A 53,996-nucleotide genomic window follows, 5' to 3' on the forward strand; every position below is an offset into this window, starting at 1 on the left:
AGGAAGGTCCCGCGCGCGGTGGGGTGAACGGTCTGCTCGGCCGTCTCGGCTCCCACGACCACCCATTCCGCGGCACCGGACAGGCTGCGACCGACCTCGAGAACCGCCTCGCGCAGATCGTCGGTCTCGGAGGCGGCGAGACCGGTCAGCTCGGGGACGAGCAGCGGTGGGGACGGCACGAACGCCGCGGCGGTCAACACATCGGCAACCGTAGTCCACCGGACCCGGCGCCCTGCATCGACACGACCTGTTTCAATAGTGGGCGGACACGATCGCGGAGCCCCGGGATCGACCGGCGGTAGACCCATGCGACCAGGCAGCCGTGCCGCGCGGCAGAGATGAGGTATCGATGAGCGACCCGAACGCACAGGACCGAACCGGCGAGTCGACGCAGGAGCGGACCCCGCGTCCCGGTCCCGCCACACCCCGAGCCCATGCTGCGACGCCCGGCCCCGCGGGCCGAGAGAACGGCAGTTCCACCGCAGCACCCCCGAAGCCGCATCCCGTCGCGGCCCAGACGCACCCCCACGTCCCGGCGGTGCCCGCGAGCGATCCGAGTCGGTTCGGACGCGTCGACGAGGACGGCACCGCATGGGTCCGCACGAGCGAGGGCGAGCGGTGCATCGGATCGTGGCAGGCAGGCGACGCCGCCGAGGGCCTCGCGCACTTCGGACGCCGTTACGACGATCTCGCCACCGAGGTGGCGATCCTCGAGACCCGGTTGACCTCCGGCACCGCCGACGTGAAGAAGACCCGCGCGGCCGCCGAGGCACTGGCCGAGTCGCTGCCGACCGCCGCCGTCATCGGTGATCTCGATGCGCTCGCCGCCCGGCTCACCGCGATCATCGAGCACTCCGAGGAGGCCGCGGCTCTCGCCAAGCAGGAGAAGGAGCGTCGGCGCGCCGAGAGCACGGCCCGCAAGGAGGCCCTCGCGGCCGAGGCCGAGACGATCGCCGCCGAATCCACCCAGTGGAAGGCCGCGGGCGACCGGCTGCGCGAGATCCTCGAGGAGTGGAAGACCATCCGCGGGGTCGACCGGAAGGTCGACGACGTGTTGTGGCGTCGCTATTCGAAGGCACGCGAGGCGTTCAACCGGCGTCGCGGAGCCCACTTCGCCGAACTCGACCGCGAGCGCGCCGCGGCGAAGAGCCGCAAGGAAGAACTCGTCGCCCGGGCGGAGGAGCTGCAGAACTCCACCGACTGGGGTGCCACCGCCGCAGCCTTCCGCGACCTGCTCGCCGAGTGGAAGGCGGCCGGACGGGCACCGAAGGACGCCGACGACCAGCTGTGGAAGCGGTTCAAGGGCGCCCAGGACGTCTTCTTCGCCGCACGCAACGCCGCGAACGCCGAGCGCGACGCCGAGTTCGAGGAGAATGCCCGCGCGAAGGAGGCCCTGCTCGAGGTGGCCTCCTCGATCGACCCGTCGGCCGATCTCGAAGGTGCCCGGGCGCGCCTGCGCGAGCTGCAGGACCAGTGGGAGGCGATCGGCAAGGTGCCGCGCGAGCGCATGCACGATCTCGAAGGCCGTCTGCGGGCCATCGAGAAGAAGGTGCGCGAGGCCGCGGATTCCGAGTGGCGCCGCACCGATCCCGAGGCCCTCGCGCGTGCGGCCCAGTTCCGTGAGCGGGTGCGTCAGTTCGAGGAACAGGCCGCCAAGGCGACCGCCGCCGGCCGGGCGAAGGAGGCCGAGAAGGCTCTCGCCCAGGCCGCGCAGTGGCGCGAGTGGGCCGACGCGGCCGAAGGTGCCGTCGGCGAGCGCTGACCCCGCGACATCCGAGACGGACGATCCCCCTCTCCCGGTCCGGGAGAGGGGGATCGTCGTGTTCGTGCCGGAGGCGTCAGGCCTCGGGGTCGTCGCGCATCAGGCGGGGCCGTTCGTGCTGGGCTGCAACCTTCCGCAACTCGGCCTCGGCCTCGAGCTGGGCCGAGGTCCGCGCCCACACCACGCGGGCCCAGTGGAAGACGATCACCATGACGGCGAACCAGCCGATCACGAGACCGAATCCCGGTCCCGCGGCGGACGACTCGATGGGCAGGGTCTGGCGCGACCAGATCGCGAGCATGCCGAAGACGATGGTCACCGCCGAGCCGGCCAGGGACACCCACGCCAACGCCCACTTGCGGGTGACGAGCGCGAGAATCGAGCCCAGCCCGGCGAAGACCACTGCGAAGCCGACGAACAGCCGCGACGGCAGACCGATCTCCTCGGTGGTCGCGTCCGGGGCGAAGGACAGCACCTCCCACCCGTTGGCGGATCCGGCGTGGGGCAGGCTGAAGGTCGCCAGCAGGATCAGGACGGCGATCGCGACGAACATCGCCCGGGCGCCCGGGTCGATGTCGCTCGCCACCTTCCGTTCGGCGGCTTCGAGTTCGGCGCGTACGTCACCCGTCGCGTGGTGATCGTGCGGCTTGTCGGTGGTCATGCGTTGCATCCCATCTGAGGCGGCAGCGGGTCGGGGACGCCGATGCTCGGCAGTCCGAGTCCGACACCGATCGGCGGTGTCTTGGGCAGCCGGCCCTGTTCGAAGTGGTCGCCCGCACGTGTACGGCGGTGCGTGAGGATCGGGGTGTCCGCGACGAGGTGGTGCGGCGCGGCGTCGCTGACGACGATCGTGATGACGTCGCCGGGACGCACCGCGGTGTCGATCGCGCCCTCGGGACGGAAGTGGACGAGGCGGCCGTCGCGGGCACGCCCGCTCATCCGGGCGGTCTCGGCGTTCTTGCGGCCCTCCCCCGCCGCGACGAGCAGTTCGACCTCGGTGCCGACGAGCTTGCGGTTCTCCTCGAGGGTGATGCGTTCCTGCAGCGCGATCAGACGGTTGTAGCGCTCCTGCACCACGGCCTTGGGGACCTGACCCTCCATGTCTGCTGCGGGCGTGCCGGGACGCTTCGAGTACTGGAAGGTGAACGCGCTGGTGAAACGCGCCGTCTCGACGACCTCGAGGGTCTGCTGGAAGTCCTCCTCGGTCTCACCGGGGAAGCCGACGATGATGTCGGTGGTGATCGCGGCGTGCGGCATCGCGGCCCGGACCCGCTCGATGATGCCCAGGAAGCGTTCCTTGCGGTACGAGCGGCGCATGGCACGCAGGATCCGGTCGCTGCCGGACTGCAGCGGCATGTGCAGTTGCGGGCACACGTTGGGGGTCTGCGCCATCGCGTCGATGACGTCGTCGGTGAACTCCGCCGGATGCGGGGACGTGAAGCGCACCCGCTCGAGGCCCTCGATGTCGCCGCACGCGCGCAGCAGCGACGCGAAGGCGCCCCGGTCGCGGGGCTGCTCCGGATCGGCGAAGGACCGACCGTAGGAGTTGACGTTCTGGCCGAGCAGTGTCACCTCGAGCACGCCCTCGTCGACGAGCGCCTGCACCTCGGCGAGGATGTCGCCCGGGCGCCGGTCGACCTCCTTGCCGCGCAGCGACGGCACGATGCAGAAGGTGCACGTGTTGTTGCAGCCGACGGAGATCGACACCCATCCGGCGTACGACGACTCGCGCTTGGCGGGCAGCGTCGAGGGGAACGCCTCGAGGGCGTCGAGGATCTCGACCTCGGCACGGCGGTTGTGCCGCGCGCGTTCGAGCAGTGCGGGGAGATTGCCGATGTTGTGCGTGCCGAAGACCACGTCGACCCAGGGCGCCTTCTTCACGACCGTGTCGCGGTCCTTCTGGGCGAGGCAGCCTCCGACGGCGATCTGCATGCCGGGGTTGTCGTCCTTGACCGGACGCAGATGACTCAGATTGCCGTACAGCTTGTTGTCGGCGTTCTCCCGCACCGCGCAGGTGTTGAAGACCACCAGATCGGGTGACGCGCCGGGCGCGGCCTTGGTGAAGCCGGCGTCCTCCAACAACCCCGACAGACGCTCGGAGTCGTGTACGTTCATCTGGCAGCCGTAGGTGCGGACCTCGTAGGTCCGGGCACCGGTACGGGGGGCTTCTTCGTCGATCAGTGACACGTCTCAGGGTATCTCACCTCGGCGGGTCCCCTTTCCTCGCGCCGACCGCGCGGGCCCCGTCGAGGTATCCGTTACTGCTCGTGCAGTAAAAATCCCGTGACGCGTGCACCGAAGGTGTCCCGAAATGCGAAGTCTCGGGCGTCGGACGGCATAGGGTCTGCAGATATGACATCAGCGGCAGCCGGAACGGATCGTCCGTCCGAGAAGTCGGACACCAGCTCGTCCATGATCTCCATGAACGGGGTGAACAAGCATTTCGGATCCCTGCACGTACTGCAGGACATCAACCTCGAGATTCCGCGAGGACAGGTCGTCATCGTCGTCGGCCCGTCGGGTTCGGGTAAATCGACCCTCTGCCGCACCATCAACCGGCTCGAACCGATCGATTCGGGAGAGATCCACGTGGACGGCACCCTGCTGCCGGAGGAGGGCAAGGCACTCGCCCGCCTTCGTTCGGACGTCGGCATGGTGTTCCAGTCGTTCAACCTCTTCGCCCACAAGACGATCCTCGAGAACGTCATGCTCGGCCCCCTCAAGGTGCGCAGGATCAAGAAGGACAAGGTCCGCGAGTCGGCGATGCAGCTGCTCGACCGGGTCGGGATCGCCAATCAGGCCGACAAGTACCCGGCGCAGCTGTCGGGCGGCCAGCAGCAGCGCGTGGCGATCGCACGCGCGCTCGCGATGAACCCCAAGGTCATGCTGTTCGACGAGCCCACCTCCGCCCTCGACCCCGAGATGGTCCAGGAGGTCCTCGACGTGATGACCTCCCTCGCGAAAGAGGGCATGACGATGGTCGTGGTCACCCACGAGATGGGATTCGCCCGCAAGGCCGGCGACCGCGTTCTGTTCATGGCCGACGGTCGCATCGTCGAGGACACCGATCCCGAGACCTTCTTCACCGCACCGAAATCCGATCGCGCCAAGGACTTCCTCGGCAAGATCCTCAGTCACTGACCTGATTCCCGCATCCGACGGGCCGCCCGGTCCGTCGGACGTAGTTCCGAACCGCACCGGAGGTATTCGATGAAATTGTCCCGCTCCATCCGCCTGGGCATCGGCGCCGTCGCCGTGGCAGTGGTCGCCACGGCGTGCGGTGGCGACGAGACGCGCAGTGTCTCGCAGTCCGCGGAGAACGGCACCCTGACGGTCGGTATCAAGTTCGACCAGCCGGGCCTGGGCCTGCGCAACCCGGACGGTTCGTTCAGCGGGTTCGACGTCGAGGTCGCCAAGTATGTCGCCGGTCAGCTCGGTGTGTCCGAGGAGAACATCGAGTTCAAGGAAGCTCCGTCCGCACAGCGCGAGACCCTCATCCAGAACGGTGAGGTCGACTACATCGTCGCGACCTACTCGATCACCGATTCCCGCAAGGAAAAGGTGGACTTCGCCGGCCCGTACTTCATCGCGGGCCAGTCGCTCCTCGTGCGCGCGGACGATACCGAGATCACCGGACCCGACTCGCTCAACGGCGGCAAGCGCCTGTGCTCGGTGGCGGGTTCGACCCCGGCCCAGAACGTGAAGGACAACTACGCGCAGGACGTCCAGCTCCAGGAGTTCGACACCTACTCGCTGTGTGTCGAGGCGCTGCGCAACGGCGCGGTCGACGCGGTGACCACCGACGACATCATCCTCGCCGGCTACGCCGCGCAGAGCCCGGGCGACTTCAAGGTCGTCGGTGAGCCGTTCACCACCGAGCGCTACGGCATCGGTCTCGCCAAGGGCGACGACGAGTCGCGCAATGCGATCAACGACGCGATCGAGGAGATGATCGCCAGCGGTGCGTGGGAGGCCGCGTTCCAGGAGACGGTCGGCGCCTCGGGCTACGAGCTCCCGGAGCAGCCGAGCGTCGATCGCTACTGAGTGTCGATCGTCACCGAGTACGGGTACCACCCGTCACGTCCGCCGGTGCGGCCGGTCCGTGATCCCACGGACCGGCCGGACCGTTCCGGACTCCCACCCGTCCCCTCGATCCCGGAGTGACCTGTGGATCTGTTGAGCAAGTACAGCAGCCAGCTACTCGACGCGTTCTGGACCACGATCCAGTTGACCGTCATCTCGGCGATCGGTGCACTGATCCTCGGAACGATCCTCGCCGCGATGCGCGTGTCCCCCATCCCGGTGGCGCGTGCCGTCGGCGCCGCCTACGTGACGATCTTCCGTAACACCCCGCTGACCCTGATCATCATCTTCTGCCTGTTCGGTCTGTCCCAGACGCTCGGCATCAAGCTGGCCTCCGAGTCGTCGCCGACCTTCCTGGTGGACAACAACTTCCGGCTCGCCGTGCTCGGCCTGAGCGTCTACACGGCGGCCTTCGTGTGCGAGTCGCTCCGCTCGGGCATCAACACGGTCTCGCTCGGACAGTCGGAGGCCGGCCGCTCGCTGGGTCTGACCTTCAGCCAGAATCTGCGCCTGATCGTCCTCCCCCAGGCGTTCCGCGCGGTCATCGCCCCGCTCGGTTCGGTGCTCATCGCGTTGACCAAGAACTCGACGATCGCCTCCGTCATCGGCGTGTCCGAGGCCTCGCTGCTGATGAAGACGATGATCGAGAACGAAGCGGCCATCTTCGTCGTCGGTGGCATCTTCGCGCTCGGGTTCGTCATCCTCACCCTTCCCACCGGCCTGCTCTTCGGCCGGCTCAGCAAGCGATACGAGGTCGCCCGATGAGTGCACACGGAACCGTTCTCTACGACGCACCCGGGCCCCGCGCCAAGGCGCTCTACCGGATCCTGTCGGTGGTCGTGGTCGCGCTCCTCGTCCTCGTCGGCTGGATCGTCTACCGCGCGCTCGACGCCAACGGGCAGCTGACGGCCGCCAAGTGGGAGCCGTTCGTCGAATCGTCCAGCTGGACGACCTATCTGCTGCCCGGTATCCGCGGCACGATCATCGCGGCCGTCGCGTCGATCGTGCTGGCACTCGTGCTCGGCACGGTCCTGGGTATCGCGCGTCTGTCCGACCACCGGTGGGTCCGCTGGATCGCCGGCGCGATCGTCGAGTTGTTCCGCGCCGTCCCGGTGCTGATCCTGATGATCTTCGCCTACCAGGTGTTCGCCGAGTACCGCGTCTTCAAATCCGGATATCTCGCGCTCGCGGCCGTCATCACCGGCCTGACCCTGTACAACGGCTCGGTCATCGCCGAGATCGTGCGCGCGGGCATCCGGTCGCTTCCGCGTGGTCAGAGCGAGGCCGCCTACGCGATCGGCATGCGGAAGAACCAGCTCATGCGGCTGATCCTGCTGCCGCAGGCCGTGACGGTCATGCTCCCGGCGATCGTGTCGCAGATGGTGATCGCGCTCAAGGACTCCGCGCTCGGCTACCTCATCGGCTATGTCGAAGTGGTGCGTTCCGGCCAGCAGCTCGGCGCGTTCTTCCAGAACTACCTGCCGTCGCTGCTGGTGGTCGCGGCGATCATGATCATCCTCAACAGTGCGCTGACACAGTTCGCGATCTGGCTCGAGAAGCGCCTGCGATCCGGGAAGCGGAAGAAGGGTGCCGTGCCGGCCGAAGAGCCTCAGACGATGCCCACGATGTCGGTGCCAGGCCTGGACCTGAGCGGCGAGGGCCGCAAGTAACAGCAGCACTGTGGTTGCGAAGTTCGCAGTCGAGCCCAGGCGTTTCGCAGTCGGGCTCAGTCGTGCGGGAGGTCGCTCGCGTCGGCACCGAACGTCGCGAGTTCCTCCCGCACGACATCGAACGCCATCCCCTGCGCGTAGCCGCGCCGGGCCAGCATCCCGACCAGCCGCCGCACCAACTTGTCGCGTTCGGCCGCGATCTCGCGCCGATCCCCTTCGGTGGGCAGCGGCGGCTGGGTGCGGAGCTTCTTGCGGACCAGTTCGACCGCCCGTTCCCGTTCGTCGGCGGTGTCGATCTGTTCGAGGGCAGCCGCCGCGTCGTCGGCGTCGATTCCCTTGCGGCGCAGTTCGAGTGCGATCGCGCGCTTACCCTTCCCCGCGTGCAGATGCCGTGAACGTGCCCACTGGTCGGCGAAATCCGCGTCGTCGATCAACCCGACCTCGGTGAGACGGTCGAGGGCACGTTCGGCGACGTCGGACGCGAACCCCTTCTGCTCGAGCTTCGTCGCGAGCTCGGACCGGCTGCGTGCACGATCGGTCAGCAGACGGAGACAGACGTCCTTGGCCTGCGCTTCGGTGCCGCCGCCGGGCAGTTCCTGCTCGGTGCGAGCCGAGCGCCGCCGTCCGCGTCGTTCGCGCTGTGCGTCGGGCCGTCGTTCCTCGGGGTCGTCCATGACGCGCACAGTAGCCGGACCCACCGACAGCGCGGCCTGGTGCGGATACGCCACGGGGGCACGGACGACGTGCGTCCGTGCCCCCGTGCGGTCTGGGCGGTGACTAGAAGTCGACCGGCTCCTCGACATCACTCGGATCGGTGAGAACGGCACCGATGCCGAGCTTCTCCTTGATCTTCTTCTCGATCTCGTCACGCACATCGGTGTTCTCGAGCAGGAACTTGCGGGCGTTCTCCTTGCCCTGCCCCAGCTGGTCGCCCTCGTAGGTGTACCAGGAGCCGGACTTACGGATGAAGCCCTGATCGACACCCATGTCGATGAGCGAGCCCTCCTTCGAGATGCCCTGGCCGTACAGGATGTCGAACTCGGCCTGCTTGAACGGAGGCGAGACCTTGTTCTTGACGACCTTCACGCGGGTGCGGTTGCCCACTGCGTCGCCGCCGTCCTTGAGCGTCTCGATCCGGCGCACGTCCAGACGCACGGAGGCGTAGAACTTCAGCGCCTTACCGCCCGTGGTGGTCTCGGGCGAGCCGAACATCACGCCGATCTTCTCGCGCAGCTGGTTGATGAAGATCGCGGTGGTGCCGGAGTTGTTGAGCGCACCGGTCATCTTGCGCAGTGCCTGGCTCATCAGGCGGGCCTGGAGACCGACGTGGCTGTCGCCCATCTCGCCCTCGATCTCGGCGCGGGGCACGAGCGCCGCGACCGAGTCGATGACAATGATGTCGAGCGCACCCGAGCGGATGAGCATGTCGGCGATCTCGAGGGCCTGCTCACCGGTATCGGGCTGGGACACGAGCAGGGCGTCGGTGTCGACACCGAGCTTGCGCGCGTAGTCCGGATCGAGGGCGTGCTCGGCGTCGATGAACGCCGCGATGCCGCCGGCGGCCTGCGCGTTGGCGACCGCGTGGAGGGCTACCGTCGTCTTACCCGAGGATTCCGGGCCGTAGATCTCGATGACGCGCCCGCGCGGCAGGCCGCCGATACCGAGAGCCACGTCGAGTGCGATCGACCCGGTGGGAATGACTGCGATGGGCGGACGGACGTCCTCGCCCAGGCGCATCACCGAGCCCTTACCGAAGCTCTTGTCGATCTGCGCGAGGGCGAGCTCGAGCGCCTTCTCGCGGTCGTGAGCCTGTGCTGCCATCTTGGTCCCCTTAATAGAATCTCGTCCTTGTTGTCGACGACGTTAGAACCCGGCACCGACAAGTTCGCTGTCGCGACCGCGGAAACGCCGTATCTGTGGATGGAATCACCACCTGTGGACAACCCACCCGGCGCTCCCAGCATAGCCGAACACGTGTTCGAAATCCGGTCGCTTCGTGTACGCCAGGAATGGTCGCATCCCGGTCGGACAGAAAATCGATTCCGGCATCTACTCCTGCACCGATTCCGGTCGGGAACAGCCCCGACCGGCTCCGCGGCTACCGCCGCACGGGCGGGACGTCGAACTCGTCGCAGAGCGCGCGCCACACCTCCCGGGGCTCCTGTCCCGCCTCGATCGCCTCGGCCGCCGTCCGTCCACCGAGCGAGAGCAGCACGTGATCGCGCAGCAGGGCATCGCCGTGCATCTGTCCGAACTCGTCCCGGACCACCTCGTAGAACTCCGTCAACCGCACCCCGACCACGGTAGTCGCGCGCGGTGCGCCGCGACAGTCAGTCCGCCGCGGCCTCGCACACCGCGACCGGATCCTCCACGTCGCCGGCACCGTCCGCGGCCGCACGAGCCGCGGCGGCGAAGTCCGGCGACGACAGCACGGTGTCGATCGCGGAGCGGACCGCAGCCGCGTCGAGCGGACGCACCACCACCGCACTCCCCTGCCGTGCGGCGCGGTTCGCCAGCTCCCACTGGTCGCCACCCCCGGGCACGATCACCGCCGGAACCCCCGCACTCAGCGTCTTGGCGAGCATCCCGTGCCCACCCCCGCACACGACGACATCGGCCTGCCGGAGCAGGACGTCCTGCCTGCCGCGACCCGAGACGGCCCAGCTCGGGAGCGACTGCTGCGGGGGGTCGAGCATTGTCGCGGCGACCCGCATCCCGGCCCCGTCGAGTGCGTCGCAGACCGTCTCGACCATCCCGGTCACGCCGGTGACCGCGGTCGACGGCGCGACCATCACGACAGGTCCGTCACCCGGCGGCGGATCGAGGATCTCCGCGGTGGGTTCCCACAGCAGCGGACCGACGACGTGCGCGTGCCCGGGCCAGTCGGGACGGGGCACCTCGAGTGCCGGCAGGGTGGCGATCAGCCGGGCCCGGGGCCCGGGATCGCGCGCCGGCAGACCGATCCCGACGCGTGCGGCAGAACGCTCGCGCTCCCCCTGCCGCAGCGATCTCGCGGTCATCGCACGCAACGCGGCGTCCCTCAACCGGCCCCGCACACCCGTGCCCACATCGAGACCGCTGCCGATCGGCGGAAGCCCGCGCGACGGCAGGTACAACGGATGCGGCGAGAGCTCGACCCACGGGATCCCCAGTCGCTCGGCGGCCATCCCTCCGCCGGCGGTGAGCACGTCCGCCACCACGAGATCGGGCAGCAGGGCTCCGAGATCCGGGAGCATCTCGCTCGCGATGTGGGCGGCACGGGCGTGGATCTTCGCCCCCGCGTCGCCGTCGTCGTCCCCGAGCCGGGGCGCGAGCCCCTTCAACTCCGCGAACGTCACACCGGGCAGCTCGAGACCGAGCCATCGTTCGCCCGTGAGGACGACCGCGTCGTGCCCGGCATCCGCGAGCCGCAGCGACAACGCGATCGCCGGAATCGCATGACCCGCATCGGGCCCGGCCACCACCGCCACTCGCACGCGCACAGCCTGCCACATCCCGTGCACGCGGGAGAGATGTCACTGCACCGTCGTGGGACGTCCCCTATCCCGCGAAGGTGTACAGCTCGAATCCGGCGGCCCGAGCGGCCGGAAAGCCCGGTAGCGGTGCGGACGATCGCTCCACCTGCTCGCGGGCCTGCTCCTCGGCGCTCCTGTCGTCGAGGGCCTCGAGATAGCGGCGGTGCGCCGAGAGCGATTCGACCGCCACCTCGACCGTGTCGGTGACGTCCACCCCGTGGGTCGGAGACGTCGTGTTGACCGCCACCCACCGCACCCCGGGCCAGGCTTCGAGGCCGGCCTCCGCGAGTTCCGGGAAGATCCACTCGTTGGCCGCGTCGGCCACGGCATCGAGCACGGCCAGCCCGACCGCACGGTGGTCCGCGCTGTTGAGGATGCCGGGGAACCAGGTGAGCCCGAAGTTCCCGGTCACCACCATGTCGGGTCGGTGTCTGCGGATGCTCGCCGCGATGTCGCGTCGCAGGTCGAGACCGGCGACGATGTGCCCGTCGCGGTGGCCGAGGAACTCCACCGAGTCCACGCCGACGATCCGCGCGGATTCGCGTTCCTCCGCCTCCCGCAGGGGGCCGCACTCCTTCGGGTCGAGCCCGGCGATCCCGGCCTCCCCGCTCGTCGCGAGGACGTAGCGCACCTGCTTGCCCTGCCGGGTCCATCTGGCCACGGCCGCGGCGGCACCGTATTCGATGTCGTCGGGGTGCGCGGCGATCACGAGTGCGTTCTGCCAGTCCTCCGGTACCGCCTCCACAGCTGCCCCCTTCGTCCTACAGACGTGTCAGGTCGTGCTTGTCACCTCCCGATACTGCCTTGTACAGCAGGTATCCGCCGAAGATCACGGCGCCGAGTACGAGAAAGCCGAACAGGTTGTCGAGCAGGGCGCCGAGGACGGCGAGACCGACCCACACCACCGCGACGATTCCTACGATCTTCCAGAACATTGGGTACTCCCACCCTCGATGCCGACCTCTTCCGAGTCGGACTCCGTTTGCTCGGTACGCCTCGATCCTGACAGCTCGAGCGACGAAAAACAGCAGGTCAGCACAGATATCAGGGAAAGATCAGGGGACACCCGGAGGCGCACCCCGGTGTAGCCCACGGGCACCCGGAGACGGGTCGGTGACCCGCGGCACGCCGGTACGGCTTAGGCTCTACGGGTTCGCCGTCCATACCAGAAGGCTGAGTAATCGTGTCCTCGTCCCGCCGTATCCCCGCGCGCGACCTCGCGCAGATCGCCGTCTTCGCCGCCCTGATCATCGCCCTGGGACTGCCCGGTCAGATCAGCATCGGATCGTCCGGCGTGCCCATCACGCTGCAGACCCTGGGCGTGATGCTCGCGGGTGCACTGCTCGGCGCACGCAAGGGTGTCCTGTCGGTGCTCACCGTGATCGTGCTGGGACTGGCGCTGCCCGTACTCGCCGGCGGGCGCACGACCCTCACCTCGCTGGCCGGTCCCACGGTGGGCTTCCTCATCGGCTGGATCCCTGCCGTCGCCGTGATCGGCTGGCTGAGCATGAAGATGCTGCCGCGATACCGCACGTTGCCCGGTGTGGCCGTCAACGTCCTCGGTGGCATCGTCGTCCTCTACGCCTTCGGTATCGCGGGCATGGTCCTGCGCACGGATCTCACGGTGTGGGCCGCCGCCGCGGCCAACGTCACCTTCCTGCCGGGCGATCTGGCCAAGGCGGTCGTCGCCGCAGCGGTCGCCGCCCAGGTGCACCGCGCCTATCCCGCACTGGCGGCACCGCGCATCGCGCACCGCCCCGCTGCGGATCCTGCGCACTGACGCCGCCCGACCGTCGATGAGCGAGATCCGATTCCGGGAGGTGCGGCACGCCTACGGCGACCGCACCGTCCTCGACGGGGTCGACGTGGTCCTCACCGAACGACGCGTCGGCATCGTCGGCGCGAACGGCAGCGGCAAGTCGACGATGGCGCGCATGATCAACGGCCTACTCGTCCCGTCGTCCGGCTCGGTGACCGTCGACGGCCTCGACACGGCGCGCAAGGGCCGGGAGATCCGCAAGAAGGTCGGATTCGTCTTCACCGACCCGGACCATCAGATCGTCATGCCGACGGTCGCCGAGGACGTCGCCTTCTCGCTGCGACGCAGCGGACTCGGCAAGGAGGAACGCGAGGCCCGGGTACGGCAGGTCCTCGCCGATTTCGGGCTCGCGGGGCACCACGACCACCCCAGCCACCTGCTCTCGGGCGGCCAGAAGCAGTTGCTCGCGCTCGCCGCGATCATGGTGACCGACCCGGCGGTGCTCGTCGCGGACGAACCGACGACCCTGCTCGACCTGCGCAACACGAAGCTCATCGCGCGCACCTTCGCGAGCCTGCCGCAGCAGGTGATCGCGGTGACCCACAATCTCGAACTCCTCGCGGACTTCGATCGTGTGCTTGTGGTCGACTCGGGGCGGATCGTCGCCGACGACGAACCGGCGTCCGCGCTCGCGTTCTACCGGAATCTGATCGGGTGAACACCTTCGGCCTCTACCATCCCGGGCACTCCGTCCTGCACCGGCTTCCGGCGGGAGCGAAGCTGCTCGGGGTCGCAGCACTGATCCTCGCGCTGACCCTGTGGATCCGACAGCCCTGGCAGGTGCTTCCCGCCCTGGCCCTGGCCGTGCTCGCGTACGCGGCCGCGCGCATACCTCCGCGTCTGGCGGCTGTGCAGCTGCGCCCGCTGGTGTGGATGCTGGCGATCATCGCAGCGTTCCAGGTCCTTGTGGCGGGGTGGGAACGGGCGGTGGTGATCTGCGGGTCGCTGCTCGTGGCGGTCGCCCTGGCCGCCCTGGTGACCCTCACGACGCGGACCACCGACATGCTCGACGCGATCGTGCGGGCGGCCCGTCCCCTCGCGCGCGTCGGGGTGGATCCCGACCGGGTGGGACTCGTGCTGGTGATGACCGTCCGCGCGATCCCGCTGATCGGCACCGTGGTCACCCGCGTGACCGAGGCACGCAAGGCGCGCGGTCTCGGATTCTCGTTGCGGGCGCTGGTGGTTCCGGTGGTGGTGGGAGCCCTGCGCACCGCGGAGGCGATGGGCGAGGCCCTCGCCGCTCGCGGTGTCGACGACTGAGAGGTGTCTACGACCGACGTGTTCGGCTCGCGGTGTCGATGACGGAGGTGTTCCACCCCTCAGGGGCGGTAACGCTGCTCGATCTGCCCCAACTCGCGCCAGGACTGCGCCCAGCTCTCGAGTTTGTCGGACGTGGCGATCAGTTCGGCGCGTCGCTGGTCGAGCATCGCCAGCGACCGGTTGCCCTCGGCGGTCGCGGCGAGGCGTGCTGCAGCGGCGACGAGTTCCTCGAACTGGTCGACACCCGTCCCGAGACGCTCGCCCGCGTCGACGATGGCAGCGGACAGATGGGTCTTGGCGGCTGCACTGCCCTGCGCAGCGGATTCGAGGGCAACGACGTCCTCGACGACGGCATCGAGTGCGGATGCGGCTGCGCGGGCCGCGTCGTCGATCTCGGTGAGGTCGTCGGGGGCCACGGAGTTCGACCGCACGAGCACACCGAGCAGGCGCCGCAGGCTCTCCTCGTTCGCCGCGAGGCGTTCCATCGGGGCGCGGGCGACCGAACCGGCCGGTGGCAGCGACCGGCGGCGCGGCGGCGGTGGGGGCAGCGGCACCGCATCGAGGCGACGGAACGTACGGACGGCGAGGACGGCGGGCACTGCGAGAGCCGCCGTCGCTCCCCCGGCCGCGACGAGCGTCCATTCGGGGGCCGACGCGACGGCCAGGGTGGCGGTGCCGATCGCCGTGGTGCCCGAGCCGGCGCCGAAGAAACTGGCACGCCGACGCGCGCGACGTTTCTTACGCCGCAAGCGGGCGGCGGGATCGCGCCAGCGGCGCGCGGCCTCCATCGCGTTGTCGGTGGCGTCACGGAACGCAGAGACGACCGAACCGGGGATGTTCCCGGTCCGGTCGTCTCCGGAGGCGTTCACGGTGGATCAGTTCCGAGGCGTGCGGATCACCGGCCCGTGGTACCGGCGGCGTTCGGGGGCTCTTTGCGCGTGTCGACGGCGGGGTTGGCGGGAGTGCCCGGAAGCGCCTCGCCCTTCATCGACGCCCGGATCTGCTCGAGTCGGCTGTGGCCGGCCATCTGGACGGTGGCCTGCTGCACCTCGAGCATGCGGCCCTGGACCGAGTTCTGGGCGAGCTCGGCCGAACCGAGAGCGTTGGCGTAGCGACGCTCGATCTTCTCGCGGACGGCGTCCAGACTCGGAGTGGTGCCCGGCGCTGCGAGGGTCGAATCCATCGAACGCAGCGACTCGCTGACGCGCTCCTGCATCTTGGCCTGCTCGAGCTGGCTGAGCAGCTTCGTGCGCTCGGCGACCTTCTGCTGCAGCGCCATGGCGTTCTGCTCGACGGCCTTCTTGGCCTGCGCGGCGGCCTGGAGCGACTGGTCGTGCAGCACCTTGAGGTCCTCGACGGACTGCTCGGCGGTGACGAGCTGTGCCGCGAAGGCCTCGGCCGCGTTCGTGTACTGGATCGCCTTCTCGGTGTCGCCCGCCGCCGTGGCCTGGTCGGCCATCATGACGGCCTGGCGGGCACTCGCGTTGAGCTTCTCGACCTCGTCCAGCTGACGGTTGAGCTTCATCTCGAGCTGACGCTGGTTACCGATGACGGAGGCCGCCTGCTGCGAGAGTGCCTGATGCTGACGCTGCGCGTCCTCGATCGCCTGCTGAATCTGGACCTTCGGATCGGCCTTCTCATCGATCTTCGAGTTGAAAAGCGCCATCAGGTACTTCCAGCCCTTGACGAAAGGATTAGCCATGGGTGTGATCCTGCCTCCATCTGGTACGCCGCGCCGAACGCGACCCGGTACGCGGCCCTCGCGCCCCGGTTCGAAGATCGCCGGTCCGCTGCTACCCCCGACGACCCACCTGCCCCGGCCGGGTCCGTGCACGCACCACGCCCCGGTCGATGTCGCTTACGACCGTATCCGGCGAGGCCGGCACGGTTCGTGATCCATGTTAGGCGGCTGCCAGCGCCTGTGCGGCGGGTGCAGGGATCACCATGCGCGGCTCCTGCGCGAGCAACCCGGGCTCGGCGGTGGCGCCGTCGTCGGACCGCTCGGCCGGTGCCGTGTCGGCTGCGGTGGTCTCCATGTCCGTGCGACGGTCGAGGCCGTCCGCCAGCAGACCGCTCACGTCGAACAGCACGTCGGACAGCGGGACCTCCAGTGCATCGCAGATGGCCGCGAGCAGTTCGCTCGAGGCTTCCTTCCTGCCGCGCTCGATCTCCGAGAGATAGCCGAGACTGACCCGGGCGCTGCTGGAGACTTCGCGCAGGGTGCGGCTCTGCGAAACACGGGTGCGCCGAAGGCTGTCACCGAGTGCCTCACGCAACAACAGCGCCATCCCATCCTCCTTCGTCCGTCGTGCCGACACCTCGTCAACGCACGACGACGCTGCGAGGTTCCCGCAGATCGATCGGACCTCGATACCGCGGTGTCCAGACATTACAACGCCTACGGCGGTTGCAGACGTCCGAGTAGTCCCGACACAGCGGTGTCGACCGCACCGAGCCGGCTCCCGCACGTTCCGCCCCGTGGTTACCGGGCGTCCTCGCCCACCGTGCGGCCGTCGCCCGGCGTGTCCCGGGCAGCGGCGCCCTCCCCCGGGACGTCCTCCGCACGGGCGGTCTCGCTCTCGCTCCGGCGCACCCCGGTACGCAGCCGGATCGCCTGGACCACGTAGTCGAGTCCCGTCACCACCGTCAGTGCGACCGCCAGGATCATCAGGCCGATCGCCACCGGTTCTACCGATTCGGGCAGTGGCAGCAGGTAGACACCGATGGCGAGCGTCTGCACCAGGGTCTTGAGCTTGCCGCCGCGACTCGCCGGGATCACGGCGTGCCGGAGCACGGCGAACCGCAGGGCGGTGATCCCCAGCTCCCGAGCCGCGATGATCCCGGTGACCCACCACGACAGGTCACCGAGCAGCGACAGCCCGACGAGCGCGGCACCGATGAGGGCCTTGTCGGCGATGGGATCGGCGAGTTTGCCGAAATCGGTGACGAGACCGTGCTTTCGTGCGAGTTGACCGTCGATCCGGTCGGTGATGGCGGCGATCGCGAAGACTCCGGTCGCCGCGAGCCTCCACCCGGTGTCGTGCCCGTCGCCGACGAAGAGCAGCACCAGGAAGACCGGTACCAACGCGATCCGGCCCACCGTCAGGATGTTGGCGATGTTCCACAACGGCACCGGATCGTGCGGGCTCCCGGCGTGCGGTCCCGGTGCGGCGCCGCTCCCGCCCGACGCGGTGACATGCTGGCGGGGCGTGCTCATGTGCCCCACAATATCGGTAGCCGCACGCGCTACTGTTCACCGCATGACGACACCGCCGACGAACCACGACTCGAACGATCGAATGGTCGTACGGCGCGCCCGAACCTCCGACGTGCCCGAGATCAAGCGGCTCATCGACATCTATGCGGGCAAGATCCTGCTCGAGAAGAATCTGGTGACCCTGTACGAGGCCGTCCAGGAGTTCTGGGTGGCCGAACTCGGGGGTCGGGTCGTCGGGTGCGGGGCCCTGCACGTGCTGTGGTCGGATCTCGGCGAGGTACGCACCGTGGCCGTCGACCCGTCCGTCAAGGGCCACGGTGCAGGTCACCTGATCGTCGCGCGCCTCATCGAGGTCGCCCGCGAGCTCGAGCTGGAACGACTGTTCGTGCTCACCTTCGAGGTGGAGTTCTTTGCGCGGCACGGTTTCGCGGAGATCCAGGGGACTCCGGTGACGGCCGAGGTCTATGCGGAGATGTGCCGGTCGTACGATACGGGCGTCGCGGAGTTCCTGGACCTGAGCTACGTGAAACCGAACACGCTCGGGAACACCCGGATGCTCCTCACCCTCTGATCGAGACCACGAAAGCGAGGCCCGCATGGCCCTGTTCGCCGTCGAGTACACCTATTCGGATGCGACCGCCTCGGCGCGCGACGAGCACCGCCCGAAGCACCGAGCATGGCTCGGCGATCTCGTCGAACAGGGCATCGTGCGGGCGACCGGCCCGTGGACCGACGGTTCGGGTGCGCTCATCCTCGTCGATGTGGCCGACGAGGCCGCGGCGCGCGAACTGATGGCCCAGGACCCGTTCGCGCAGCGCGACCTCGTCGATGCCGTGCGCATCACCGGGTGGAACCCGGTGATGGGCGTGTTCAACTCCTGACGGATTCCTTCTCGCCGCGCGTCTTGAGCAGGCTGGCCACCGTCGTCACGGCCAGCACTCCGACGATCACGATCAGGGACACGCCGGTGGAGATCTCCGGGACGGCGACGTGCTCGCCGCCGTTGATCCAGCCGAGCGTGTTCTCGTGCAGGGCGTGGAGCACCAGCTTCACGCCGATGAACGCGAGGATGATCGACAGTCCGTAGGACAGGTAGACCAACCGCTCGAGCAGACCGCCGATGAGGAAGAACAGCTGGCGCAGGCCCATCAGCGCGAAGGCGTTCGCGGTGAACACCAGGTACGGCTCGTTGGTCAGACCGTAGATCGCGGGGATCGAGTCGAGCGCGAAGAGGATGTCGGTGAAGCCGATCGCGACGAGCGCGAGCAGCATCGGCGTGACGAGCTTCTTGCCGTCGATGCGGGTGACGAGGCGGTCGCCGTCGTACTCGTCGTGCACCGGCAGGAACTTCCGGGCCAGCTTGACCATCCGGTTCTCCGAGATGGCCTGCGGGTCCTCGCCGTGGTCGCGGATGAGCTTGACCGCCGTGTAGATGAGGAAGAAGCCGAACAGGTAGAACACCCAACTGTAGGCGTTGATCGCCGCGGCACCGACCGCGATGAAGGCACCGCGCATGACCAGCGCCAGCACGATGCCGATGGTGAGGACCTTCTGCTGGTACTCACGGGGCACCGCGAAGGTGGCCATGATGATGACGAAGACGAAGAGGTTGTCGACCGACAGCGCCTTCTCGGTGATGTAGCCGGCGAAGTACTCGCCGCCGTAGGTCGGTCCCCAGACCGCGAAGACGATCACGCCGAAGAGGATCGCGATGGCGATGAAGACGGCCGACCAGAAACCGGATTCGCGCAGTGTGGGCGCGTGCGGCTTGCGGACGTGGGCGAAGAAGTCGAAGACGAACAACCCGATGATGACGGCGATCGTGATCAACCAGGTAGTCAGGTTTACGTGCATGGGCACATGGGCCTTCCGGTAGGTATGCGTACCTGCCGGAGGTCTCTCCCGCCCGGACTATCGCCGGACCGACGGCCCCGGGACGGCATCGGCGCCGCACGTGTTGACGAGACCGCCGCGGATCTGGGGATACTCCCCTCCACAGCTCCCACGATTGTGCCACACATCGTCACTTCCCGCCGGGAGGCAACAGGGACGCCGGTCGAACGGGCATGTCTCACTGCTCTGCGGCAGGCGCTTCCGCCGGATCCCCGCCGCCACGGATCGAGTACAGCAGGCCGTCGAGTTCCTCGGGCTTGACCAGCACCTCGCGGGCCTTGCTGCCCTCGCTCGGCCCGACCACGCCTCGGGTCTCCATCAAGTCCATCAGGCGACCGGCCTTGGCGAAGCCGACGCGGAGCTTGCGCTGCAGCATCGACGTCGAACCGAACTGGCTCGTGACGACGAGTTCGACGGCCTGCAGGAAGACGTCGAGGTCGTCGCCGATGTCGGGGTCGACGTCCTTCTTGTCGCCGGCCTTCGGGGCGGTGACGCCCTCGTTGTACTCGGGTTCGGCCTGGTTCTTGGCGAAGTCGACGACCCCTGCAATCTCCTCGTCGGTGATGAACGCACCCTGCAGGCGGATCGGCTTGCCCGCACCCATCGGCAGGAACAGTCCGTCGCCCATACCGATGAGCTTCTCGGCACCGGGCTGGTCGAGGATGACACGCGAGTCGGTGAGCGAACTCGTCGCGAACGCGAGTCGCGAGGGCACGTTCGTCTTGATGAGACCCGTGACGACGTCCACAGAGGGTCGCTGGGTGGCGAGCACGAGGTGGATGCCGGCGGCACGGGCCTTCTGGGTGATGCGGACGATCGCGTCCTCGACGTCGCGTGGGGCCGTCATCATCAGGTCGGCGAGCTCGTCGACGATGGCGAGGATGTACGGATACGGCCGGTACACGCGCTCGCTGCCGAGCGGTGCGGTGATCTCCCCCGACTTCACCTTCGTGTTGAAGTCGTCGATGTGGCGCACGCGGTTGGCCTGCATGTCCTGGTAGCGCTGCTCCATCTCCTCGACGAGCCAGGCCAGCGCCGCCGCGGCCTTCTTCGGCTGCGTGATGATCGGCGTGATCAGGTGCGGGATGCCCTCGTAGGGCGTCAGCTCGACCATCTTCGGGTCGATGAGGATCATCCGCACCTCGTCGGGTGTCGCGCGGATGAGCAGCGACACGAGCATCGAGTTGACGAAGCTCGACTTACCGGAACCGGTCGAACCGGCGACCAGCAGGTGCGGCATCTTCGCGAGGTTGGCGGAGACGAAGTCGCCCTCGATGTCCTTGCCGAGACCGATGACGAGGGGGTGATGGTCGCGGCGGGTCGACGGTGCTGCGAGCACGTCCGACAGCCGCACGAGTTCGCGGTCGGTGTTGGGGACCTCGATGCCGACGGCGGACTTGCCCGGGATCGGTGCGAGCAACCGGACGTTGTCGGTCGCCACCGCGTACGCGATGTTGCGGGCGAGCGCGGTGATCTTCTCGACCTTGACGCCGGGGCCGAGTTCGACCTCGTAGCGGGTGACGGTCGGGCCACGGGTGAAGCCGGTGACCGCGGCGTCGATCTTGAACTGTTCGAGGACCTCGGTGATCGCCTCGATCATCTGGTCGTTCGCGGCCGACCGCGTCTTGGGCGGGTCGCCCTTGGTGAGCAGCTCCAGTGAGGGCAGCGTGTAGTCGCCCTCGACCTCGCGGTCGCGCACGAACGTCTCGGCCGGTTCCGGTTCGGAGGTCTGGTCGACGACCTCGGGTACCGGGGCGGCCTTCGGCTTCTTGCGGGCGGGAGCCGGGGCCGGCGCTGCGGCCGGGGTCTCGGCGACCGAGGGCATCTCCAGCGTGGCCGGCGGTGAGGCGGGCGCCTCGGGTTCGGGTGCGCGGTCGTCCCACAGCGGGAGCACCTCGGTCTTCGCGTCGCCGTCGAACTCGTCGGGCGGGTAGTTCTCCACCGGGGTACGCCGGCGGCGGGACCGCTTGGGGGCGGGCGGCTCGTCGATCGGGTAGCCGTCGGCGTCGAACATCGGCGGCTCGTCGTAGCCGTAATCGTCGTCGTAGTGGTCGTCGTAGTCGCCGTACTCGTCGTCGGCGCGGTAGCCGAGACCGAAGTAGTCGCGGAACAGTTCGGGCAGCTCCCGCACCGTGGTGCCGGTGAGCAGCAGGATCCCGAAGCCCGCCGCGAGGAGCATCAGCGGCACGGACAGCCAGACGGTGAGTCCGGAAGTGAGCGGGCCGCCCACGGCGGCACCGACGAAACCGGCCCCTTCGGAGCGGCCCTCCGCGTCGGTGGGTGAACCGGAGGCGATGTGCCACAGGCCCAGTGCGGGCAGACCGACGAGCAGTCCGCCGACGACGAGCCGGGGACGGATCTCGGGATGCGGTTCGGTGCGCATGAGCGTTACCGCGACGCCGATCGCGACAAGCGGAAGGACCGCGCTCGCACCGCCGGTTATGGCGCGGACGGCCGTCTCGACCCACTCCCCCACCGGGCCGCCGACGCCGAACCACACCGTGCCGGCGATGATCACACCGATGGAGATCAGTCCGAGCGCGATGCCGTCGCGGCGGTGTCCGGACTCGATCTCGGTGGCGCGACCCATCGTGCGGGTCGTGGCTCCCACAGCGCGGGCCGTCATCATCCAGCCGGCGCCGATGGTGCGGCCGACAGCGGTGAGGATCCCCCCGGAACTGCGCCGGGGACGGGCGGGCGCGGGGCGGCGGCTCGCGGCCGGAGCGCGACGTGCGGTGCCACCGCTGCGACGGTTCGCGGTCGAGGCCGCGGCGCGCGGCTTGCGCGCAGGGGTGGACCGGGTCGATCCGGACGCCTTCGTCTTCGCGGTCGATCGGGTCTTCGAGGTGGAGGCACCCGCGCTGCGAGCACGGGAGGTGCTGCCGCCCGAGCCCCGCGCCCCCGTCCGCGACCGAGAGGTCGTAGACGACGTTCCGCGGCTGCCCGACGACTTTCCTGCCATATCCGCCAGGGTAGCCGCACGGACCTCTCATGAACCATCAGCAACACGGGTACCGGTCGGCGGCACTGGTCACACGCCGTCCGGGCGACCGCTCACAGGCCGCGTTTCGATCCCGCCAGTTCGGTGACCGCCGACTCGTCGCCCTCGATCTCGAGCCGCACCTGGTCGCGGCCGAAGGCGTGCAGTACGAGTTCGGACGGTTCGCCGCGCAGCACGACGGTGCGCGGACCGCGCTTGCGCAGGGTGACCCGCTCGCCGGAACCGGACCTCTCGAAGATCACCGTGACGTCGCATCCGCCGTAGCTGTTGCGTCCGATCATCCGCGCGATGCGCCAGAGCTGGTCCTGGTCGTCCGCCGACAGCGTCCGCGGCTCCCATCCGGGCTGCGCGCGGCGCACGTCCTCGTGGTGCACGAACATCTCCGCCGCGTTGGCGACGGCGTCGAACAGGAACATCGGCGACCACTTCGGCGGGCCGGAATCGACGTCGGCGAGCAGGTGTGCCCACTGCCGGTCGGTGGCGGAGCGTCGCACCTTCTCCGTGTGATCGGCCAGGGCCGGGACGACGATGCCGGGCATCGCGTCCACGCGGCGCTCGCGGACGAGCAGGTGCGCGGCGAGATCCCGGACCGTCCAGTCGCCGCAGAGCGTCGGCGCGTCGGGTCCGACCTCGGACATGGTGCGGACGAGGGCATGTCGTTCGCTTCGGGCGAGGCTCATTCCGCCACTCTAGCGATCACTCCTGCCCTGGCCCATCGCGCGAGCCCGCGTGTTCGGCGGGCCCGCGCGGACCGTAATCAGGAGACCGGGATCACCGTGGGCACGATCATCGGGCGACGACGATAGGTCTCGGCGACCCAGCGGCCGACGACCCGGCGGATGCCCTGGGCGATGCGATGGGTCTCCGTGACCCCTTCGGCAGCGAGTTCGTTGAGCGCCTTGTCGACGAGCTGCGCCGCCTCGTTGAGTGCGCCCGGGTCGTCGGAGAAACCGCGACCGGAGACCTCCGGGGTGCTCACCGCACGGCCGGTCGCGGCGTCGACCGCGACTGAGATGGAGATGAAACCACCCTCGCCGAGGACGAGACGATCGGACAGCGTGGACTCGCCCACGTCGCCCACCGACAGGCCGTCGACGTAGACGTGACCGACCGGGACGCGCCCGACGATTTCCGCGAGTCCGTCGACCATGTCGACGACCACACCGTCCTCCGCGAGCACGATCCGCTCGCGGGGAACACCCGTGGCCTCGGCCAGGGCGGCGTTCGCCCGCAGGTGGCGCCACTCGCCGTGGACGGGCATCGCGTTGGTGGGTCGCACCGCGTTGTAGAGATACAGCAGCTCGCCGGCCGACGCGTGACCGGAGACGTGCACCTTCGCGTTCTGCTGGGTGACGACCTTCGCGCCGCGCTTGGCCAGGCCGTTGACGACCGCGAACACGGAGTTCTCGTTGCCGGGGATCAGCGACGACGCGAGGACGACGAGGTCGTCGGCCCGGATGTTGATCTGCCGGTGCTCGCCGCGCGCCATCCGGGACAGCGCCGAGAGCGGTTCGCCCTGCGAACCGGTGGAGACCAGCACGACCCGGTCGTCGGGCAGGCTCGCGGCGGTGTCGATGTCGACCTCGAGGCCGTCGGGCACGTTCAGGTAGCCCAGATCCTGCGCGATCTGCATGTTGCGGACCATCGACCGGCCGACGAACGCCACACGCCGGTTGTAGCGCTCGGCGACGTCGACGATCTGCTGGATGCGGTGCACGTGGCTCGCGAAGGACGCGACGATCACCCGGTTGGTGGCCTTGCCGATGACGGTGTCGAGCACTCCGCCGATCTCGCGCTCCGGTGTGACGAAGCCGGGGACCTCGGCGTTCGTCGAGTCGACGAGGAACAGGTCGACACCCTCGTCGCCGAGGCGGGAGAAGCCCGCGAGGTCGGTGAGACGGTTGTCGAGCGGCAGCTGGTCGAGCTTGATGTCGCCGGTGTGCAGCACGACGCCCGCAGCGGTGCGGATCGCGACGGCGATCGCGTCCGGGATGGAGTGGTTGACCGCGAAGTACTCGCACTCGAACGGACCGTGCGAGGTGGTCTGCCCCTCGACGACCTCGACGAGGTTGGGACGCTGGCGGTGTTCGCGGCACTTCGCCGCGACGAGCGCCAGGGTGAACTTGGACCCGACGACCGGGATGTCGGGGCGCAGGCGCAGCAGGAACGGCACGGCACCGATGTGGTCCTCGTGGCCGTGGGTGAGGACGATCGCCTCGACGTCGTCCATCCGGTCCTCGATGTACCGGAAGTCGGGCAGGATCAGGTCGACGCCCGGCTGCTGGTCCTCGGGGAAGAGCACCCCGCAGTCGACGACGAGCAGCCGGCCCTGGTGCTCGAAGACCGTCATGTTGCGGCCGATCTCGCCGATACCGCCGAGCGCGACGACCCGCAGACCGTCGCGGGGAGCCTTCGGCGGCAGACCCAATCGCTCGGTGGGATCGACGATGCGGGCGTCCGGACGCTGGGGGTTCGCCGAGTTCTGCGCGACACGCCGCGGAACGCGGGCGGGCGGACCGGCGTTGCGGGTGGCGCGGCCCCGGCCGCGTGCGGGGCGGCTCATCACAGCACCCCCGCAGCCTGGAGATCCGCCGCGAGTGCGTCGATCTGCGCGGTCACCGGGGCGACCTGCGGCAGACGAGGCTCTCCGACGTCGATGCCGAGCAGCCGCAGGCCGGCCTTCGAGGCGCTCACGCCGCCCAGCCGAGCGACGGCGCGATAGATGGGCACCATCGACAGATTGATGCGGCGGGCGAGTTCGAGATCGCCGGCCTCGAAAGCGGTGTGCAGCTCGCGCAGGCGACCGGGCACGAGATGGCCGATGACGCTGACGAATCCGACGGCGCCGACGGACAGCCACGGCAGGTTCAGGGGGTCGTCGCCCGAGTAGAACTTCAGGTCGGTGGTACCGATCAGCTCGGCGCCCGCGTTCAGATCGCCCTTGGCGTCCTTCACCGCGACGATCCGCGGGTGCTCGGCGAGCAGACGCAGTGTGTCGGTCTCGATCGGCACGACGGATCGAGGTGGGATGTCGTAGAGCATGACCGGCAGATCGGTCGCGTCGGCCACCGCGACGAAGTGGGCGTAGAGGCCGGCCTGCGGGGGCCGCGAGTAGTACGGGGTCACCACGAGCAGGCCGTGCGCACCGGCCCGCGCGGCGTCGCGCGCGAGTTCGACGCTGTGGGCGGTGTCGTTGCTGCCGGCACCGGCGATGATCTTGGCGCGGTCGCCGACGGATGCGAGCACGGCCCGCATCAGCTCCATCTTCTCGTTCTCGGTCGTCGTGGGCGATTCGCCGGTGGTACCGGCGAGAACCAGTGCGTCACAGCCACCGTCGACGAGGTAGTTCGCCAGACGCACGCCCGCATCCACGTCGAGCTTGCCATCGGCAGTGAACGGGGTCACCATCGCTGTGGCGACGGTGCCGAACGGAAGCTCGACAGCAGTTGCGGAATCACCGTTGGTCATGGTCAGAAGGCTACCGCGTGGCAGGGCCGCCTCGACACACGCCCGCCCCCCGAAGACGGATCACAGATCGGTGTAGCGGTCGATCAGAGATCGGTCGCAAGCGTGGGAGCTGCGATCTCGCTGCCGTCGGCCAGCTTCGTGATCGCGAAGTCCGAGAACGCGTTCGGTGCGGCCTCCGCGAGCTGACGCACACATTCGACGGCGAGACGCCGGATCTCGACGTCGGCATGTTCGGTCGCGCGCATGGCGACGAAGTGACGCCACGATCGGTAGTTTCCGGTAACGACGATGCGGGTCTCCGTGGCGTTGGGGAGCACCGCCCGAGCGGCCTCCCGGACCTGCTTGGCGCGCAACGGACCGGCGGGAAGATGCGAGAGCTTCTCGTCGAGCGCCGCCAGCAGCGCCACATACGCCTCGCGGCTGCGCTCCGCGGCCGCGAAGAACAACTCCTCGAGTTCGGCATCGCCCNCGCGGGCGGAACCACCACGGGCACCTCACCGTCGGCGACGAAACGCTGCGACAGCTGCGAGAACGAGAAGTGCCGGTGCCGGATCAGCTCGTGCGTGCACGAACGGGAGATGCCGGTGATGTAGAAGGTCGCCGTCGCGTGTTCGAGAACAGACAGGTGCCCCACGGTGAGCAGGTGACGGAGATATCCGGCGTTCGTCGCGGTGCGGGGGTTGGGCTTGGACCAGCTCTGGTAGCAGGCGCGACCCGCGAATTCGACGAGCGCTTCCCCGCCCTCGGCGTCGGTGTCCCAGTCGACGTCGTCGGGAACGTGGAACTCCGTCGTGGCGATGAGCCGGACCTTCGGAACAGCGGGTTCGGGCGCCATCGTCTCCTCCTCGCCTCGGTCGTCGCGCATCCTCCGGACGCGCCGTCTCTTCCGTCCGCACACTAACGCGCCTCGACCTGCGACGATCGATGACATCACGATGACACCTTGCGTGACATCATTGACGACGTCACACTGGCGTCATGGACATCGACAAGTACACGTCCGCCATCAGGGACTCCGTGATCTCCGCGGCCGAACTCGGCGACGAGCAGACCCGACGCACCGCCGCCGCCCTCGCGACCGCCATCGCCGCACCCGTCCGGCTCGCGGTCCTGGCAGCACTGTCCGACATGGCCAACGAGATCAGCGACGAACTCGGCGACCGCACCGTCACGGTGCGCCTCGACGGCACCGATGCCGTCCTCGCCGTCCACAGCGAACCCGCTCCCCCGCACGAGGATCCGACGCCGTCGTTCGAGGAGATGACCGGCGACATCAGCCGGGTGACCCTGCGCCTCGTCGAGCAGATCAAGACCAAGGCCGAGGAAGCGGCGCAGCAGAGCGGACTGTCGCTCAATTCCTGGATGGCGCAGGCCGTGCAGGGTGCCCTGCGGGAGCAGATGCGCTATCAGCGCCGTGCCGACGAATGGCGCCGTCAGGGTGGCTGGGCGAAGCCCACCCCGCCCGCACCCACCGAGCAGCAGCCGTCCGACCCGACCGACACCGCGGGCCCGGACGACGCCGCCGGCCGCAACGACACTGCGGGCCCCGACGACACGAGCCCCCGCAGCGACGCGTGAGGCACCTCACCGCACGATAGAGTGCCGACGCACACAATCGGGCGACGCGGAGGGCGCATGGCGGTCAGCAGCACCAGGAGTTTCGACATCGACGCAACCCCGGAGCAGGTGATGGCCGCGCTCGCCGCGGTCGAACGCCTGCCCGAGTGGTCGTCGACCCACAAGTCGGTCACCGTCGAGTCCACCCACCCCGACGGACGACCGCACCGCGTACGGATGACCGTCTCGATCGTCGGCATCACCGACGAGCAGGTCGTCGAGTACTCCTGGAACGGCAACGAGTCCATGTCGTGGACCCTGGTGGAGAGCAGCCAGCAGCGCCAGCAGGACGGCGCCTACACCCTCACCGCCAAGGGATCCGGCACGACGGCCGAGTTCTCGCTGACCATCGATCCGAAGATCCCCATCCCCGGATTCCTCGTGCGGCGCGCCGAGAAGATGGCCCTCGAAACCGCCGGGAAGGGCCTCAAGTCGTTCACGGAGAAAAACTTCCGCTGACCGCGGGGCGAAACACTTCCGCTGACGTCAGATCTCACCGGCCGCGGTCGCCGCGACGATGGCGCCGAGCTCGTAGCACTGCTCGCGTACCTTCGCGTCGACCGGTCCGGTGATCTCGAGGTCGGCAGCAGCCTGCACGAGACCCAACCCGGTGGTCAGGCGCCGAACCGACGCCACGGCCCCGGCGGTGTCGTTGTTCCCGTGCACCCACAGACCGTAGGGACGGCCGGCCACGGCATCGAGACACGGGTAGTAGACCGTGTCGAAGAAGTGCTTGAGCGCACCCGACATGTAACCGAAATTGGCTGTCGTGCCGAACAGGAAGCCGTCGGCGGCCAGCACATCGGGAACCGTGGCGCCCAGCGCGGGGACCACCCGGACGGTCACACCCGTGATCTCCGGGTCCCGAGCTCCCGCCAGGACGGCTTCGAGGATCTCGCGGGTCGGCGGCGACGGGGTGTGGTGCACCACCAGCACCGTGCGGGATCCGTCCCTACGCCCTGCCTCGTCCGCCCCTGCCCGGTCTTCCACAGCCTCGTCCGTCACATCAGCAGGCTGCTGCACCACGTCGAGGTTGTCAAAGCCGCTCGCCGGTTCAGGAACCGGCGTGGCCGTCCCGTTCGAGCTTCTCGAGCGCAACGGCTCGGCGCATCGTCTCCCGCGCGCGACTGCGGTCGCCCGCATAGTCGTACGCGCGTGCGAGCCGGTAGGAGTTGCGCCAGTTGTCGGGGTCGGCTTCCCATTCCTGCTTCACGGTCGCGAACAGTTCGTCGGCGGCGTCCCGCTCGACCCGCCCCGACGGCATGCGGGGCAGATCGTCGACGTCGAGTTCGAGGCCTTCGTCGTGGATCCGCCGCGCGAGGTGCTGGTGCTGCAGGCCTGCGCGGAGGGTCGCGTAGACGATCCAGGCTCCCACGACCGGGAGGATGAGGATGCCGATTCCGAGACCGATCGCCGCGACCTCACCGGACCGGACCAGTTCCAGGCCGGTGGAGCCGAGCAGAACGAAGTAGAACCCCAGCGCCACCACGATGAACGCGATGGGGACGAGGACTTTGAGCGAGCCGGTTCTCACAGGTCGAGGAGAGGGTCGATTCCGACGGTCAGACCCGGTCGCTTACCGATCTCCCGCACACCGAGCAGCACGCCGGGAGCGAAGGAGGAACGGTCGATCGAGTCGTGCCGAATGGTGAGGGTCTCGCCCTGGGTGCCGAGCAGCACCTCCTGGTGAGCGACGAGGCCGGCGAGACGCACGGAGTGCACGCGGACACCGTCGACGTCACTGCCGCGCGCACCGTCGAGTTCGGTGGTGGTGGCGTCCGGGCTCGGAGCCACACCGGCCTCGGCGCGAGCCTGCGCGATCAGACGGGCAGTGCGGTAGGCGGTGCCGGACGGGGCGTCGGCCTTGTTCGGGTGGTGCAGCTCGATCACCTCCACGGAGTCGAAGAACCGGGCGGCAGCCTGGGCGAAGCGCATCGACAGCACGGCACCGATCGCGAAGTTCGGCGCGATGAGCACGCCCACCTCGGGACGATCCGCGAGCCAGCTCCGCACCCGGTCGAGGCGCTCGTCGTCGAAGCCGGTGGTTCCGACCACGGCGTGGATGCCGCTCTCGACGAGGAAGTGCAGGTTGTCCATGACGACGTCGGGGTGGGTGAAGTCGACGACCACCTGGGTCTGCGAGTTCACGAAGGCGTCGAGGCTGTCGCCCTTGTCGACGGTGGCGACGAGCTCGAGATCGGACGCGGCGTCGACGGCGGCGCAGATCGCCTGGCCGACCTTGCCGGCAGCACCGAGTACACCCACCCGAACCTTTGTTGCATCCACTTGCGTCGTCACGCCCTTTCGTTGCCGTCTCCGCCGGAAATCCTACGCAATCACCCGTGGACGTCCCGAGCGGGTCGAACGCCACCTACTGCTGCGCGCAGAGCGCGTCGAGCCACAGAGCGACCGCCGAACGGATCTCGTCGACCCACGCCGTGTCCGAACCCGAGGATGTATGGGCGCGAGCGCCGTGGGTGCGGTCGAACAGAACTCCTTCGAGCAGGGTCACCAGATCGCGCCCCGCCGTGTCGGGTTCCGGCGCACCGAGTTCCCGCACGAGATCGGTTGCCGCGGAGATCGAGAACATGCAGGCCGCGAGCGCCTCGGCCGCCTCCGGTTCGAGACGCGCGTCGGTCGCGAGCGCGTAGCGGGCCAGCACATCGGTGCGGCGCACGGTGAGCAGGCGTTCGAGATAGCGCGCGATCAGGTCGGCGGGTGGCCTCGGGTCGTCGGTCGAGTCGTCGAACAACCCGGCGAAATCCGCGCGCGACCGTTCGGTGAGGCGGGCGATCGCAGCCGAGACGAGCGCGTGGCGGGTGCGGAAATAGTAGGAGGTCGAGCCCTTCGGCAGGCCGAGGTGCACGTCGATGCCCGTGTGCGTCACCGCGTGGTTGCCGCCGCGGGCGGCGAGTTCGAGGGCGGCATCGCTGATGGCCGTGCGCCGGGAGGGACGTTCGGGCGAAGTCGTCACTCTATGATGATAGAGTCTCGGCCGTGAGGTTGCGCCGACGCAGGAACCGCATGTCGCCGAACACCGCCGCGCCGAACACCGTCTCCCGCACGGTCTTCGAGGACGCCGCGCGCAGCCGGGGATTCGTGCTCGATCCCGCGCAACACGACGCTGTCGAGCAGCTGTGCCATCCCGAGCGCCCGAACGTCTACCTGTGGGGCCCACCCGGACGCGGCAAGAGCTGGCTCGCCGACGTGTACTTCTCGGCCTGTCCCGGACGGAACAAGCTGCGCATCCACTTCCACGAGTTCTTCCGCGACCTGCACGTCGAGCTGCGACGGCACCGATTCGATCTCGACGCCGCACTCGATCACCTGATCGGTCGCGCCGAGCTCGTGTGCTTCGACGAATTCCACGTCCACGATCCGGCGGACGGCACTTTCGTCGCCCGGCTGCTCCCCGCACTGCTCGCTCGCCGCACGCGTCTCGTCCTGACCTCGAACTATCCTCCCCGCGACCTGCTCCCCAACCCGCTCTTCCACGACGGCTTCGTCCCGACGATCGAGCTCGTCGAACGATGCGCGACGGTCGTCGCTCTGGACGGCCCGCACGATCACCGGCTCGGCTCCGACCATGCGAAGGGATTTGCGTCGGGGATCTGGGCCGTCTCCCCGTCCGATCCGCAGCTACGACGGCTCTGCCTCGAGCGGCCGGCACCGGCCGAACATCGGGTCCTGCGCCCGGCGGGGCGTCCGCTCCGCGCCCTACGGGCCGAGAAGGACTGTCTCTGGTTCGATTTCCGCGATCTCTGCGGGCACCCTACGGCTCCGGCCGACTATCTGGCGCTCGCGGCGGACTACCTGTTCTGGGTCGTCGACAAGATCCCGGATCTGACGACCGCGGGTCGCGAACCCGCGCAGCGGTTCGCCAATCTCGTGGATGTGCTCCACGACCGCGACGTGCGGGTCGTGTTCGTCTCGGACGTCGCGGTATCGGAACTCGCTGCTCCGGCGGGACCCGTCGCGCACGACATCGGACGCCTCCGGAGTCGACTGGCCCAGCTGAGGACGATTCAGGACACGAGTTCGCGCACCGACGCCGGAAGGTCACGCGTGCGCCGGTAGGGGCCGGCGACGGCGACCGCGAACGACCGGTGCAGCAGGTCGGCTGCCACGCTGCGCACCTCCTCGGTGGACACCGACGAGATGCGTTCGAGGGTCTCGGTGATGCTCCAGTGCTGCCCGTAGCTCAGTTCGCTGCGGCCGATCCGGTGCATGCGCGCCCCGGTGTCCTCGAGTCCGAGTACGAGACCGCCGCGCAGCGACCCCTTGGCGCGAGCGCATTCCGCGTCGGTGATGCCGTGTTCGGCCACGTCGGTGAGCACCTCTCGGACGACCGCGGCGACCTCACCGAGATTGTCGGGCTGGCAGCCCGCGTACACGGAGAAGGCGCCGGTGTCGGCGAAGGTGTCGGTGCCGGAGTACACCGAGTAGGCCAGGCCCCGCTTCTCGCGCACCTCCTGGAACAGGCGCGAACTCAGCCCGCCGCCGACGGCTGCGTTGAGCACCGACAGCGCCCATCGGCGCCCGTCGTGTCGGCCGAAGGACCGCACGCCGAGGGTCAGGTGCGCCTGCTCGTTGTCGCGCTCGACGATGCTCATCGTCGGCGCGGTGCGGAGTTCGAGTCGTCCGTCGCGGCAGGGTGCGGGGGTGGCCGGGTCGTCCAGGTGACCGGCGAAGGCGCGGCGCACCAGTTCGACGGTGTGCGCGTGGTCGACGTTGCCGGCGACCGCGACGACCATCCGCGGCGGGGTGTAGCGGCGCACGTGGAACGAGTGCAGCTGGGTCCGGGTCATGGACTCGATCGACTCGACGGATCCGATGATGGGCCGGCCGATGGGGTGATCGCCGTACAGCGCGGTGAGCAGCGAGTCGCCGAGCAGGTCCTCGGGATCGTCGTCGCGCATCGCGATCTCCTCGAGCACCACCTGACGCTCGACGTCGACGTCCGTGCTCAGGCACCGGCCGCGCAGGACGACGTCGGCGACGACGTCGACGGCGATCGGCAGGTCGTCGTCGAGCACGTGCGCGTAGAAGCAGGTGTGTTCCTTGCTGGTGAACGCGTTGAGCTCTCCCCCGATCCCGTCCATCGTCTCGGCGATGTCGAGAGCGGTGCGCGTCGGGGTCGCCTTGAACAGCAGGTGCTCGAGGAAGTGGGCGGCGCCTGCGACCGACGGTTGTTCGTCGCGGGATCCGACACCGACCCACACGCCGACGGCCGCCGAGCGCACTCCCGGGACGTGCTCGGTGACGACACGCACTCCCCCGGGGAGGACCGAGCGGCGGACGCCGGTGGCCGCGACGGGCGCGGGGGTCGAAGCGTCGTTCTTCACGTGGGAACTGGAAGCCATGGGGATCTTCGGTGGTCCTGACAAGGTCGGAGGGCGCGGAACATTTCACAGTACACCGGGACTGTCCCCCACCATCGGTCGCGCTCACCACCCCCGTCGCTGCGGTTGCGAACCCACGAGCCGGCCGGGCCGTGCCTCCTCGCGGCTGCGGTAGACGATGTACGGCCGGAACAGGTACCCGACCGGGGCACTGAAGGCGTGGACGAGGCGCGTGAACGGCCATATCGCGAAGAGCACGAGGCCGATCAGCGCGTGCAGCTGGAAGCTGAACGGCGCCTCCACCATCAGGTCGCCGCGGGGTTGCAGGACCCAGATCGACCGGAACCACGGCGAGACGGTCTCCCGGTAGTTGTGTTCCTCGCCCACGACACCCGACCCCATCAGCGTGGTGGCGAGACCCGCCACGATCGCGGCGACGAGCACGACATACATGACCTTGTCGTTGAGAGTGGTGGCGCTGAAGACGGGACCGCGGGTGCGACGGCGGTACACGAGCAGGGAGATGCCGACGAGCGTCGAGACACCGGCGATCGTGCCGAGCGTGATGGCCTGCACGTGATAGGCGTGCTGACTCAACCCCACGGCGTCGGTCCACGACTGCGGGATCACCAGGCCGATGACGTGGCCGACGATCACGACCAGGATCCCGAAGTGGAACATCGGGCTCGCGATGCGCAGCAACCGCGCCTCGTACAGCTGGGACGAACGGGTGGTCCATCCGAACTTGTCGTATCGGTACCGCCACCAGGTCCCCACCGCGACGATCGCGAGCGTCACGTACGGCACCACGTCCCAGAAGATCTCTCCTGCACTCATGATCGCGGGGCTCCTCGCCGGGAAGATCCGTCGGACGGCGACGAGGGCGCAGGTCGGGGCGGCACCGTCAGGGTGAAGGGCTGCAATCCGATCGACTCGCGGGGCGGTCCCGCCTGCGCGAGGCGCCGGGCCCGTTCCTCGTCCCGGGCGGTGACCGGCGGGAGCGTCGTACACACGGCCGCGACGACCTGCGCGTACGGCGAGCCGGCCTCGTGCAGGGAGGTGTGCAGCACGTCGAGGGCCACCCGATACCGGGTGAGGAGTTCCTCACCCGCGGCGGAATCCACGGTGGCCGCGAATTCGAGGACGACCGGCAGATGGTCGGGTGATTCGTGGGCGGGCGGCTCGACGCCCGCGGTGCGGTAGGCACTCGCGAAGGCGTGCATCTCGGCGCCGCGATTCCGGGTGTCACCCGCGGTCCAGTAGGTCAGGTACATCGTCGAGCGTCGCCGCAGGTCGAAGGTCTCGACGTACCGCTGGGCGAGGACGAGCAGATCCGGTTCGTCCAGTGCGCGGACCGCCGTCGCCAGCATGTCCTGCTCGGGACCGGTGATGTGGTCGACGAGTTGCCCGGCGACGCCCAGCCGTCCGGCGTGTCCGTCGTCGGGATAGGCGAGCAGCAGCGACGCGGCCTGACGGACGAGACGATGGTGCAGGGCGCGATCGACGCCGGCGCGCCGTGGACGCAGCAGTCTCATCGCTTCTCCCCTTCCGTGCCGTGACCGCCCGGGAACATGCCCGTCGGCACGCCCTTGCCGTCCCAGTTCAGGAGATTCACCCGCGACGGGTTCGACGCGTTCGCCGCCATCCCCTCACTGGTCTGCCGCTGTGCGAGGGCGTGGAAGGTCTCGATCGCCACCGGGACCGGGGCGCCGCTGGCCTCACCGAACGGACCCGACTCGTACATGCCGGGGCCACCCTCGTAGGACAGCGCGCAGTCCGTCGCCGACTCCTCGAGCCGATGCCCTTCGGCCGCGTAGGCGGTCGGGATGACGTACCGCTCGTCGTACTTGGCGAGCGCGAGGAGCCGGTACATCTCGTAGATCCGTTCCTCGGTCATACCGACGGCCTCGGGGATCTCGGGGCGGGTCTCGCGGCCGAGATTGATGTCGCGCATGTAGGAGCGCATCGCGGCGAGTCGTCGCAGTACCGCCTCGACCGTCGCGGTGTCCCCGGCGGTGAACAGTTCCGCGAGGTACGCGATGGGGATGCGCAGCGCGTCGAGGGCGCCGAACAGGTTGCCGATGTCCTCGCCGTCGTGCCCCTCCCGGCTGACGGCGTCGACGACCGGCGACAGCGGCGGCACGTACCAGACCATCGGCATCGTCCGGTATTCCGGATGCAGCGGCAACGCGACCCGGTACGTGCTGATCAGGTCGTAGACCGGCGACCGTTGCGCGGCCTCGATCCACTCGTCGGAGATGCCTTCGGCGCGGGCGCCGGCGATCACCTCGGGGTCGCGGGGGTCGAGCAGCAGCCCGCGTTGCGCCTCGTAGAGATCGGTGTCGTTCTTCACCGATGCCGCCTCCAGGACCCGATCGACGTCGTAGAGGATGAGACCGATGTACCGGAGCCTGCCCACGCACGTCTCCGAACACACGGTCGGCAGTCCCACCTCGACCCGCGGGTAGCAGAAGGTGCACTTCTCGGCCTTGCCGGTCTTGTGGTTGAAGTACACCTTCTTGTACGGGCATCCGGACACGCACATCCGCCAGCCGCGGCACCGGTCCTGGTCGACGAGGACGATGCCGTCCTCCGATCGCTTGTACATCGCGCCGGACGGGCACGACGCCACGCACGACGGGTTGAGGCAGTGCTCGCAGATCCGCGGCAGGTAGAACATGAAGGTCTGCTCGAACTCGAGCTTGACCCGGTCGCCGACCTTCTTCAGGATCGGGTCGTCGGGCACGATCGCCGGTGAGCCGGCGAGGTTGTCGTCCCAGTTCGCCGACCATTCCACCTTCATCGGTTCACCGGAGATGAGGCTGCGCGGCGAGGCCACCGGGACGTGGTCGCCGAGCGGGGCGTTCGTCAGGTTGTCGTAGTCGTAGGTCCACGGTTCGTAGTAGTCGTCGATCGACGGCATCTTCGGGTTCGAGAAGATGCGGGCGAGTTTGGCGAAGCGTCCACCGTCGCGGAGACGCAGCCGTCCCTCGGTATCCCGGACCCAGCCACCGCGCCAGCGTTCCTGGTCCTCGTAGGTGCGCGGATAGCCCTGGCCCGGGCGGGTTTCGACGTTGTTGAACCACACGTACTCGGTGCCCGACCGGTTGGTCCACGCCTGTTTGCAGGTCACCGAGCAGGTGTGGCATCCGATGCACTTGTCGAGGTTCATCACCATCGCGAGTTGTGCCATGACCTTCACGATCGCCTCGCTTCCTGCTCACGCATCAGTAGACGACCTCCTGGGATCGGCGCCGCACGATCGTCATCTCGTCGCGCTGGTTGCCCGTCGGGCCGAGATAGTTGAACGCGTAGGCCGTCTGCGCGTATCCACCGGCCAGGTGGCTCGGCTTGATGAGGATGCGGGTCAGCGAATTGTGGATCCCGCCGCGGCGTCCGGTGGTCTCGCTGCGCGGGACGTCGATGACGCGGTCCTGGGCGTGGTAGACGAACACCACCCCTTCGGGCATCCGGTGCGAGACGATCGCCCGGCACACCACGACACCGTTGCGGTTGACGGCTTCGACCCAATCGTTGTCGCTCACCGAGATCTTCGCGGCGTCGGCCGGCGACATCCACATCGTCGGCCCGCCCCGGGACAGCGACAGCATGAACAGGTTGTCCTGATATTCCGAGTGGATCGACCACTTCGAGTGCGGGGTCAGGTATCTCACCGTCAGACCGATACCGTCGCCGGAGCCGACCGCCTGCTCGCCGAACAGCCGCGACATGTCGAGCGGGGGCCGGTAGACCGGGAGCTGCTCCCCTAGTTCTTCGAGCCAGTCGTGGTCGACGTAGAAGTGCATCCGGCCCGTCAACGTGTGGAACGGTTTCAGCTCCTCGATGTTCATCGTGAACGGCGCGTACCGGCGACCTCCCGTTTCGCTCCCCGACCATTCCGGGCTCGTGATGACCGGTACGGGACGGGCCTGGGTGTCGGCGTAGGTGATCCGCCGTTCCTCGCTGCCCTCCGCGAGGTGCACGAGTCGCCGTCCGGTGCGTTTCTCCAGTTCACGGAAACCCTCGACGGCGAGCCTGCCGTTGGACGTGCCCGACAGCGCGAGGATCGTGTCGGCCATGCGTTCGGCGGTGGTGATCGCCGGACGTCCCTGTCCGGCACCGGAATCCATCACGCCGAATCTCTGTGCCAGTTCGGCGACCTCACGGTCCGGCCGGGTCACGACGCCCTTGGTGTTCAACCCGAGGGACTCGACGAGCGGCCCGAGCGTGGCCCACTTCTCCGCGATCGCACCGTAGTCCCGTTCGACGACGGTGAGCGGACCCATCGTCCTCCCCGGAACCGGCACCTCGCCGGTCGAGCGCCAGTCCCGTTCGGTGCCGGACGGATACGCCATCGCGGCGGGCGTGTCGTGCTGCAGTGTCCCCATCACGATGTCGGTGCGGGTTCCCAGGTGGGTCCGGGCGAGGGTGCTGAAGGTCTGCGCGATGGCGCCGAAAGCGTCGTAGTCCGAACGGGTCTCCCAGGGCGGATCGACCGCCGCGGTGAAGGCGTGGATGTAGGGGTGCATGTCGGTGCTCGACAGGTCGCCCTTCTCGTACCAGGTCGCGGCGGGCAGGACGATGTCGGAGAACAACGTCGTCGAGGTCATGCGGAAGTCGATCGACATGAGCAGGTCGAGTTTTCCTTCGGGCAGGTCGTCGGGCCACGCCACTTCACCGGGCCGCAGGCCGGTGGCCGTCGGCTCGGCCTGCACGTTGGAATCGGTGCCGAGCAGGTGCCGCAGGAAGTACTCGTTGCCCTTGCTGGACGAGCCGAGCAGGTTCGACCGCCACACGCTGAGCACGCGCGGCCAGTTCCGCGGGTCGTCGGGGTCGGTCACCGACAGTTTCAGTTCACCCGAGGCGAGTTGCTGCGCGACGTGCTGCGGGATCTCCCGTCCCGCCGCCCGTGCCTGTTCGGCAATCTCGTGGGTGTTGCGGTCGAACTGGGGATAGAAGGGTGTCCAGCCCATGGCGACCGCGGACGCCATGACGTCCATCGTGTGCTTGTCGCGGAAACGACCTCGTCCCAGCGGACTGGCCAGCGCGGCGGCACGGTAACCGTCGTAGCGCCACTGGTCGGTGTGCACGTACCAGTAGGAGGTGCCGGCCATCTGGCGAGGTGGGCGAGACCAGTCCGTCCCCATCGCCATGGTCGCCCATCCCGTGACGGGACGGCACTTCTCCTGGCCGACGTAGTGCGCCCACCCGCCTCCGTTGCGTCCCATGCAGCCGGTGAGCATGAGCAGCGCGAGTACGGCGCGATAGGTCGCGTCGCCGTGGAACCACTGGCAGATGCCGGCCCCCATGATGATCGTCGAACGCCCGCCCGACTCCTCGGCGTTGCGGGCGAACTCCGTCGCGATGCGGATCGCCTGGGCCGCGGGCACTCCGGTGATGGTCTCCTGCCAGCCCGGGGTGTACGGCGAGCCCGGGTCGTCGTACCCGCTCGGCCACTGCCCGGGCAGGTCGAGCTCCGGACGGTTCACCCCGTACTGCGCGAGCATCAGGTCGAAGACGGTGCACACGAGGTGGTCCCCGATCCGACGGACCGGCACGCCCCGTTCGAGGCTCTCACCGTGCCCGTCGACGGTGTCGAAACTCGGCAGGTACACCGCCGCGGTCTCGCCCGCTCCCCCGCCGCCGGGCGCGACCGTCAATGTCGGGACGAGGTCGCCGAGTTCGAGATTCCACTTTCCGATGCCGTCGTCGCCGTAGCGGAAGCCGAGGGAGCCCGGGGGTACGACGACGGTGTCGGTCGCACCGTCGACGAAGACCGGTTTGAAGGCCGCGTTCTCGACGCTGTGCCCGAGATCGGCGGCGGTGAGGTTCTTGCCCGGCACGAGCCTTCCGTCGCGTTCCTCGAGCCGCACGAGGAAGGGCAGGTCGGTGTATCGGCGCACGTAGTCGACGAAGAACGGAACGCGCTGCCGCACATAGAACTCGGTGAGGAGCACGTGGCCCATCGCCATCGCCAGGGCACCGTCGGTACCGGCCGCGCACGCCATCCACTCGTCGGCGAACTTGGTGTTGTCGGCGTAGTCCGGACTCACCGAGACGACCTTGGTGCCGCGGTAGCGGACCTCCGTCATCCAGTGCGCGTCCGGGGTGCGGGTGACGGGCACGTTCGAACCCCACATCATCAGGTAGGAGGCGTCCCACCAGTCCCCGGACTCGGGTACGTCGGTCTGATCGCCGAAGACCTGCGGCGACGCCACCGGTAGGTCGGCGTACCAGTCGTAGAACGACGTCATCACGCCGCCGAGCAGTTCGACGAACCGGGATCCGGCGGCGAAGGAGACCATCGACATGGCGGGGATCGGCGAGAAGCCGGCCACCCGGTCGGGTCCGTACTCCTTGATGGTGTGGACGTGCGCGGCGGCGATCATCTCGGTGGCCTCGGCCCACGTGACGCGCACCAGTCCGCCCTTGCCGCGGGCACGCTGGTAGCGGCGGCGCCGTTCGGGATCGTTCTGGATGTCGGCCCAGGCGAGCACCGGATCGCCGAGTCGCTGCCGCGCCTCCCGGTACATCTCGACGAGCAGCCCGCGCGCGTACGGATAGCGCACGCGCGTCGGCGAGTAGGTGTACCAGGAGAAGGCCGCGCCGCGCGGGCACCCGCGCGGTTCGTACTCGGGACGGTCGGGACCGACTGTCGGATAGTCGGTTTCCTGGGTCTCCCAGGTGATGATGCCGTCCTTGACGTAGATCTTCCACGAGCACGAGCCGGTGCAGTTCACCCCGTGGGTCGAGCGGACGACCTTGTCGTGGCTCCAGCGGTCCCGGTAGAAGATGTCGCCCTCGCGGCCACCGCGCCGCGTGACCGTGCGTGTGTCGTCGGACTGCTCGCCGGAGGTGAAGAACCGTCCGCTGCGCACGAGCAGTTCCTCGATCCGGTTCCCGACTCCGGCGGTGTCCGTCACGGCTTCTCCTCACGTACGTCGCGGGTTCCGGATCGTGCGACGGATGGAGGCGGTTCGTGGGCGTGCAGCCGAAATGCGGTGTAGAACAGGCACACCAGTGCCGTCGCCGCGAGCAGGAGCAGACCGACGGTGTAATCGTTGCCCTCGGCGTCGTAGGTCGCGCCCATCACCAGTGGCGGGAAGTAGCCGCCGAGCCCACCGGCAGCGGCGACGATGCCGGTGACACTGCCCACTGCGTGCGCCGGGGCGCGGCGCGCCACCCACGCGAAGACACCGCCGGTGCCGATGCCCAGGAAGATCGCCATCGTGATGAACGTCAGCGCCGACCACAGGTCGGGCGGGGGCTGGAAGGTCGCGATCACCGCCATCACGGCGGTGCCGGTGAACGAGGCCAGGACCACGTATTTCGGCGGCACCCGGTCCGACAGCGCTCCGCCCACGGGCCGGGCGAGGACCGCGGCGAGCGCGAAACCCGCCGTGCGCGTACCGGCGTCGACGGCGGAGAAGCCGTAGATCGTCTTGATGTAGGTGGGCAGATAGTTGCTGAACGCCACGAATCCGCCGAACACGACCGCGTACAGGAACGACATCTCCCAGGTCACACCGAGTTTCGCCGCGGCTGTCAGTTTGGGCAGCACCGGGTCGGTGTTGGGACGGAAATCGGGAGCATTGCGCATCACCAGGATGCACACCACGGCGGTCACGGCGAGGGCGGCCGCCACGACGATGTGGGTGGGCACCAGCCCGAACCAGTTCACGAAACGCGGGGTGAAGAAGGCCGACAGGGCCGTGCCCACCATGCCCGCCCCGAACACGCCGGTCGCGAAGCCGCGGCGGGCGGGTTCATACCAGTTGTTGGCGAACGGGATCCCGACCGCGAAGATCGTGCCGGCGATGCCGAGGAAGAACCCGCAGACCAGGAGCAGCGGATAGGAGCCGGCCTCGGCGGCGAATCCGACCGCGACGACGGGAACGATCGACAACAGCGAGACGGCGATGAACATCGCCCTTCCGCCGTACCGGTCCGTCATCGCCCCGACCGCGATGCGGCCGAGGGAGCCCACGAGGATCGGCGTGGCCACCAGCATCGACGCTTCCGTGCTGCTGAGCGACATGTCGGTGGCGTAGGTCGTCGACAGCGGCCCGATCATGTTCCAGGCCCAGAAGTTGATGGCGGACACCCAGGTTGCCAGAGCCAGATTCGCTCCGCGCAACCTCCCGAGATCCGCCGGCGTGGCCGTTCTCACATATTCAGGGAACCATTCCCGGGCGCGGTCCGGACCCGGTTCGGCGGAACCTCTCCCGGATGACGTCCGGCCGTTGCACCCCGGTAACCATGGTCTGCCGGAAACGACGCACCCGTGGTGCCCGACCGGNGGGCGCCACGGGTGCGGGGTTCACGCGCCCACCGGGAACCGGCAGGCGGGTGGGGTGATCAGGACTCGGCGTTCTCGCCGGTCGCAGCGGCCTCGGCCGACTCGTCCTCGACGGGGACGAGGCTGATCTTGCCGCGGTTGTCGATGTCGGCGATCTCGACGCGGATCTTCGAACCGACGTTCACGACGTCCTCGACCTTGGCGATGCGCTTGCCGTTGCCGAGCTTGCTGATGTGCACCAGGCCGTCGCGGCCGGGGAGCAGGGAGACGAACGCTCCGAACGCCGTGGTCTTGACCACGGTGCCGAGGAAGCGCTCGCCGACCTTCGGCAGCTGCGGGTTGGCGATGGCGTTGATCTTGTCGATCGCGGCCTGCGCGGACGGGCCGTCCGCTGCACCGACGTAGACGGTGCCGTCATCTTCGATGGAGATGTTGGCGCCGGTCTCCTCGGTGATCGAGTTGATCATCTTGCCCTTGGGGCCGATGACCTCACCGATCTTGTCCACCGGGACCTTGATGGTGGTGATACGCGGAGCGAACTCGCTCATCTCGTCGGGCGTGTCGATGGCCTCGGCCATGACCTCGAGGATCGTGGCGCGGGCATCGTGGGCCTGCGAGAGCGCACCGGCGAGGACCTGCGACGGGATACCGTCGAGCTTGGTGTCGAGCTGCAGGGCGGTCACGAAGTCCTTCGTGCCGGCGACCTTGAAGTCCATGTCGCCGAACGCGTCCTCCGCACCGAGGATGTCGGTGAGGGCGACGTAGCGGGTCTCGCGGGTGCCGTCCTCGAGCTCGACCTCGTCGGAGACCAGGCCCATGGCGATACCGGCGACCGGGGACTTGAGCGGCACACCGGCGTTGAGCATCGACAGCGTCGAGGCGCAGACCGAACCCATGGACGTCGAGCCGTTCGAGCCGAGGGCCTCGGAGACCTGACGGATGGCGTAGGGGAACTCCTCCTGGCTCGGCAGAACCGGGATGAGCGCGCGCTCTGCGAGGGCACCGTGGCCGATCTCGCGACGCTTCGGCGAGCCGACACGACCGGTCTCACCGGTGGAGTACGGCGGGAAGTTGTAGTGGTGCATGTAGCGCTTGCTGGTCTCGGGACCGAGCGAGTCGACCTGCTGCGCCATCTTCACCATGTCGAGCGTGGTGACACCCATGATCTGGGTCTCGCCGCGCTCGAACAGCGCCGAACCGTGGGCGCGGGGAACGACCGCGACCTCGGCGGAGAGGGCACGGATGTCGGTGACACCGCGGCCGTCGATGCGGAACTGGTCGCGCAGGATGCGCTGGCGCACGAGCTTCTTGGTCAATGAGCGGAAGGCAGCGCCGATCTCCTTCTCGCGACCCTCGAAGTTCGGAGCGACCTGCTCGAGCACCTCGACCTTGATCTCGTCGGTGCGGTCGTCGCGCTCCTGCTTGCCGGCGATGGTGAGCGCCTCGGCGAGCTTCTCCGACGCGGCGGACTCGACCGCGGCGTAGACGTCGTCCTGGTAGGGCGGGAACAGCGGGAACTCACCGGTGGGCTTCGCGGAGGCGGAGGCGAGCTGCTGCTGCGCGATGCACAGGCGGGCGATGAACGGCTTCGCCGCCTCGAGGCCCTCGGCCACGACGGACTCGGTGGGCGCCTGGGCGCCACCGTCGACGAGCGCGATGACGTTCTCGGTCGCCTCGGCCTCGACCATCATGATCGCGACGTCGGCGGTGTCGGGGTTGTCTCCCCCACCGACGATGCGACCGGCGACGACCATGTCGAAGACGGCGTTCTCGAGCTGCTCGACGGTCGGGAACGCGACCCACTGGCCCGACTTGTTGTCGTCGGAGACGATGAGCGCGACACGCACGCCACCGACCGGGCCGGAGAACGGCAGGCCGGCGAGCTGGGTGGAGGCCGACGCGGCGTTGATCGCGACGACGTCGTAGAGGTCGTTCGGGTTCAGGCTCAGAACCGTGACGACGACCTGGATCTCGTTGCGCAGACCGTCGACGAAGGACGGGCGCAGCGGCCGGTCGATCAGACGGCAGGTCAGGATCGCGTCGGTGGAGGGGCGTCCCTCGCGACGGAAGAACGAGCCGGGGATGCGACCCGCGGCGTACATGCGCTCCTCGACGTCCACCGTCAACGGGAAGAAGTCGAACTGGTCCTTGGGCTGCTTCGAGGCGCTGGTGGCCGAGAGCAGCATGGTCTCGTCGTCGAGATAGGCGACGACCGAACCGGCGGCCTGGCGTGCGAGGCGGCCGGTCTCGAAACGGATGGTGCGGGTGCCGTAGGCACCGTTGTCGAGCGTCGCGGTGGTCTCGTAGACCCCTTCGTCGATCTCGACTGCGGTAGTGCTTGTCATCTGTATGTCTTCTCTTCCCTCTTCGTCTTCGCCGTACCCGCGCGGGCGCCGCGACCCCCGTGGCCACGGCTGCGCACCGACTCACGGAGGCGGTCGTCGATCGAAACCCTCCGGCGGATTCGGGATACGACACCCGACGGGACCGGAAGGTCACTACCGAGGACCGACACCGTCGGTGCATACGGATCATCGCCGCTGGAGGCGATGGAAGTCGCCGGCCGAACCGGCACAAACACCGACAGCCAACGAGGCCCAGTGTAGTGGGTACCCCGTCGGCTGCCGGAAAAGATCAGCGAATGCAGATCAGGTCGTGTCCTGTCCGCGTCAGCGACGCAGACCCAGACGCTGGATGAGCGAGCGGTAACGCTCGACGTCGACCTTCTCGACGTACTTCAGCAGGCGGCGACGACGACCGACCAGCAGCAGCAGGCCGCGGCGGGAGTGGTGGTCGTGCTTGTGCTGCTTGAGGTGCTCGGTGAGGTCCACGATGCGCTTGGTGAGCAGTGCCACCTGCGCCTCGGGGGAGCCGGTGTCGGTCTCGTGGAGGCCGTACTCGCCGAGGATCTGCTTCTTCTGTTCGGTGGTCAGAGCCACTGGGTCACTCCTGTACAACTGACGTCCGCGTGACGGTAGACGGACCGGAGTCCGCCCGGTACGGCCACCGCGAACCGCAGCGCGCACCGACGGTCCAGCCTATCAGAGCCGACTTCTGCCGCCGAACCACGATCGGGTTCAGCGCCGGCCGGCACCCGCGCGGCCCACCGCGGCCGACACCTCGGCGAAACCCTGGTCGAGCAGCTCGACGTACCGGTCGATGTCGCGGTCGGGACGGAGGTCGTCCCGTGCCGGGGCCAGGACGGTGACCGCGAAGGCATCCCCCGCCCGCGCGAAGGTGTGCATGAAGTCGACACGCGGCACGAGGGCCTGCACACCGGCAATGAACTTCAGGTGACCCCACGGCACCGACCACCGCACGTCCGCACCGCAGTTGACGCTGCTGAGCGCCGTCGCGACGCCGGGGACCGCTCCGGACGCGAGCGCGTGTGCCAGCGCGCGGGAGACACGCCGGAAGACCGGATAGGGCGCGGCGCCCGTGCGGTGCATCGCGTCGATGCTCTCCGCCGAGTCGACGCGGGCCCGTTCGCGCGCGAGGGAGTCGGCGATCGTCGCGGCGCGCTGCGCGGGTTCGGGGATCTCGACGTGCAGGGGCACCAGGCCTCCCGCGACGCGGTTCACCCCGAGTCCGGCCGCCGACTCGCCGAGCGCCACGGGCACCGCTGCGTACTCCGAGGGCAGATCCTCCCCGCGCTCGCGGTAGTAGCGCTCCATCGCGAGCGACACCGCCGTCAGGCCGAGGGCGGTCACCGTCCACGATCGTCCGGCCAGCGCCGACAGGTCGGGCCGCAGGATGCGGATGACCCGGCGGTTCGTCTGCGCGACGGGAGTCCCGTCCCGCGTGGGATCCGCGCCTACCGTTCCGGGCAGCGGATCCTGACGGCGACGACGCGCCTCCAGATGTGCCCGCACGAGGCCGCCGAGCGCGACGACCGGCCAGATCGCGAGACGGGCGATGCCGTGTGTCGTGGCCGCGACGGGATGTGTGGTGCCGGCGGGCGGCGCGAGACCGTCGACCTCCAGCGGCCGGCCCTCCTCGCCGAACAGGGCTTCGAGGAGCCCGCGGGCGGAGGAACCGACGAGCATGGCGTGGCTCGCCTGGATCGCCGCGACGGTGACAGTCGCGCCGGGCTCGTCCGGATCGGGGACGCCCGGGAAGACGTGCACCTGCCATGGGCACCGGGCGGCGTCGACGCCGTCGGCGGACAGTCGCGCCACCGACCCGAGCCAGTCCTCGAAGGTGGAACTGCGCGCGTCGTGGACGGTGACCACGTCGTCGACGGCGAGGTCGGCCTTCACCCAGTAGGGATAGTCCAGTGAGCCCGGCGCGTCGGCGATCCGACGTGCCAGAGCACTGACCAGGTGCATGCGGGAGGCGAAGAACGACAGAATCGACTCGCGGTCCGGGGTGCGCCCCCGGTCCTCGGAGAAGACGGCGAACGACCACCAATCGGTGGGTCGTCCCGGGATCGACTGGAAGTAGTTACCCGCATCGACCCACGAAAGGCGCGCGGACCTCCACTCTCGAAAAAGCATGTAGCCGATTGTGACGGCGGACAAGACCTTTTTCGTACCGAACTCGCAGTTTCGTTCGTTCGGACGACACCGGACGGTCGACGGACACCCACGTCACTCGGGAGTCGGTGTCACTCGGGAGTCGGTGTCACTCGGGAGTCGGTGTCACTGGGGAGTCGGTGTCACTGGGGAGTCTTCGTGAGAACCTCTCGCGCTCGTTCGGCGTCGCGGTGCATCGCGGAGATGAGCGCCTCGACCGAATCGAACTTCTCCATGCCCCGCAGCCGTTCGACGAAGTCGACCGCCACGTGCTGGCCGTAGAGATCGGCCTTCTCGTCGAGGACGAACGCCTCGACCGTGCGCTTGCGTCCGGAGAAGGTCGGATTGGTGCCCACCGACACGGCTGCGAGGTAGCGCTGACCGGCCGTGAGTCCCTCGACGGGAGAACCGGAGTCGAGCACCGTGAACCAGGCCGCGTACACGCCGTCGGCGGGGATCGCCGCGTAGATCGGCGGTGCGACATTGGCGGTCGGGAATCCGAGTCCGCGACCGCGACCGTCGCCGTGCACGACCACGCCTTCGACCCGGTGCGGGCGCCCGAGTGCGTCCGCGGCCGCAACGACGTCCCCGGCGTCGACGCACGAACGGATGTAGGTCGACGAGAACGTCACGGCGTGCTCGGCGACCAGCGTGAGCCCCTGCACCGCGAACCCGAAACGCTCACCGATCGAGCGCAGCATGTCGACGGTGCCGGCCGCCTTCTTTCCGAAGGTGAAGTTCTCCCCCACGACCACCTCGGCCACGTGCAGTCGCTCGACGAGGATCTCGTGGGCGTACCGCTCCGGTGAGAGCTTCATGAATTCCGGGGTGAACGGCATGACGCAGAAAACGTCGATACCGAGTTCCTCGGCGAGCTCGGCGCGTCGCGCGAGGGTGGTCAGCTGCGCCGGGTGGCTGCCCGGGCGGACCACTTCCATGGGATGGGGATCGAAGGTCATGAGCACGGCGGCCACACCGCGTGCCCGCGCGGCCTCGACGGCACGCGCTATGAGCTGCTGATGGCCGCGGTGTACGCCGTCGAACACGCCGATCGTGAGTACACACCGACCCCAGTCCGCAGGAATTTCGTCCAGACCTCGCCATCTCTGCACATCGGCAGCCTACGGCCCGTGAGCGGGTCGGGCACGCCCGGATGGCTCCCGGCGCGCCCCACATGACGGTGACGGCTCGGCGAATGCATAATTTCGGTGTGCCGAACTTTTTGTCGAGAGCCCACAGAACACGGTCCGTATCCTCCCGTGCCGGTCGCATGATCGCCGCCTTCGCGGCCACGGCCTGCGCTGCCGCCCTCGCGGCGTGTTCGACCACCGGTTCCGCCGACGATCGGCCCCTGGTCCTGACGACCTTCACCGTCCTCGCCGACATGGCGCGCAACGTCGGCGGCGACCACGTGCGGGTCGAGTCCATCACCAAGCCCGGCGCCGAGGTCCACGGCTACGAGCCCACGCCGGGCGACCTGCGGTTCGCGACCGAGGCCGACCTCGTCTTCGACAACGGACTCGGTCTCGAGCGGTGGTTCGAACAGTTCGTCGCCGATGTCGACGCCGAGCACGTGGTCGTGAGCGAGGGTGTGGACCCACTGCCGATCGGTGAGGGCGCGACGACGGGTCCCTACAACCCCCACGCCTGGATGTCCCCGCTCGCCGCCCGCGTCTACGTCGACAACATCGCCGCGGCACTGGCCGACCTCGCCCCCGAGCACGCGGACGACTTCGCGGCCCGCGCCGAGGCGTACAAGGCCGAACTCGACGGTCTCCACACCGAACTCGTCACCGCCCTCGACGGCGTGCCTGCCGACCGGCGCGCACTCGTCACCTGTGAGGGCGCGTTCAGCTATCTCGCGCGCGACGCCGGGCTGCAGGAGGCCTATCTGTGGCCGGTGAACTCCGACCAGCAGGGCACCCCGCAGCAGATCGCCCGGACCGTCGATTTCGTGCGCACCAACGAGGTTCCGGCGGTGTTCTGCGAATCGACCGTCTCGGACAAGGCGCAACGGCAGGTCGCGGCCGATACCGGAACGGAATTCGGCGGAATCCTCTACGTCGATTCGCTCTCCGAGGCGGACGGTCCCGTCCCCACCTACCTCGATCTGCTCCGACACGACATCGACGTCATCACGACGGGACTGAGGCCATGACTTCGACACTCGACACACCGGCACTGTTCGTCGACGACGTGACGGTGCGCTACGACACCGTCCTGGCCCTGCAGAACGTCACCCTGAAGCTCGCACCCGGCCGCGTCTGCGGACTCGTGGGAACCAACGGCTCGGGCAAGTCGACGCTGTTCAAGACGATCATGGGTCTCGTTCGACCCACTTCGGGTCGCGTCACCATCGGCGGGACGACCACCGCCGTGGCGCGTCGCCGCACGCAGGTCGCCTACGTGCCGCAGTCCGAGGCCGTCGACTGGAACTTCCCGATCGGCGTGCGCGACGTCGTCATGACGGGCCGCTACGGCCACCAGGGCTTCCTGCGCCGCCCGCGCCCCGCCGACCACGAGGCCGTCGACGCCGCGCTCGAACGCGTGGGCATGACCGCGTTGTCCGGCCGGCAGATCGGGCAGCTCTCGGGCGGCCAGCGCAAGCGTGTCTTCGTGGCACGGGCGATCGCGCAGGGCTCGCCGCTGCTGCTGCTCGACGAGCCGTTCGCGGGGGTCGACACCACCACCGAGCACGCGCTGACCGCCGTCATCCGCGAACTGGCGGCGAGCGGCCACGCGATCCTCGTCGCCACCCACGATCTTGCGGGTCTGGCGCAACTGTGCGACGAGGCGGTGTTGCTGCAGCGGCGCGTGCTCGTGCACGGCTCCCCCGAGGAGGTCCTCCTCCCGGAGAACCTCGCCCGTGCCTTCGGCGCTCCCCCACCTGCGAATGGTGGACGAGCCGAGGACGTCGCACGGGAGACATACGCACAGGAGGCCGGACGATGATCGACGTGCTGATCGAACCCCTGCAGTACGGCTTCATGCAGCGCGCGCTGCTCGTCGCGGTCGCCGCGACGATCGTGTGCGCGCTGCTCAGCTGCTGGCTCGTGCTCATCGGCTGGTCGCTGATGGGCGACGCGGTCTCGCACGCCGTGCTGCCCGGTGTCGTCCTCGCCTATCTGGTGGGGGTGCCGTTCGCGCTCGGAGCCCTCGTCTTCGCCGGCATCGCCGTCGCGTTGATCTGGCTCGTCCGCGGCACGAGCCGCGTCAAGGAGGACGCCACCATCGGCATCGTCTTCACGACACTGTTCGCCCTGGGCGTGGTGCTGATCTCGAAGAACCCGAGCCAGATCGACCTGCACCACGTGCTGTTCGGAAACCTGCTCGGGCTCGCGACGGGCGACGTCTGGCAGGTGTCGATCCTGGCGGCCGTCGTGCTGGCCGTCCTCGTCGCGAAGCGCCGCGATCTGACGCTGTTCGCCTTCGACCGCGTCCAGGCGCACACCCTCGGCCTGTCCCCCGCCGCGCTGTCGGCGTTGCTGTTGTCGCTGCTCGCGGTGACGATCGTCAGCGCGCTGCAGGCGGTCGGCGTGATCCTCGTCGTCGCGATGCTCATCATCCCCGGCGCGACGGCCTATCTGCTCACCGACCGGATGGCCCGGATGCTGGTGATCGCACCGGTACTCGCGGTGATCGCCTCGGTGGTCGGTGTGTACACGAGCTACTACACCGACGCCGCGACCGGCGGCGTGGTGGTGCTCGCCCAGGCCGTGGTCTTCACCCTCGCGTACCTGTTCGCTCCGCGTCAGGGTGTCGTCACCCGGCTCGTGATGCGTCGCCGCGCGCCCGAGGGCGAAAGGACCAGCGAGCCGACGGAGAGCGTGATTCCCGGGTGACGGTTACCTAAGCTGGACGCGTGCCTGAGAGTAACGAGACCACCGCGACCGAGCTACTGTCCTCGGTCGCACAGGACTATCTCAAGATCATGTGGACGGTCCAGGAGTGGTCCGGGGAGAAGATCTCCACCAAGCTGCTCGCCGAGAAGCTGGGCGTGTCGGCGTCCACGGTGTCCGAAGCGGTGCGCCGCCTCGCGGACCAGGGACTCGTCGACCACGAGCGCTACGGCGCGATCTCCCTCACCGACGAGGGCCGGCAGGCCGCCGTGGCGATGGTCCGGCGCCACCGCCTCATCGAGACCTTCCTGGTCCGCGAGCTCGGCTACGGGTGGGACGAAGTGCACGACGAGGCCGAGATCCTCGAGCACGCCGTCTCCGAACGGATGGTCGCGGCGATCGACACCAAACTCGGTCATCCCGAACGCGACCCGCACGGCGACCCGATCCCGGCGCCCGACGGCACGATCCCGTCACCACCCGCCCGCGCCCTGAGCGAGTTCAACGACGGCGACCACGGCCGCGTGGCCCGCATCTCCGACTCCGACCCCGCGATGCTGCGCTACTTCGACGAGGTCGGGATCGCCCTCGACACCGACATCACCGTGCTCGAACGTCGCGACTTCGCCGGAACCATCTCGGTCCGGCTGGGCCGGACCGAGGGCCGCACGATCGATCTCGGTCACCCGGCGGCGGAAGCGATCTGGCTCGTCTGAGCCGGCTGCGATCCGGCTCGTCCGAGCCGCCTCACATGTTGGAGGGCCGCACCACGAACACCGCCGCAGCCCGCTTGCCCTTCTCCTGCAGCAGCGCCGCGGCCCGACCCTGCGCATCCACGGCGCCGTAGACGCCGTGGATCCCGACGGGCTCGAGCCAGCGGCCGTTCGCGAGCAGCCCCGCCTCCTCGTCGCTGATGGTGCGGCACTCGAAGGCCGTGCGCACGGCCGCGTCGATGTCGAGGCTCGGCGTCGGGTCGTCGGCGAGCTGTTCGAGCGTGCGGGCGTGTTCGAGGCCGAACGGGCCGACCTTCGTGCGACGCAGCGCCGTGAGATGACCGCCCACTCCGAGGGCCGCGCCGAGATCGCGTGCGAGCGCCCGGATGTAGGTGCCGGACGAGCAGTCCACGTCGACGTCGACGTCCACGAAGCCGCTCCCGGGCACATCGCGGCGGGCGAGGACGTCGAACCGCGAGACGGTGACCGGCCGGGCCTTCAGCTCGACCGCCTCCCCCTCGCGCATGCGGGCGTAGGCGCGCTTGCCGTCGATCTTGATAGCGCTGACGCTGGCGGGCACCTGCTGGATGTCGCCTGTCAGCGCGGCCACGCCCTCGTCGATCTGCTCGTCGGTCACGTGCGTCGCATCGGTGGTCGCGACGGTCTCGCCTTCCGCGTCGTCCGTGACGGTGCTCTGCCCGAGACGGATCGTCGCGGTGTACGACTTGGTCGTCAGTGCGAGCAGCCCGAGCAGCTTCGTGGCGCGCTCGACGCCGAGGACGAGCACGCCCGTCGCCATGGGGTCGAGGGTGCCCGCGTGCCCGACCTTGCGGGTGCCGAGCAGTCGGCGGCAGCGCGCCACCACATCGTGGCTCGTCATGCCGGCGGGCTTGTCGACGACGAGCAGGCCTGCGCGGGCGAGTGCCGGATGATCCTGCGGGGGTGCGGCGTCGTTCATCAGCGCACCGTGATCGCGGTGAGGACGAGACCGTCGGCGATGAGCCACCGTCCGTCGAAGCCCGTCAGCGGCTGCCCGTCGAGGGTGTCGCCGGGGACGAGCAGTCGCGAGTGGAAGGTGCCGGTGACCGCGTCCGAGGTGGTGTCGCGCTCGAAGGTGATGTGGGCGTCCTCGAAGCCCAGCCACCTCTTCGTCAGCGGGAACCACGCCTTGTAGGTGGCCTCCTTGGCGCAGAACAGCAGACGGTCCCAGTGCAGGTCGTCGCCGGCCGAGGCGAGCCACTCGCGTTCGGGTTCGAGGCTCACCGCGGGCAGCACCCCGTCGGGGAGCACGTCGTGCGGTTCGGCGTCGATGCCGAGCGATCGGATCTGCAGCGAATAGCCCAGCACGGCACCGCGATAGCCGTCGCAGTGGGTGAGGCTGCCGACGACGCCGCGCGGCCAGACGGGATCGCCCTTCTCTCCGCGCAGTACCGGCGCGGGGTCGACGCCGAGGGTGCGCATGGCCTGGCGGGCGCAGTGACGGGCACCGGCGAACTCGCGGCGCCGCTTCTCCACGGCCCGCGCCACGAGCGGCTCCTCCTGGGGATGCGGCCGCAGTCCCGGTGGGTCCTCGAACAACTCGGCTGCAGCGACGCCGTCCGGCACGATGCGCCCGATCAGCGCGCCGCGCGTGTCCGTCTTCTGCCCGGTGTCCGGTTCGGTCACCGCAACTCCTTCTCTCGTTGAGCCCGCATCTTCTCGGCCTCGGCTTCCATCTCGGGGGTCACGGTGAAGTGACCGCCCCACTTGTTCAGGCTGCCCGGCGGATACTCCGGGACGGGGAGGATCTGCCGCAGGGGCTGCTCCGGCATGCCGCGTCGCTGCCATTCGCGCGGGTAGCCGACCGAGACCTCCTCGAAGCGCACCCCGTCGTAGTAGGTGGTGCGCGGGATGTGCAGGTGGCCGTAGACGCTGCACAGCGCCCGATAGCGCAGGTGCCAGTCGGCCGTCTCGGTGGTACCGCACCACAGCGCGAACTCGGGGTAGAACAGCATCCGCGTGGGTTCGCGCACCAGCGGGAAGTGGTTGATCAGCACGGTGGGCAGCGCGGGATCGAGCGCGTCGAGACGGGCTCGGGTCTGCTCCACACGCACCCGGCACCAGGTGTCGCGCGTGATGTACGGATCCGGCTTCAGCAGGAACTCGTCGGTCGCGACGACATTGCGTTCGCGCGCGCGGGCGAGACCGTCCGCCTTCGTCGTGGTGCCCTCCGGCAGGAACGAGTAGTCGTAGAGCAGGAACATCGGCACGAGCACCACCGGCCCGTCCTCACCCTCCCAGATCGGATACGGATCCTCGGGGGTGAGCACGTCGAGTTCGCGGCACATCGTCACGAGGTAGTCGTAGCGCGCGACCCCGAACATCTGCACCGGATCCTTGGCGGTGGTCCACAGTTCGTGGTTGCCGGGCACCCAGATCACCTTCGCGAACCGGCTGCGGAGCAGCGACAGCGCCCACCGGATGTCGTCGGTCTTCTCCGACACGTCGCCCGCGACGATCAACCAGTCGTCGGGCGACTCGGGATACAGATCCTCGGTGACCGGCCGGTTGCCCCGATGGCCCACATGGATGTCGCTGATCGCCCACAGCTTCGCTGCCACGCACTAACCTCCCGACTCGTCCTGGACACGCACCTGCCGGTCCGCGCCCGTCACCGCCCATCGTCCCGAGAGCGTGCGCCATACGACGGCGATCATTCGGAACACGATGAACACCGTAAGCCCCGTCCAGATACCCGCCAGACCCCAGTCGTACGCGAGCGACAACCAGATCAACGGCAGGAAGCCGAACAGCGCCGAGGCCAGCGTCGCGGTGCGCAGGAACGCCGCGTCCCCGGCACCGAGGAGAACACCGTCGAGTGCGAACACGATTCCTGCGAGCGGCATGATCGCGACGAAGAACCACCACGCCACGCCGATCTGATCGAGCACCTCGGTGTCGGTGGTGAACAGACCCGGAATCACGTCCTTCCCCACCACGAAGACCACCGCGAGGACGACGGCGAAGACCGCCGACCACGCCGACAACCGCCACGCCAGGCGCGTCGCGCCCCGCCGATCGGCCGCACCGAGTGCTGCGCCGACGAGGGCCTGCGCGGCGATCGCCAGCGAGTCCAGGGTGAGGGTCACGAAGTTCCACAGTTGCAGCACGACCTGATGACCGGCCACCGCGGCCGCACCGAAGCGCGACGCCACCGCCGCCGCGGACAGGAAGCAGGCCTGGAATGCGAGGCTGCGGGCGATCAGGTCACGTCCGAGCCGCAACTGCGCCCCGATCACGGCCGGTCGCGGTCGCAGCGGAACCCCGGACCGCAGCAGCGCCACGACGAACAGGACGGCCGTCACGGACTGCCCGATCACGTTGGCGACGGCAGAACCGACGAGCTCCCACCGCGGAGCGCCCAGCAGTCCGTGGACCAGTACCGGGCACAACACCGCCGACAGGGCGAGGCCGGCGATGACGAATCGCAGCGGCCGCATCGTGTCCTGGACGCCGCGCATCCAGCCGTTCCCGGCCAGGCCGACGAGGATCAGGGGCGCCCCGAACAGTGCGACGCGCAGCCACGAGACGGCGGCGTCGGCGATCTCGGCATCGCCGGCGAGCAGCCGCGCGACGGGGCCGGCCAGCGCCTGGCCGACGAGCAGGATCGCCAGTCCGACGATCATCGCGAGCCAGGTCGCCTGCACGCCCTCGCCGACGGCGTCGTCGTGCCGGTCCGCACCGTGGAAACGCGCCGCGCGCGCGGTGGTGCCGTACGACAGGAAGGTGAGCTGGGTGCTCACCTGCGCGAGGATCAACCCGCCGATCGCGAGACCGGCCAGGGGCAGCGCCCCGAGCCGGCCGACGACGGCGATGTCGAACAGCAGGTAGAGCGGTTCGGCCGCGAGCACCCCGAGAGCGGGAAGGACGAGCCCGAGGATCCGCCGTCCGGTGACGTCGGAAGCGCGTGAGCCGCCGGGCGTCTCGGAGGCGCGTGAGCCGCCG

General features: G+C 68.9%; 53 protein-coding genes and 1 pseudogene (1 of these 54 cut by a window edge). 17 read left to right on the forward strand and 37 right to left on the reverse strand.

The window, feature by feature from the left end; all coding sequences use genetic code 11:
• Positions 1-200 carry the start of a hypothetical protein gene (locus tag ACLBYD_RS07140; RefSeq protein WP_447815903.1) on the reverse strand. The gene continues 514 nt to the left of window position 1, outside the view, so only the first 200 of its 714 coding nucleotides appear in the window; its start codon is at positions 198-200; its stop codon lies beyond the left edge, outside the window.
• A 149-nt stretch (positions 201-349) separates the two neighbouring features.
• Between ACLBYD_RS07140 and ACLBYD_RS07145 the strand changes: the two genes are divergently transcribed.
• Positions 350-1,762, forward strand: a complete 1,413-nt coding sequence (locus ACLBYD_RS07145) for a DUF349 domain-containing protein (RefSeq protein WP_447815904.1) — start codon at positions 350-352, stop codon at positions 1,760-1,762.
• Positions 1,763-1,838: 76 nt separating this feature from the next.
• Here ACLBYD_RS07145 and ACLBYD_RS07150 read toward each other — a convergent pair whose 3' ends face one another.
• Positions 1,839-2,432 carry an Rv2732c family membrane protein gene (locus ACLBYD_RS07150; RefSeq protein ID WP_447815905.1) on the reverse strand — a complete coding sequence of 198 codons (594 nt, stop codon included), beginning with the start codon at positions 2,430-2,432 and terminating at the stop codon, positions 1,839-1,841.
• Complete coding sequence (gene miaB / locus ACLBYD_RS07155) at positions 2,420-3,949, reverse strand: tRNA (N6-isopentenyl adenosine(37)-C2)-methylthiotransferase MiaB (RefSeq protein ID WP_447815906.1); 1,530 nt, start codon at positions 3,947-3,949, stop codon at positions 2,420-2,422. The genes ACLBYD_RS07150 and miaB overlap by 13 nt, the downstream gene beginning before the upstream one ends.
• 225 nt (positions 3,950-4,174) lie before the next feature.
• On the opposite strand from miaB, the gene ACLBYD_RS07160 reads away from it, so the two are divergent.
• From ACLBYD_RS07160 to ACLBYD_RS07175, 4 genes are all read left to right on the forward strand, one after another.
• On the forward strand, positions 4,175-4,903 hold the full coding sequence (locus ACLBYD_RS07160) for an amino acid ABC transporter ATP-binding protein (RefSeq protein WP_006551298.1): 729 nt from the start codon (positions 4,175-4,177) through the stop codon (positions 4,901-4,903).
• Between the two features lie 69 nt (positions 4,904-4,972).
• The gene (locus ACLBYD_RS07165; RefSeq protein WP_006551297.1) at positions 4,973-5,806 is read left to right on the forward strand and encodes a glutamate ABC transporter substrate-binding protein; all 834 of its coding nucleotides are present in this window, start codon (positions 4,973-4,975) and stop codon (positions 5,804-5,806) included.
• 123 nt (positions 5,807-5,929) lie between these two features.
• On the forward strand, positions 5,930-6,610 hold the full coding sequence (locus ACLBYD_RS07170) for an amino acid ABC transporter permease (protein ID WP_006551296.1): 681 nt from the start codon (positions 5,930-5,932) through the stop codon (positions 6,608-6,610).
• Positions 6,607-7,515 (forward strand): amino acid ABC transporter permease, encoded by a 909-nt coding sequence (locus ACLBYD_RS07175; RefSeq protein WP_060650936.1) that lies wholly within the window; start codon positions 6,607-6,609, stop codon positions 7,513-7,515. Before ACLBYD_RS07170 ends, ACLBYD_RS07175 begins: the two co-directional genes overlap by 4 nt.
• A 56-nt stretch (positions 7,516-7,571) precedes the next feature.
• Here ACLBYD_RS07175 and recX read toward each other — a convergent pair whose 3' ends face one another.
• The 6 genes from recX to ACLBYD_RS07205 form a co-directional block, all read right to left on the reverse strand.
• Positions 7,572-8,189: a recombination regulator RecX gene (recX, locus tag ACLBYD_RS07180; RefSeq protein WP_447815907.1), complete on the reverse strand. Its 618-nt coding sequence runs from the start codon at positions 8,187-8,189 to the stop codon at positions 7,572-7,574.
• A 103-nt stretch (positions 8,190-8,292) separates the two neighbouring features.
• Positions 8,293-9,336 carry a recombinase RecA gene (recA, locus tag ACLBYD_RS07185; protein ID WP_059381245.1) on the reverse strand — a complete coding sequence of 348 codons (1,044 nt, stop codon included), beginning with the start codon at positions 9,334-9,336 and terminating at the stop codon, positions 8,293-8,295.
• A gap of 277 nt (positions 9,337-9,613) precedes the next feature.
• The gene (locus ACLBYD_RS07190) at positions 9,614-9,808 is read right to left on the reverse strand and encodes a DUF3046 domain-containing protein (RefSeq protein WP_006551291.1); all 195 of its coding nucleotides are present in this window, start codon (positions 9,806-9,808) and stop codon (positions 9,614-9,616) included.
• A gap of 37 nt (positions 9,809-9,845) precedes the next feature.
• Positions 9,846-10,991 (reverse strand): glycosyltransferase, encoded by a 1,146-nt coding sequence (locus tag ACLBYD_RS07195; RefSeq protein WP_447816056.1) that lies wholly within the window; start codon positions 10,989-10,991, stop codon positions 9,846-9,848.
• A gap of 64 nt (positions 10,992-11,055) precedes the next feature.
• Entirely contained in the window at positions 11,056-11,775 is a 720-nt protein-coding gene (locus ACLBYD_RS07200) for a PIG-L deacetylase family protein (RefSeq protein WP_447815908.1), read from the reverse strand.
• Positions 11,776-11,791: 16 nt separating this feature from the next.
• The gene (locus tag ACLBYD_RS07205; protein ID WP_006551287.1) at positions 11,792-11,965 is read right to left on the reverse strand and encodes a hypothetical protein; all 174 of its coding nucleotides are present in this window, start codon (positions 11,963-11,965) and stop codon (positions 11,792-11,794) included.
• A gap of 248 nt (positions 11,966-12,213) precedes the next feature.
• Here ACLBYD_RS07205 and ACLBYD_RS07210 point away from each other — a divergent pair, with 248 nt between their 5' ends.
• Genes ACLBYD_RS07210 through ACLBYD_RS07220 form a run of 3 tightly spaced genes read left to right on the forward strand, consistent with a single transcriptional unit; the run spans position 12,214 to position 14,109 of the window.
• Positions 12,214-12,810 carry a biotin transporter BioY gene (locus ACLBYD_RS07210; RefSeq protein ID WP_060650940.1) on the forward strand — a complete coding sequence of 199 codons (597 nt, stop codon included), beginning with the start codon at positions 12,214-12,216 and terminating at the stop codon, positions 12,808-12,810.
• A 16-nt stretch (positions 12,811-12,826) separates the two neighbouring features.
• Entirely contained in the window at positions 12,827-13,507 is a 681-nt protein-coding gene (locus ACLBYD_RS07215; RefSeq protein ID WP_447815909.1) for an energy-coupling factor ABC transporter ATP-binding protein, read from the forward strand.
• Positions 13,504-14,109 carry an energy-coupling factor transporter transmembrane component T family protein gene (locus ACLBYD_RS07220; protein ID WP_447815910.1) on the forward strand — a complete coding sequence of 202 codons (606 nt, stop codon included), beginning with the start codon at positions 13,504-13,506 and terminating at the stop codon, positions 14,107-14,109. The genes ACLBYD_RS07215 and ACLBYD_RS07220 overlap by 4 nt, the downstream gene beginning before the upstream one ends.
• A 59-nt stretch (positions 14,110-14,168) precedes the next feature.
• Here ACLBYD_RS07220 and pspM read toward each other — a convergent pair whose 3' ends face one another.
• The 4 genes from pspM to pgsA form a co-directional block, all read right to left on the reverse strand.
• Positions 14,169-14,978, reverse strand: a complete 810-nt coding sequence (gene pspM / locus ACLBYD_RS07225) for a phage shock envelope stress response protein PspM (protein WP_081314380.1) — start codon at positions 14,976-14,978, stop codon at positions 14,169-14,171.
• 26 nt (positions 14,979-15,004) lie between these two features.
• Entirely contained in the window at positions 15,005-15,811 is an 807-nt protein-coding gene (gene pspA, locus ACLBYD_RS07230) for a phage shock protein PspA (RefSeq protein WP_006551283.1), read from the reverse strand.
• Between the two features lie 199 nt (positions 15,812-16,010).
• Positions 16,011-16,397: a helix-turn-helix domain-containing protein gene (locus ACLBYD_RS07235; RefSeq protein WP_006551282.1), complete on the reverse strand. Its 387-nt coding sequence runs from the start codon at positions 16,395-16,397 to the stop codon at positions 16,011-16,013.
• 194 nt (positions 16,398-16,591) lie between these two features.
• A complete protein-coding gene (pgsA, locus tag ACLBYD_RS07240) occupies positions 16,592-17,326 on the reverse strand; it encodes a CDP-diacylglycerol--glycerol-3-phosphate 3-phosphatidyltransferase (protein ID WP_447815911.1) in 735 nt (244 codons plus the stop codon).
• A 43-nt stretch (positions 17,327-17,369) separates the two neighbouring features.
• Between pgsA and ACLBYD_RS07245 the strand changes: the two genes are divergently transcribed.
• Positions 17,370-17,897: an amino-acid N-acetyltransferase gene (locus tag ACLBYD_RS07245; RefSeq protein WP_447815912.1), complete on the forward strand. Its 528-nt coding sequence runs from the start codon at positions 17,370-17,372 to the stop codon at positions 17,895-17,897.
• A 25-nt stretch (positions 17,898-17,922) separates the two neighbouring features.
• Positions 17,923-18,207 (forward strand): YciI family protein, encoded by a 285-nt coding sequence (locus ACLBYD_RS07250; protein ID WP_033096530.1) that lies wholly within the window; start codon positions 17,923-17,925, stop codon positions 18,205-18,207.
• Here the strand turns inward: ACLBYD_RS07250 and ACLBYD_RS07255 are convergent.
• From ACLBYD_RS07255 to thyX, 6 genes and pseudogenes are all read right to left on the reverse strand, one after another.
• Complete coding sequence (locus ACLBYD_RS07255; protein WP_060650944.1) at positions 18,197-19,180, reverse strand: TerC family protein; 984 nt, start codon at positions 19,178-19,180, stop codon at positions 18,197-18,199. The genes ACLBYD_RS07250 and ACLBYD_RS07255 overlap by 11 nt on opposite strands.
• Positions 19,181-19,397: 217 nt before the next feature.
• Positions 19,398-22,181 (reverse strand): DNA translocase FtsK, encoded by a 2,784-nt coding sequence (locus tag ACLBYD_RS07260; RefSeq protein WP_447815913.1) that lies wholly within the window; start codon positions 22,179-22,181, stop codon positions 19,398-19,400.
• A gap of 92 nt (positions 22,182-22,273) precedes the next feature.
• Positions 22,274-22,900 carry a TIGR03085 family metal-binding protein gene (locus ACLBYD_RS07265; protein WP_447815914.1) on the reverse strand — a complete coding sequence of 209 codons (627 nt, stop codon included), beginning with the start codon at positions 22,898-22,900 and terminating at the stop codon, positions 22,274-22,276.
• Positions 22,901-22,977: 77 nt separating this feature from the next.
• Positions 22,978-24,783 (reverse strand): ribonuclease J, encoded by a 1,806-nt coding sequence (locus ACLBYD_RS07270; protein WP_447815915.1) that lies wholly within the window; start codon positions 24,781-24,783, stop codon positions 22,978-22,980.
• Positions 24,783-25,688: a 4-hydroxy-tetrahydrodipicolinate synthase gene (gene dapA, locus ACLBYD_RS07275; RefSeq protein ID WP_016695556.1), complete on the reverse strand. Its 906-nt coding sequence runs from the start codon at positions 25,686-25,688 to the stop codon at positions 24,783-24,785. Before dapA ends, ACLBYD_RS07270 begins: the two co-directional genes overlap by 1 nt.
• A gap of 206 nt (positions 25,689-25,894) precedes the next feature.
• Positions 25,895-26,619 (reverse strand): annotated as a pseudogene (thyX, locus tag ACLBYD_RS07280) (FAD-dependent thymidylate synthase); the annotation flags it as partial.
• A gap of 47 nt (positions 26,620-26,666) precedes the next feature.
• Between thyX and ACLBYD_RS07285 the strand changes: the two are divergent.
• Together ACLBYD_RS07285 and ACLBYD_RS07290 are read left to right on the forward strand one after the other, a co-directional pair.
• The gene (locus ACLBYD_RS07285; RefSeq protein ID WP_447815916.1) at positions 26,667-27,266 is read left to right on the forward strand and encodes a hypothetical protein; all 600 of its coding nucleotides are present in this window, start codon (positions 26,667-26,669) and stop codon (positions 27,264-27,266) included.
• Positions 27,267-27,323: 57 nt separating this feature from the next.
• On the forward strand, positions 27,324-27,764 hold the full coding sequence (locus ACLBYD_RS07290) for an SRPBCC family protein (protein ID WP_447815917.1): 441 nt from the start codon (positions 27,324-27,326) through the stop codon (positions 27,762-27,764).
• A 27-nt stretch (positions 27,765-27,791) separates the two neighbouring features.
• Here ACLBYD_RS07290 and ACLBYD_RS07295 read toward each other — a convergent pair whose 3' ends face one another.
• From ACLBYD_RS07295 to ACLBYD_RS07310, 4 genes are all read right to left on the reverse strand, one after another.
• Positions 27,792-28,295, reverse strand: coding sequence for a flavodoxin family protein (locus ACLBYD_RS07295; protein ID WP_447816057.1), 504 nt, complete (start codon positions 28,293-28,295; stop codon positions 27,792-27,794).
• A 64-nt stretch (positions 28,296-28,359) separates the two neighbouring features.
• Entirely contained in the window at positions 28,360-28,839 is a 480-nt protein-coding gene (locus tag ACLBYD_RS07300; RefSeq protein ID WP_447815918.1) for a hypothetical protein, read from the reverse strand.
• Complete coding sequence (gene dapB / locus ACLBYD_RS07305; protein WP_447816058.1) at positions 28,836-29,591, reverse strand: 4-hydroxy-tetrahydrodipicolinate reductase; 756 nt, start codon at positions 29,589-29,591, stop codon at positions 28,836-28,838. Before dapB ends, ACLBYD_RS07300 begins: the two co-directional genes overlap by 4 nt.
• An 85-nt stretch (positions 29,592-29,676) precedes the next feature.
• Positions 29,677-30,279, reverse strand: a complete 603-nt coding sequence (locus ACLBYD_RS07310) for a TetR/AcrR family transcriptional regulator (protein ID WP_447815919.1) — start codon at positions 30,277-30,279, stop codon at positions 29,677-29,679.
• Between the two features lie 50 nt (positions 30,280-30,329).
• On the opposite strand from ACLBYD_RS07310, the gene zapE reads away from it, so the two are divergent.
• Positions 30,330-31,382: a cell division protein ZapE gene (gene zapE / locus ACLBYD_RS07315; protein ID WP_447815920.1), complete on the forward strand. Its 1,053-nt coding sequence runs from the start codon at positions 30,330-30,332 to the stop codon at positions 31,380-31,382.
• On the opposite strand, the gene ACLBYD_RS07320 is transcribed toward zapE, so the two are convergent.
• The 10 genes from ACLBYD_RS07320 to ACLBYD_RS07365 form a co-directional block, all read right to left on the reverse strand.
• Complete coding sequence (locus tag ACLBYD_RS07320) at positions 31,331-32,668, reverse strand: M16 family metallopeptidase (protein WP_447815921.1); 1,338 nt, start codon at positions 32,666-32,668, stop codon at positions 31,331-31,333. The genes zapE and ACLBYD_RS07320 overlap by 52 nt on opposite strands.
• Positions 32,669-32,752: 84 nt before the next feature.
• Positions 32,753-33,484 (reverse strand): respiratory nitrate reductase subunit gamma, encoded by a 732-nt coding sequence (gene narI, locus ACLBYD_RS07325; RefSeq protein WP_006551257.1) that lies wholly within the window; start codon positions 33,482-33,484, stop codon positions 32,753-32,755.
• Complete coding sequence (gene narJ, locus ACLBYD_RS07330; protein ID WP_447815922.1) at positions 33,481-34,182, reverse strand: nitrate reductase molybdenum cofactor assembly chaperone; 702 nt, start codon at positions 34,180-34,182, stop codon at positions 33,481-33,483. The genes narI and narJ overlap by 4 nt, the downstream gene beginning before the upstream one ends.
• On the reverse strand, positions 34,179-35,849 hold the full coding sequence (gene narH, locus ACLBYD_RS07335; protein ID WP_447815923.1) for a nitrate reductase subunit beta: 1,671 nt from the start codon (positions 35,847-35,849) through the stop codon (positions 34,179-34,181). Before narH ends, narJ begins: the two co-directional genes overlap by 4 nt.
• A 25-nt stretch (positions 35,850-35,874) precedes the next feature.
• The gene (locus ACLBYD_RS07340; protein ID WP_447815924.1) at positions 35,875-39,570 is read right to left on the reverse strand and encodes a nitrate reductase subunit alpha; all 3,696 of its coding nucleotides are present in this window, start codon (positions 39,568-39,570) and stop codon (positions 35,875-35,877) included.
• Positions 39,567-40,817, reverse strand: coding sequence for a nitrate/nitrite transporter (locus ACLBYD_RS07345; protein ID WP_447815925.1), 1,251 nt, complete (start codon positions 40,815-40,817; stop codon positions 39,567-39,569). The genes ACLBYD_RS07340 and ACLBYD_RS07345 overlap by 4 nt, the downstream gene beginning before the upstream one ends.
• Before the next feature lie 188 nt (positions 40,818-41,005).
• Complete coding sequence (locus ACLBYD_RS07350; RefSeq protein WP_447815926.1) at positions 41,006-43,291, reverse strand: polyribonucleotide nucleotidyltransferase; 2,286 nt, start codon at positions 43,289-43,291, stop codon at positions 41,006-41,008.
• A 324-nt stretch (positions 43,292-43,615) separates the two neighbouring features.
• Positions 43,616-43,885, reverse strand: a complete 270-nt coding sequence (gene rpsO / locus ACLBYD_RS07355) for a 30S ribosomal protein S15 (protein ID WP_006551263.1) — start codon at positions 43,883-43,885, stop codon at positions 43,616-43,618.
• Positions 43,886-44,023: 138 nt separating this feature from the next.
• Positions 44,024-45,442 (reverse strand): wax ester/triacylglycerol synthase domain-containing protein, encoded by a 1,419-nt coding sequence (locus tag ACLBYD_RS07360; RefSeq protein ID WP_447815927.1) that lies wholly within the window; start codon positions 45,440-45,442, stop codon positions 44,024-44,026.
• A 161-nt stretch (positions 45,443-45,603) separates the two neighbouring features.
• A complete protein-coding gene (locus ACLBYD_RS07365) occupies positions 45,604-46,572 on the reverse strand; it encodes a bifunctional riboflavin kinase/FAD synthetase (RefSeq protein WP_006551264.1) in 969 nt (322 codons plus the stop codon).
• A 158-nt stretch (positions 46,573-46,730) separates the two neighbouring features.
• Here ACLBYD_RS07365 and ACLBYD_RS07370 point away from each other — a divergent pair, with 158 nt between their 5' ends.
• From ACLBYD_RS07370 to ACLBYD_RS07385, 4 genes are read left to right on the forward strand one after another with little or no spacing between them, the layout of a single operon-like run.
• Positions 46,731-47,618 (forward strand): metal ABC transporter substrate-binding protein, encoded by an 888-nt coding sequence (locus ACLBYD_RS07370; protein ID WP_447815928.1) that lies wholly within the window; start codon positions 46,731-46,733, stop codon positions 47,616-47,618.
• Entirely contained in the window at positions 47,615-48,412 is a 798-nt protein-coding gene (locus tag ACLBYD_RS07375; protein ID WP_447815929.1) for a metal ABC transporter ATP-binding protein, read from the forward strand. Before ACLBYD_RS07370 ends, ACLBYD_RS07375 begins: the two co-directional genes overlap by 4 nt.
• Positions 48,409-49,302 (forward strand): metal ABC transporter permease, encoded by an 894-nt coding sequence (locus ACLBYD_RS07380; protein WP_006551267.1) that lies wholly within the window; start codon positions 48,409-48,411, stop codon positions 49,300-49,302. Before ACLBYD_RS07375 ends, ACLBYD_RS07380 begins: the two co-directional genes overlap by 4 nt.
• A 20-nt stretch (positions 49,303-49,322) precedes the next feature.
• Positions 49,323-50,015 (forward strand): metal-dependent transcriptional regulator, encoded by a 693-nt coding sequence (locus ACLBYD_RS07385; RefSeq protein ID WP_006551268.1) that lies wholly within the window; start codon positions 49,323-49,325, stop codon positions 50,013-50,015.
• Positions 50,016-50,046: 31 nt separating this feature from the next.
• Here ACLBYD_RS07385 and truB read toward each other — a convergent pair whose 3' ends face one another.
• From truB to ACLBYD_RS07405, 4 genes are read right to left on the reverse strand one after another with little or no spacing between them, the layout of a single operon-like run.
• Entirely contained in the window at positions 50,047-50,970 is a 924-nt protein-coding gene (truB, locus tag ACLBYD_RS07390; RefSeq protein WP_447815930.1) for a tRNA pseudouridine(55) synthase TruB, read from the reverse strand.
• Positions 50,970-51,632 (reverse strand): 4'-phosphopantetheinyl transferase Npt, encoded by a 663-nt coding sequence (gene npt, locus ACLBYD_RS07395; protein ID WP_060651232.1) that lies wholly within the window; start codon positions 51,630-51,632, stop codon positions 50,970-50,972. Before npt ends, truB begins: the two co-directional genes overlap by 1 nt.
• 41 nt (positions 51,633-51,673) lie before the next feature.
• Positions 51,674-52,612, reverse strand: coding sequence for a metallophosphoesterase family protein (locus tag ACLBYD_RS07400; RefSeq protein ID WP_060650964.1), 939 nt, complete (start codon positions 52,610-52,612; stop codon positions 51,674-51,676).
• Positions 52,613-52,615: 3 nt separating this feature from the next.
• On the reverse strand, positions 52,616-53,932 hold the full coding sequence (locus tag ACLBYD_RS07405; protein ID WP_447816059.1) for an MATE family efflux transporter: 1,317 nt from the start codon (positions 53,930-53,932) through the stop codon (positions 52,616-52,618).
• Between the last annotated feature and the right edge of the window lie 64 nt (positions 53,933-53,996).

It is taken from the genome of Rhodococcus sp. C26F (assembly GCF_053345925.1).

Coding starts and splice junctions, on each gene's coding strand:
- ACLBYD_RS07375 (WP_447815929.1), top strand. CDS start 47,615: ATGACTTCGACACTCGACACACCGGCACTGTTCGTCGACGACGTGACG.
- ACLBYD_RS07320 (WP_447815921.1), bottom strand. CDS start 32,668: ATGGCTTCCAGTTCCCACGTGAAGAACGACGCTTCGACCCCCGCGCCC.
- zapE (WP_447815920.1), top strand. CDS start 30,330: ATGTCGCCGAACACCGCCGCGCCGAACACCGTCTCCCGCACGGTCTTC.
- ACLBYD_RS07270 (WP_447815915.1), bottom strand. CDS start 24,783: ATGAGCCGCCCCGCACGCGGCCGGGGCCGCGCCACCCGCAACGCCGGT.
- ACLBYD_RS07145 (WP_447815904.1), top strand. CDS start 350: ATGAGCGACCCGAACGCACAGGACCGAACCGGCGAGTCGACGCAGGAG.
- ACLBYD_RS07290 (WP_447815917.1), top strand. CDS start 27,324: ATGGCGGTCAGCAGCACCAGGAGTTTCGACATCGACGCAACCCCGGAG.
- ACLBYD_RS07260 (WP_447815913.1), bottom strand. CDS start 22,181: ATGGCAGGAAAGTCGTCGGGCAGCCGCGGAACGTCGTCTACGACCTCT.
- ACLBYD_RS07215 (WP_447815909.1), top strand. CDS start 12,827: ATGAGCGAGATCCGATTCCGGGAGGTGCGGCACGCCTACGGCGACCGC.
- ACLBYD_RS07160 (WP_006551298.1), top strand. CDS start 4,175: ATGATCTCCATGAACGGGGTGAACAAGCATTTCGGATCCCTGCACGTA.
- ACLBYD_RS07255 (WP_060650944.1), bottom strand. CDS start 19,180: ATGCACGTAAACCTGACTACCTGGTTGATCACGATCGCCGTCATCATC.
- narJ (WP_447815922.1), bottom strand. CDS start 34,182: ATGAGACTGCTGCGTCCACGGCGCGCCGGCGTCGATCGCGCCCTGCAC.
- pgsA (WP_447815911.1), bottom strand. CDS start 17,326: ATGAGCACGCCCCGCCAGCATGTCACCGCGTCGGGCGGGAGCGGCGCC.
- ACLBYD_RS07285 (WP_447815916.1), top strand. CDS start 26,667: ATGGACATCGACAAGTACACGTCCGCCATCAGGGACTCCGTGATCTCC.
- truB (WP_447815930.1), bottom strand. CDS start 50,970: ATGAACGACGCCGCACCCCCGCAGGATCATCCGGCACTCGCCCGCGCA.
- ACLBYD_RS07235 (WP_006551282.1), bottom strand. CDS start 16,397: ATGGCGCTGTTGTTGCGTGAGGCACTCGGTGACAGCCTTCGGCGCACC.
- ACLBYD_RS07360 (WP_447815927.1), bottom strand. CDS start 45,442: ATGCTTTTTCGAGAGTGGAGGTCCGCGCGCCTTTCGTGGGTCGATGCG.
- ACLBYD_RS07265 (WP_447815914.1), bottom strand. CDS start 22,900: ATGAGCCTCGCCCGAAGCGAACGACATGCCCTCGTCCGCACCATGTCC.
- ACLBYD_RS07380 (WP_006551267.1), top strand. CDS start 48,409: ATGATCGACGTGCTGATCGAACCCCTGCAGTACGGCTTCATGCAGCGC.
- ACLBYD_RS07250 (WP_033096530.1), top strand. CDS start 17,923: ATGGCCCTGTTCGCCGTCGAGTACACCTATTCGGATGCGACCGCCTCG.
- ACLBYD_RS07165 (WP_006551297.1), top strand. CDS start 4,973: ATGAAATTGTCCCGCTCCATCCGCCTGGGCATCGGCGCCGTCGCCGTG.
- ACLBYD_RS07245 (WP_447815912.1), top strand. CDS start 17,370: ATGACGACACCGCCGACGAACCACGACTCGAACGATCGAATGGTCGTA.
- ACLBYD_RS07175 (WP_060650936.1), top strand. CDS start 6,607: ATGAGTGCACACGGAACCGTTCTCTACGACGCACCCGGGCCCCGCGCC.
- ACLBYD_RS07205 (WP_006551287.1), bottom strand. CDS start 11,965: ATGTTCTGGAAGATCGTAGGAATCGTCGCGGTGGTGTGGGTCGGTCTC.
- narI (WP_006551257.1), bottom strand. CDS start 33,484: ATGAGTGCAGGAGAGATCTTCTGGGACGTGGTGCCGTACGTGACGCTC.
- pspA (WP_006551283.1), bottom strand. CDS start 15,811: ATGGCTAATCCTTTCGTCAAGGGCTGGAAGTACCTGATGGCGCTTTTC.
- ACLBYD_RS07150 (WP_447815905.1), bottom strand. CDS start 2,432: ATGCAACGCATGACCACCGACAAGCCGCACGATCACCACGCGACGGGT.
- dapA (WP_016695556.1), bottom strand. CDS start 25,688: ATGACCAACGGTGATTCCGCAACTGCTGTCGAGCTTCCGTTCGGCACC.
- ACLBYD_RS07350 (WP_447815926.1), bottom strand. CDS start 43,291: ATGACAAGCACTACCGCAGTCGAGATCGACGAAGGGGTCTACGAGACC.
- ACLBYD_RS07370 (WP_447815928.1), top strand. CDS start 46,731: ATGATCGCCGCCTTCGCGGCCACGGCCTGCGCTGCCGCCCTCGCGGCG.
- recX (WP_447815907.1), bottom strand. CDS start 8,189: ATGGACGACCCCGAGGAACGACGGCCCGACGCACAGCGCGAACGACGC.
- recA (WP_059381245.1), bottom strand. CDS start 9,336: ATGGCAGCACAGGCTCACGACCGCGAGAAGGCGCTCGAGCTCGCCCTC.